This window comes from Actinoallomurus vinaceus (assembly GCF_039542055.1).
Taxonomy (GTDB): Bacteria; Actinomycetota; Actinomycetes; order Streptosporangiales; family Streptosporangiaceae; genus Actinoallomurus; species Actinoallomurus vinaceus.
In genome coordinates, this window is the sequence record NZ_BAABHK010000005.1 from 455,058 (window position 1) to 511,137 (window position 56,080).

Sequence of the window (56,080 nt, forward strand, 5' to 3'; positions counted from 1 at the left end):
CCGAGGATCAGCACCTGCAGCACGGTGAAGTCGCGCGTCTGCACGCTGGACACGACGAGCTGGCCGAGGCCGTTGCGGTTGAAGATCGCCTCGATGACGACCGCTCCGGCGAGCAGGTTCCCGATCTGGAGGCCCACGGCGACGACCGCGGTGCCGACGCTGTTCCGCAGCACGTGCCGGATGGTGACCCGCGAGGCGGACGCTCCCTTACTCCTCGCGAGATCGACGTACTCCTCGTTCCCGGCCGCGCGCATCTCCGTCTGCAGGAGACGGGCGACGGCCGCGGCCGGTCCCAGCGCCAGGGCGAACGCCGGCAGCGTGAGGTACTGGATGCCGATCGCCGGATCGTGCAGGAAGCCGACCTCGCCGCTGACCGGCAGCCAGCGGTTCAGCACGCCGAACACGAGGATCAGCAGCACGCCGATGAGGAACGACGGCACGGCGATGAACAGGCTGCCGGCCAGGTCGAGGGTCGCCCGCGCCCAGTTGCGTCCGGTCGACCCGGCCAGCACGCCCAGGACGGTTCCGATCAGGATGACCAGCAGCGTCGACAGGACGGCGAGTTCGACGGTGCTCTCGAGGCGGTCGCCGATGACGCTCGCGACGCTCCGGTGCAGGAGGTAGGACTCGCCGAGGTCCCCTCGGAACAATCCGCTGATCCAGTCCCAGTACTGGACCAGGAGCGGCCGATCCAGCCCCAGCTGCCGCTGGATCGCGGCGACGTTGGCCGCGGTGGGATTCTCGCCGGCGAGGGTGACGGCGACGTTCCCCGGCGCCAGGCGAGGCAGCGCGAAGGCGACGACCGAGCCGGCGAACAGTACGAACACCACTGACGGGACCTTGCGGGTCAGGAACCGGATCATCGTCTGCCTACCGTCGCTCGCTCTCTCGTCCGGTCATTTGGACAGCCACGCCCGGCTGATGTCGAGGAAGCCCATCTGCGTCGGGGTGATGCCGTTCACGGCGACCGTGCGCACCGTGAGGGTGGGCCGGATGATCAGCGGAACCGCGAACGCCTGCTCGTTGAAGTAGGCGTCGTAGTCCTTCAGGGCCTTCTGCTTGTCGGTGTCGGTGGTGGCCTTCGTGACCGCGTCGACGAGGCGGCCGTACTCCGGGTCCTGGAAGTGCGAGAGGTTGCCCTTCGGCAGGAGCTCCGGCCGGTTCAGCACGGCGCTCGCCGGGGACAGGCCGTTGCTGGCCAGCATCAGGAAGGCGGGCGCGCCCATGTCCTGCTTCGCGACTCGCGCGTCGTAGTCGGCCACGGCGAGGACCACCGGCCGGGGGTTCAGCCCGACAGCCGCCAGGTTGTTCTTGACGATCTGGAAGATGCCGGTGGCCTCGGGCGTGTTGAGCGTGACCATGTCGAACGAGGCGTTCTTCACGCCCGCCTGCGCCAGCAGCTGCTTGGCCTTGTCCGGCTGGTAGGTGTACTGCTTGGCCTGCGCGGCGTCATAGCCGACGGTGGACGGCTTCCAGCGCAGGCTGGTCGCCGTGGCCTGGCCGCCCTCGACCTGCTGCACGATGCGGTCGCGGTCGATCGCGTACTGGACCGCCTGCCGTACGGCCTTGTTGTTGAACGGCGGCTTGGTCACGTCGAACGCGAGCGGGATCGCCGAGCCGCCGGACGTCACGAGGGCATAGCCCGGCTGCTTGCTCAGGCTCCTCGAGTCCAGCGCCGCCATGCCGGTGCCGTACTGGACACGCCCGCTGCGGACCGCCGCGGTCATCGCGGTCGGGTCCTTGATGACGTCGAGCTCGATGGCGTTCAGATGGGTGTTCTTGGCGTCGCGGTAGTTCGCGTACTTCTCGAGCAGGATCTTGCCGCCCGGGGTCCACGACTTCCACGTGAAGCGCCCGGTGCCGTCGACGTTCCGGCCCGCCGCGTAGTCGCCGTAGGTGTCCTTGTTCAGGATCGGCATCGTCTCGAACAGGTCGAAGATGTTCGGCAGCGGCTGCTTGAACGTGAGCGCCAGCTCGGAGTCGCCCTTCTTCTCCACGTGGGAGATCTGCTCGGCGATCGACTGGTTCGCCGCCCCGGTCTTCGGGTCCTGGACCTTCTGGATCGTGAAGATGACGTCGTCGGCGGTCAGCTTGCGGCCGCTGTGGAAGGTCACGTCGTCGCGGAGCTTGATGTCCATGCTCTTGGCGTCTTTGCCCAGCGTCCACGAGGAGGCCAGGACGCCTTTGGGCTGTCCCGTGCGCGTGTCGATCATGGTCAGCGTCTCCAGGACCGCGTACTCCGCGAGGATGTTGCCGACCGAGGTCTTGAGGAACGAGCCCGGGTCGGCGTCGCTCGACTGCCCGACCACGAGGGTGCCGCCGTCGCGCACCGGGCCGCCGCCGGTCGTGGAGTTTCCGATGGCGCCCTGCTGGGCGGCACTACACGCGGCGGACGCGAGAACGGTCGCGCCGGCGACGCCTGCCGCGAACCGGAGCCGCCAGGCTGACGTGGTCAGTGACATCGATACTCCTCAGGACGTTCTGGAGGATGACGGTGAAGTGGTGAAGGGAGGGGTGGTCAACGTGGCGGCTGTGCTCGGCGAGGAGGGTGAGGAGCGTCGTACGGCCTCGGTGGCCGGCCGTCCGGTGTTCGCGCGCTCGTGTCCTTGTGCTTCAGGTTCGTCGCCTACCGGCCGGGCGTATCCCGTTCCGGTCCGCTGAGCGGAACATCGGTCGTGGGTGCGTCCGGCGGGCGGTGTCTCCCTCCGGAGGTTCGGCGTTGTTATGTAGCTGGTGAGCATGGTTCGAGTCACAGACAGCCGCAAGCCGCCGGATTTAGTTTTTTCCACGACATAAACGGTGCGATACTCCGGGCCCCGCCTCGCCATTCCGGCCGATCTCCGGACGCCCTCCCGGCGGTTCACTGACCGGAACGGCGCGCCGTGCCGACCGATACCCGCAGGGTAGGGTCCACGGCCATGCCTCTCGCGTATGGGTTCGTCGACTACGGCGGGCCGGACGTCCAGCGATTCCTCGACATCTCCGTGCCCGAGCCGGAGGCCGGGGAGGTGCTCGTCGCGGTCGAGGCCGCCGGCGTCAATCCGGTGGACTGGAAGGTCCGCGCCGGTATGCAGCGCGCCTTCCTGCCCCTGCGGCTGCCCGCGGTCCTCGGGCGTGAGGTCGCCGGCACCGTGGTACGGACCGGGCCCGGGATCTCCGGGCTCGCCGCCGGTGACCGGGTGTTCGGCAGCACGGTCGGGGGGAGCGGCGGGTACGCCGAGTTCGCGCTCGTGCCGGCGGAGCGGGCGGCGCGCCTGCCGGACGGGGTCTCCGTCACCGACGCGGCGGCGCTGCCGATCGCGGCGGGGACCGCCCACGACGGCCTCGCCGACCTTCGCCTGGCCGCAGGAGAGACGCTGCTGATCCTGGGCGTCGGCGGCGGGGTCGGCACGGTCGCGGCCCAGCTGGCGGTGATGAGCGGGGTCGCCGTCGTAGGCACCGCGAGCGAGGCGAAGCGCGCGTTCGCCGAGTCCCTCGGCGCCGCGCCGGTCGCCTACGACCGCGGCGACGTCGCGGGCCGCCTGAAGGATCTGCTTCCGGCGGGAGCCGACGCCGTTCTCGATCTCGTCGGCGGCGACGCGCTCCACGGCGTCGCCGGCGTCATCACCGCCCGGACCCGCGTGCTCACCGTGGCCGACGAGGAGACGCGCGGGCATTTCGGCGCGCACCCGCTGACGCGCGTGGGTGACACGGCGACGCTGTCGGCCCTGGCCGAGCTCGTGGCCGCCGGCAGGCTCAAGCCGTACGTCCACCGGGTGTTCCCCTTCGCCGAGGCGGGCGACGCGCTCGCGCTCGTGGAGTCCGGCCACGCGTCCGGCAAGGTCGTGATCGATACGACCGGAGGGGTCACCGACGGACGCCGGTGACCCGCCCGGCGGGATCGGTCACTCCTCGAAACGACCGGCCGGACGCTCGCACGTGCTCTCCATCCGGGTGCCCTGCCCGGGCCCGTCGATCGCGGACAGCACCTCGAGCACGTGGAAGGCGAACGCCGCGTTCGCGCGGTGCGGGCCGCCCTCGATCGCGTCGGCCAGGTCCCGGACGCCCAGACCGCGGCGCGCCTGTTCCTTGGTGCCGACGGCGCCGAACAGCTCCACCACCGGCGGGAAAACGGACCAGTCCGCGTCGCCGTGCCGCTTCACCCGGACGTCGCCGTCGAAGTGGTGCGGAGCGGGGAGCGAGAGCGTCCCGGCGGTGCCGTAGATCTCCATCTCGGGCAGGTCGGTGTCCCAGACGTCGAAGCTCATCAGCGTCGTGCCGACGACCCCGGAGTCGAAGCCGAGGACGGCCGAGGCGTGGGTCGCCACCTCGACGTCGATGAGGTCCACGGCCCGGTCCGGCGCGGTCACCGTACGCGTCGGGGCGCCGATGCGGGCGGCTCCCGCCACGGACCGTACCGGGCCGAGCAGGTTCACCAGGGCGGCGATGTAGTACGGCCCCATGTCCAGCACCGGGCCGCCGCCGGCCTGGAAGAGGAAGCGCGGGTCCGGATGCCAGGTCTCGGCCCTGCTGTGCCGGATGAACGCCGAGACGCCGACGGGCTCGCCGATCAGCCCGTCGTCGAGCGCCTTCCGCGCGGTCTGGCACGCGCTGCCGAGGAAGGTGTCCGGAGCGGAGCCGAGGAGGCGCCCACTGGCGTCGGCCGCCGCCAGGACCTTCCTCGCGTCGGCGACAGTGGTCGCGATCGGCTTCTCGACGTAGACGTGGTGGCCGGAGTCGAGCGCCCGGATGATCGTGGTCGCGTGGTACGCCGGCGGGGTCAGGTTCACCACGATGTCGACCGAGTCGTCGGCGTAGAGGTCGTCGTCGTTCCCCCACGCCGGGATGCCGTGCCGTCCGGCGGCCTGCTCGGCCCTGGCGGCGTCGACGTCGGCGACGCGGACGATCTCGAGCTCGGGGTAGCGGGCCATGCCGGTGACATAGCGGTCGAAGATGTTGCCGCACCCGAGGATTCCGATGCGGTGGTGCTGGGGCGGTGTCGCCACGTGTCTCCCCTTCCTTGGTGATATGGAGTGCCGTCGGCCGATTCAGGCGACGATGAGCGGGCGCAGGGTGCGGTGCGCGATCGAGAGGCCCTGTTCAACGCGAGTCACGTCGCCGCCCCAGACGGGGTCCTCGTGCTCGACCGAAAGCGTCCCGGTGAAGCCGTGTTCGTAGAGCGCGTCGACCACCGCGTCCCAGTCGACCTGGCCGCGGCCGGGCACCCGATACCGCCACCAGCCGACGTCCCAGGGGTTCGGCCGGTCCACCGCCTTGCCGAAGAACCCGTACCGGTTCACCGCGGCGGGATCGAGCTGGATGTCCTTGGCCTGGGCGTGCACGATGCGCTCGGCGTACGGCGCGATCGTCGTGACCGGGTCGATGCCGATCCAGACGAGATGCGACGGGTCCCAGTTGAGGTAGAGCCCGAGCGAGAACATCCACTCCCACAGCTCCGGCGAGTACGCGAGGTTGCCGGGGTACCCGTCGGGGTGCCACCCCTCCATCACGCAGTTCTCGATGATGATCTTGACGCCGCGCTCGCCCGCGTAGTCGACGAGCTCCCGGAAGATCGGCTCGGCCTCGGCGAGGTTCTCCCGCACGGGCTTGGTCCAGTCGCGGCCGACGAACGTCCCGACGTACGGCACGCCGAGCGCGGCGGCGGCGTCGATCGTACGGGTGAGGTGGGTCCGGATCTCCGCGCGCCGTACGGGGTCCGGGTGCAGGTTGTTCTCGTAGTAGGCGAGCGCGGACAGGGTGAGATCGTGGTCGGCGAAGCACTTGTGGGTGCGTTCGACGTCCGCGGGGCCGAAGTTCGCCACCGGGAGGTGCGCGGCCTCGAAGTCACGTCCGCCGGTGTCCGGCCAGCACGCCACTTCCAGGGCCTCATATCCGGCACCGGCGGCCCAGGCGGCGATCTCCTCGAGGGTCAGCTGGGGGAGGCAGGCGGTCAGCATGCCCAGTTTCATGCGCTCATCTCCTTCGTGTCCGTTACGGCTGACGATTCCACCGAGATCCACGTGAGGTCCGCGTCGGCGCGCAGCACCGCGTCGACCAGCCGCGCGGAGCGGACGCCGTCCGCGACGGTCGGGAGCCCTTCGGGCCGCCGGCCGGCCATGGCCGCGTAGGCGTCGTCGACGAACGCGCGGAAGCAGTCGGCGTAGCCCTGCGCGTGCCCCGCCGGCAGGGTGGCCAGACGGCGCTGCTCGGCCGATCCCTGGTTCGGATCCCGTACGACGAGCCGGGCGCCCCCGGCGTCGCCGAGCCACACCGACTCCGCGTTCTCCTGGTCGAAGACGGCGCTGCCGTCCTCGCCGTCGAGCTCGAACCAGAGCCGGTTCTTGCGGCCGGCGGAGACCTGCGACACCGTGAGCGACCCCAGGACCCCGTCCGCGGTCCGCAGCAGGATCGTTGCGACGTCCTCGGTCGTGACGGGCCGCAGACCGGCCGTTCCGTTCGCCTCGCCGCGCGCACCGAAGGTCGCGCCGCTGCCCGCGGGGCGTTCGGGTCTGGTGATGCCGAGCCGTGCCGTCACCTCGTGGAACCGCACGCCGGCCACCCACTCGACGAGGTCGCACCAGTGCGAGCCGATGTCGGCGAAGGCGCGTGACGGCCCGCCGCTCACGGCGTCGACGCGCCAGTTCGCGGTGGCGGTGTCCAGCATCCAGTCCTGTAGGTAGCTGCCGTGCAGGAGCTGCCAGGCGCCGAACTCTCCGTTCAACCGGCGCGCCCGGATCTCACGGACCAGCGGGTGATAGCGGTACACGAACGGCACGGCCAGCGTCCGGTCCGTCTCCGCGGCGACCGAGGCGAGCCACTGCGCGTCGGCGAGCGACGTCGCGATCGGCTTCTCGCAGATGACGTGCTTGCCGGCCCGCATCGCGGCCGCCGCCTGGTCGGCGTGCAAGGAGTTCGGCGTGCAGACGTGCACCACGTCGACGGCGTCGTCGGCGAGTACGGCGTCGAGGTCCGGGTAGCTCACGGGAACGTCCCATTCGCCGGCCAGCGCGGCGGAGCGGCTCGGGGTGGAGCCGACGACGCCGCGCACGGTGGCGCCGACGCTGCGGACGGCGGCCGCATGGACCGAACCGATCATGCCGGCGCCGATGATGACCGCTTGAATGCGCGGGTGCGCCACGTTCAGACCTCCAGGCGGGAGACTTTTCGGGTTTTATGAGCATGATTGAGTGCATTGACAGCCACAAGATGCCGTCTTTAGTTTGATCGCATGCAAAAAGGGGTGAACGTCGCCGCCGATGAGGTCCCGGGGTCTGTGGCGATCGCGCTGCACAAGGTGCTCTGCATGATCGCCTCCGGCGAGGCGACGAGCCGTGCGTCGATCGCGCGCCTCACCGGTCTCGCCCGGTCGACCGTCAGCCAGCAGGTGGACACCCTGATCGACCTCGGGCTCGTCGAGGAGACCGAGTCGAACCAGTCGGTACGCGGCCGGCCGCCCCGGGCGCTGGCCATCAGCCCGCGCGCCGGCATGATCGCGGTGGCGGACGTGGACGTAGCGGCGACCCAGCTCGCGATCGCCGACCTCAGCGGCACCGTCATCGCCCGCGAGATCGTCAATCTGTCCGTCGAAGGCGGCCCGGAGGAGCTGCTGGCCGCCGTGACGGCGCGGTTGCGCTCGATGCTCACCGAGCACGGCCACGATTCGGTCCCGGTGCGCCACGTCGTCGCCGGGCTTCCGGCGCCGGTCGACTTCCACCGTGGCTGCGCGGTACGCCCGCCGATCATGCCCGGGTGGGACGGCTACCCCGTCGGGGACCACCTGCGCGAGCAGTTCGGCGCCCCGGTCACGGTCGACAACGACGTGAACCTGATGGCCCTGGGGGAGGCGACCCAGGAGATGGCCGACACGCCGCTCCTGGTCATCAAGGTCGCCTCGGGCATCGGAGCCGGCATCGTGACGGCGGACGGCTCGGTGCACCGCGGCGCCGACGGCGCGGCCGGCGACATCGGGCACATCCGCGCCTCCACGCGAAGCGACGTCGTCTGCCGATGCGGCAAGACCGGCTGCCTGGAGGCCGTGGCGAGCTACCGCGCGGTGCTCACCGACCTCGGCATCGACTCCTCCTCGGTCGACGACCGGTTGCACGCCTCGCGCGAGCTGGCCCGCCTCGTGGCGGACAGCGACACCCGGGCACTGCACCGCATCCGCCAGGCGGCCGCGAACATCGGCGAGGTCGTGGCGATGCTCGTTCACACGATCAACCCGCGCGTGCTGGTGCTGGGCGGCCCACTGACCGAGCTCCAGGACGAGATCCTGTCCGGGGTCCGCGCCGCGGTGTACGAACAGGCGCTGCCGCTGGCGACGCGCAAGCTCATCATCACGTCGAGCCAGCTCGGCAGCGACGCGGGGATCGTCGGCGCGATCGCACTGGCGTCCCGGGAGATCTTCAGCCGGTCAGGCGTCGCGCGGCTCCTCACCGAGGCGTGACGCCGGCGGGAGCGGCGGGCGGGGCGTTCACGCCGGCGGGGGCGCCACACGGGCGTTCATGACGGCGGGGCGACACATAGGCGTTCACGCCCGCGGGGGCGGCACACGGGCGTTCATGACGGCGGGGCCACGACGGCGTGTCCGCGGCAGCAGACGGTGCCGTCGTCGAGCCGCTCCTCCAGGTCGAGTGTGACCTCGCCGGTCGCGTCGTCGACCGCACGTACGGTGCCGGTGACGACGAGACGGTCGCCGGGACGGGCGGGCGCGCGGTTCTGCCACCCGAGCGCGCGGACGGCGGCGGGGTCGCCGTCGGCGAAGGCGGTCGCGGCCCGGTGGAGGAGGCAGCCGTGCAGCTGCGCCATCACGACGGGGCCGTCAAGCCCCTCGGTACGCGCGAACTCCGCGTCGTAATGGATGCGGTGCGCGTTCCGGGTGACCGCGCCGAACCTCAGCAACCGGATCGCGTCGGGCGCCGCCCGTACAGGCGCGATCTCCGCACCGGGCACCGGCGGGACGGGCGTGGTCGCCGTACCGAGTGTCGACGGGACGAGGGTGGTCTCCGCACCGGGCGCCGGCCGTACGGGCGTGGTCTCCGCGCCTGGTGCCGGCGGGATGGGCGTGGTCTCCGTGCCGGGCGCCGTCGGCCGATCCGGCTCGCGGCCGTCCTGCGCTGGAATCTGGTGGTCTGTCAACGGACGATGAACCTCTCCGTGACCTCGGCGAGAACGCCGCGCTCGGCCGTGCCGTAGGTCTTCTCGACGGTCAGCAGCAGGAAACCGGTGCCGCGTCCCTTCCGTTCGACCGCCGTCAGCGTGCGCCGTACCTCGATCCGGTCGCCGGGCTGTACGTCGGCGATCCAGCGCACGTCCTGGCCACCGGCCATCAGAGCGACGTCCAGCCCGTCGGTGCCCGGGACCTCGTCGCGGTACATCCCGTCCGGGCGGAACTCCTCGTCGTCGGCGCCCGGCGCGCCACGCAGCAGGCTGACGACGTACATCGGGTGCACGACGAAGCCGGCGTCGTCCGGGTCGATCAGGCGCGGCGAGGTCTCGCCGGCGGCCCGCGCGAACTCCGCGGCCTCGGCCGCGCGCACGACCCCGAGCGATCGGCGCTCGACCCGGCCGATGAGGGCGCGAGCGCGCTGTTCGGCGAGGTCGACGGCGGCGGCCACGGCTTCCAAGCGATACCTCCCGGATGGTTTCCTGAGGCGCACGCTACGGACGGTATCCGCCGGCGGTAAGGTCCGCGGACCGCTCAGCGGACCGACGGGCTTCGGCGCGCGGCCGTCGCGGCGCGAGGATCCCGCCATGGACATCCAGCCGGCTCCCGAGGGGGCGTTCGCCGACGCCGACGGCGTGAAGTACCACTACCTGCGCATGGGCTCGGGCAGCCCGGCGATCTTCCTGCACGGCGGTGGACCGGGCTGCACGGCCTGGTCGGACTTCGGCCCCGTCGCCCCGATGTTCGCCCGCGACCGCGACTGCTACCTGGTCGACATCCTCCAGTACGGCCGGTCGGAGAAGTGCGTCATCACCGGGCCGATGTGGGACTTCCACGCCGCGAAGACCGTCGCGCTCATGGACGAGCTCGACATCGCCAGGGCCGACTTCGTCTGCAACTCCTGGGGCGGCACGATCGCGCTCAACCTGGCGGCGAAGTACCCCGAGCGGGTGCGCTCGCTGGTCGTGACCGGCAGCATGCCGACCTTCTACGGCCCGCTCGCGCCGCTCCCGGAGGGCGCCCGCCGCGGCCGCAACGCCCGCGACGCCTACTACGGCGGCACCGGCCCGTCGTGGGAGAAGATGCGCGACCTCATGGCGCGGCTGGAGTGGTACGACCCCGAGGCCATCCCGGACGGGACCGTCACGCTGCGCCACCAGCAGAGCCTCGACCCGGAGGAGATGGCGCTCGCCGCGGCGTCGGACAACCCGCGCGGCGACTGGCAGGACCTCACCGGCGAGCTGGGACGGATCACGGCTCCCGTGCTGTTCGCCTGGGGGATGTACGACGCGTTCCTCACGCCCGACTATCCGCTGATGCTCGCCCGCATGGTGCCGCGCGGCCACCTGTACGTCATGGACCACGCCTCCCACCACCTGCAGGAGGAGCGGCCGTACGACTTCTACTCCGTCGTCACCGGCTTCCTGAACCAGGACCACGACGGCTGACGCCCGAATCGAAGAACTCGCGCAGCGTCCGCGTGGACTCCTCGGTGAGGTCGGACGCCGCGAGTTCGGCCCGGGAGATCCACCGGTGGGCCTCGTGCTCGGCCGAGAGGGTGATCGGGCCGCCGTCGTACGGGAGCGCGAAGGTGTACTGCCGCGCCCGGCGGCCCGAGCCGGACACGTAGTCGAACGACGCGACGAAGCCGGGGTCGAGACGCGGCAACGCAGGCAGGCCGATCTCCTCGGCGAGCTCGCGGGCGAGCGCGCCGAGGAGGTCCTCGCCGTCCTCGACGCCCCCGGAGGGGAGTTCCTCGATGCCCGGCAGGAAGTCGTCCGCGGCGGACCGGCGGAGGATGAGCACGCGGTCGCCGTCGTGGACGACGGCGCCGACCACGAGCTTTCCGACGCCGTCGTGCCGTGCGTCCTCCACCAGCCGCTGAAGATCGATCACCAGGCGAGCGTATCGGTCCTCAGCCGATGAGCTCCGCGCGGAGACGCGTCTTGAGGATCTTGCCGGCGGGGTTGCGCGGCAGCTCGTCGTCGCGGAACCAGAGGTGGGCCGGCACCTTGAAGGCCGCGATCCGCTCGCCGAGGAACGCCCGCAGCTCCTCCGGCGTGACGGTCATCCCGGCCTGGAGACGGACGACGGCGCCGACCTCCTCGCCGAGCACCTCGTGCGGCACCCCGATGACGGCGGCGTCGGCGACCGCCGGGTGCTCGTAGATCGCCGCCTCGACCTCGGCGCAGTAGACGTTCTCCCCGCCGCGGATCAGCATGTCCTTGGCCCGGTCGACGATGTAGATGAAGCCCTCCGCGTCGACGCGGGCCAGGTCGCCGGTGTGGAACCAGCCGTCGTGGAACGCCTGGGCGGTGTCCTCCGGCCGGTTCCAGTAGCCCTTGATGACGTTCGGGCCCTTGACCAGCAGCTCGCCGACCTCGCCGGTGGGCAGTTCCTCGCCCGCCGGGTCGACGACCTTGACGTCCACCACCGGCACCGGCGGCCCGACGCTGTCCGGATGGGTCAGGTAGTTGATCCCGCTATTGTAGGCCGTCACCGCCGACGTCTCGGTGAGGCCGTACCCGTTGTTCGGGACCCGGTCCGGCAGGAGCTCCCTGATCTTCTCGACGAGCGCGGGCGGCGCGGGCGCGCCACCGTACGAGACGGTCGCGAGGCTGGAGGTGTCGTACTTGTCGAACTCCGGCGACGTGAGGACCTCCCACGCCATCGTCGGCACGCCGCCGAACCCCGTGACCCGCTCGCGCTCGATGAGCTGCAGCGCGCGCTCGGCGTTCCACTTGTACATGAGCACGACGGTGCCGCCGAGGATCGCGCTGGCCACGAGGATCGCGTGGCAGCCGGTCGCGTGGAACAGCGGCACGTTCAGCAGGGTGACGCGCCGCTGCGGCGCGGACACCTCCTCGAGCGAGCGGCCCGCCCGCAGGCCGGCGGCCATCATCGCGTACCCGAGGCAGAAGGTGTTCCCCGTGATGTTGCGCTGGGTGCCGAGCGCGCCCTTCGGCCGGCCCGTCGTCCCGGACGTGTAGAAGATGGTCGCGTCGTCCTCGGGCTCGATCTCCGCCTCGGGGAGCGTCACGTCGGCGGTGACCTCGCCGAGCACCGTCTCGTACGCGTCCGTGCCGGGCGGCGGCGCGCCCTCGGCCCGTACGACGATCGTGGGGATGCCGAGCCCGGGCAGCACGTCGGCGAGCCGGCCGGCGCGCTCCGCGTCGGCGATCAGCACCGTCGCACCGCTGTCGCGCAGGCCGTACTCCAACTCCGACGCCGTCCACCAGGCGTTGAGCGGGACGACGACGGCGCCGACGGCCGCGGCGCCGAAGAAGGCGACGGACCATTCGGGGAAGTTGCGCATGGCGATCGCGACCCGGTCGCCCTTGCGCACGCCGTACCGCTCGACGAGCCGGCGCGCGAACGTCGCGGCGTGCCGGAAGTGCTCTTCGAAGGTCAGGCGTTCGTCCTCGTAGACGATGAACGGCGCCTCGCCGTGGAACCGGGTGATCTCCAGGACGGACCGCAGCGACGGGGGAGAGTGTTTCCAGACGCGGGTCCGCACGCCGCGGATCTCGGTCTCGTCCATCTCGAACAGCTGCCCCGGCGCGGTCAGCTCGGCCTTGACGTCGTCCAGACTCTTCATCGGCACCTCCGCCCCCGGAGCCTACGATCCGAACAAGGTTCTGGACCAGCCCCCGCGCGGCCGGCTCACGCCTTGCGGGCGACGCCCGCCCAGCAGACGGAGCGGGCGGGGTCGTCCCGCAGCGGGCTCGACGCCTCGTCCGGGCGCCAGAGGGGGGTCCACACCACGCCCGGCTCGATCAGCTCGAGGCCCGCGAAGAACGCCTCGACCTGGGAGCGTGGCCGGACGTGGGCCGAGCTGGAGGTCTTGTAGTTCTCGTCCAGGGCCCGCTGCACCTCGTCGTCGTCCCCGTCGTCGGTCCCGTGGGAGATCGCCAGGTGGCTGCCCGGCGGCAGCGGCTTCATGAGTCGGCGGACCAGATCGTACGGGTCCTCGGAGTCGGCGACGAAGTGCAGGACCGCCACCAGCATGAGGGCGACGGGCCGGTCGAGGTCCAGCAACTGGCGCAGCCGCGGGTCGCCCAGGATCGCGTCCGGATCGCGCAGGTCGTGCCGCACGATCGTGGTCCCGTCGATGCCGTGCAGCATGTCCCGGCCGTGGGCCAGCACGACCGGGTCGTTGTCGACGTACACGACCCGGGACTCCGGTGCGACGCCCTGCACGATCTCGTGGACCTGGCCGTTGGAGGGCAGCCCGGTGCCGATGTCGAGGAACTGGCGCATGCCCGCCTCGGCCGCGAGGTAGCGGGTGGCGCGGCGCAGGAAGCCGCGGTTCTCCACTGCGGCGTCGCGGGCGCTGGGCAGGGCGGCCATGGTGTTCTCCGCGACGACGCGGTCGGCGGGGTAGTGGTCCTTGCCGCCCAGGATGTAGTTGTACACCCGCGCCGGGCTCGGGATGTCGGGCCGGAACTCGTCTTGCCGGTCGTCGCTGTCCGTCACGAGATGCCTTTGTCGCCGGTTATGTCGAAGGCGTTGATTTTTCCACGATCGCCCGGACTCGGCGGTCGGATCGGAGAACTCGCCGCCGAGCACGGACGTCGGGCGGGCGGCCTCTCAGCTCGCCCGCATCACCATCACACGCCTGGCCACGGCTGCCAATGGGATTGCATCCAGCTATGGGATAGCATTGCGCCACGACGCTGACGATGCAAGCCCATGAGTGGATGAAATTGCATCGGCGGTTGATCTTCCGGTCCGTGGAAGACTCGGGGGTCAGCCGCAAGGGAGGTCGAGGTCATGGCGAACGCTGGAGCGAGCGGGCCGACGGCGCTGCGCATTCTTCTCGGGTCGGAGCTGCGCCGGCTCCGTGAGAAGGGCGGCGTCACCTCGGTCGCGGCGGCCCGGGCGATCGGCGGATCCGAGTCGAAGATCAGCCGGATGGAGCTCGGCCGCAGCGGCTTCAAGGAGACGGACGTCGCGATCCTCCTGTCGCTGTACGGGATCACCGACGCGGAGGAGCGCGACCAGCTGCTGTCCCTCGCCCGCCGGGCCAACCAGCCCGGCTGGTGGCACAGCTACGGCGACGTCCTGCCGTCGTGGTTCCAGTCCTACATCGGCCTGGAGCAGGCGGCGTCCCGCATCCGCACGTACGAGCCGCAGTTCGTCCCCGGCCTGCTGCAGACCGAGGACTACGCCGCGGCCGTCATCTCCCTGGGCGACTTCCAGCCCGAGGAGGTGGAGCGCCGGGTCGCGCTGCGGGCCACGCGGCAGCGGAGGTTCCGCGACGGCGCGGTGCGGCTGTGGGCCGTGATCGACGAGATCGCGCTGCGGCGGCCCGTCGGCGGACCCGAGGTGCTCCGCGGCCAGTTGGAGTACCTCATGGCCGCCGCGAAGCATCCGGGCCTCACGCTCCAGGTCACGCCGTTCGCCGCGAGCGCGAAGCACGCCGCACCCGGTGGGTTCACCATCATGCGGTTCGCCGATCCGCAGCTGCCCGACGTGGTCTACGTCGAGCAGCTCGGCAACGCGCTCTACCTCGACAAGCGCGAGGACGTCGACCGCTACACCCTCGCCATGGATCGTCTCAGCGTCATCAGCGCCACCCCCGACGAGTCAATCGACATCATCGGCACGATCCTGGAGGGCATCTGATGCGCGACGACCTGTGGCGAAAGAGCTCCAAGAGCACCCCCGAAGGCAACTGCGTCGAGGTCCGTGTCATGGAGGCGCGCTCCCTCCGCTGACACGCCGCAGCACGGAAGTGGAGCATCTCGCTACGCTCCGTGTACGGTGCGGGCCGTGGAGAACCTGCGGATAGGCGTGGTCGACATCGCCCACGACGACCAGACCACCAACGATCACCTGTCCTGTTCGGTGTGCACGTGGCGGCTGGGCGTGTCGCCGCGCGAGTACGCGCTGCGCCTCGCCCGCCGCCACGACGAGTCACACCAGAACGGACCCCGGCGCGCTCGCCCGGGTGGTCCGGAGCGGACGACGTAGCGAAAGCGTCATCCGGCGGGCTCGGCGGCGCGCCGGGCCAGGCCGACCAGGTCGTCGGCGCGCAGGCCGGGCCAGCCGTGCACCTGTGCCCGCCACTCGGCGGGCACGGCGGACGCGCCGTACCGCGCGCCCAGGAGCGCGGCGGCGATGGCCGCGACCGTGTCGGTGTCGTTGCCCGCGCGCACGGCGGCGACCGCGCCGTCCGGGAACGTCGCGGTGCGGGTGACGGCGGACCACGCGGCCTGCAGCGCGGGCACGACGAAGCCGTTCGGGCTGAACCACTCCGGGGGAGCGGACTCGGCCTCCCGCAGCCATCCCGCCCACAGATCCCGCCGCTCGGCGGGCAGCAGATCCAGGCCCTCGCGGACGCCGTCGACGGTCCCGTCCAGCACCGCCCGCCGTACGCCCGCGCACCACAGCACGCAGGCGTCCCCCGCCAGGTCGTCGAAGTGGGTGAGGGCGCTGACCAGCCGCGCGGCCTCCGCCAGCCCGTCCGGGTCGGCGAGGTAGGGCAGCGCCACGATCGCCGTCCGCATCAGCGAGCCGTTTCCAGCGGTGCGTCCCGTCTTGCGGTGCAGGTCCGCGGACGCCTCGCGCATCGCCCGCGACAGGCCCCCGGAGCGCGCGGTGGCGGCCAGCACACCGGACGTCTGTTGCCCGACGTCGCTCGCACCGCCGTGGAACCACCCCAGGAACCGCTCGGAGATCCCGTCGAGCGCGGCCTCGGATCGCAGGTCGCCGCCGAGCGCGGCGACCTCGGCCACACAGACCTGCATCTGGGTGTCGTCGCTGTACTCGCCGGGCGCGTAAGGGCCCAGCCCGCCGCCGATCATCTCCGGCACGGCCGTGTCCGGCAGCCGCGCGGCGAACTCGTACGGCACGCCGAGCGCGTCTCCGCAGGCCGCGCCGAGCAGCACGCCCGCGACCCGGTCTCGCTGTTCATTCGTGAGCATCATGAGTACCGACGCTCACCCGGCGGCGGTGGTTCCCGGAGCGGTGGGCCCGGCGATGTCTCCCTCGGGACCGCGCCGGTCGTGATCCGCGCTGAACTCAAGCATCTGCTTGACAAAAAAGTCAAACAGATGCTTGAGTTCTGGCTGTGGGGGCGGAAAAGGTGGATCTACGTCGAGAGGCTGGTCAGCGTACGCGGGACCGCCTACTGACGGCCGCCTTGGAGCTGCTGGCGCAACGGGGCCACGATGGCGTGACACTCCGCGAGATCACGGAGAACGCCGGAGCCAACGTCGCCGCGGTGAGCTATCACTTCGGATCGCTGAACGCACTGCGTGACTCGGCGATCGAGCACGCGCTGGAACGGTATCTGGACGCTCAACTCCAGGAACTGGGTTCCCTGGGCTCCACCTCGACGCTTGAGGAGCTGGCCGCGGCGTTCGCCCGGCCGATGGTGCGTGCGCTCGCGGCCGGTGGAGCAGACCTGGCCGTCATGCGGACCGTGGCGCGCATCGGAATCGATCCGCCAGAGGGATGGGAGCGGCTGGCTGGTAAGTTCGACCAGGCCCGCCGGGATGCCCTTCGAGTGTTGACGGCGCACCTTTCCGGGGTCGACGAACAGGAACTGATCTTCCGTACGCGGTGTGCGGCCGGCATGCTGAACTGGCTGGCGCTGGCGCCCATCGGTGCCGAGTTGGCCGCCAAGCCCGCCGAGCAGATCGAGCGGCTGCTGGTGCCCGTGGTGGCCGGGGCGTTCCACGGATACCCGAGCGCCGGCTGACCGGCCCACCGGGTACCGGATCAAGTAATTCAAATGCTTGCTTGACTAGATCCTGGTCTGGTCATAATATTAAGCAAGCATTTGATTTACTTCGCCGAAGGGGAGAGCGCAATGGCCACCAACGCAGAAGCCGTGGTCCGTGCCGCGTATCACGCGGCCGAGGGCAGCGTCCTGGACGTCCAGGGGTTCATGGACCTGTTCGCCGAGGACGGCGTGTTCAACAACGTCGTCGCCGGGGAGAGCTACCGGGGCGAGCACCTGGGCGACCTGGTCGTCTTCATGGCCAAGCTCGCTCCCGACGTACACCGCGAGTTCCACCGGTTCCACGTCATGGGCAACGTCGTCACTGTCGAGCTGTCGATCCAGGGCACCTTCACCGGGCCGTTCGAAACGCCCGCGGGCGTCATCCAGCCGACCGGCGCCAAGCTCGACATCCCGACCGCCGACTTCTGGTACATCGAAGACGGCAAGATCAAGGAGTTCAACTGCTACGTCGGCCTCAGCGTCATGCTCGCGCAGCTGGGCGTGCAGCCGGACTTCGCCTCCGCCGTCACGGCGTCGCCGGCAACGACAGCCTGACCGGCCCGAACAATCCGAAGGTGCGCGACTGCCCAGCAGACGCGCACCTTCCTCATCTCAGCCCTTACACACACCGCCGGTCGCCGCCCGCGCCGGCGCGGGCGGCGGCCTCTCAGCCCTGTGCTCCGGTCAGCCGCTCGACCTCCCGCGCGTGCGCGTCGGCGTCGGCGCGGGCGGTCCGTGGACTCCACCGGCCGGCCAGCGGCAGCATGAGGACCAGGAAGAGCAGCTCGGCGACGATGCAGATCCACCACCAGGCCTGCCACTGGTGCGGCGCGTCGGCCGCCGCCTTCTTGAGCTCGCCCAGTTCGTGGAGCAGCGTGGGCGGCGGAGCCGTCCCAGCCGGCACCTTCTTCGCCGCGGCCAGTACCTCGGGGGCCCGCGTCAGCGTGTCGACGGCGCCGACCACGTACGGGAGGACGAAGTAGGAGACGCACACGACGATCCGCAGGATCCAGCCCCAGATGGCCAGGCCGGTCGCGGTCAGGGCGGGGTTCCGCCGCTCGATCGTCTCCGTGAAGGCCGCCATCCAGGGCGTGTACGCCACGCCCAGACCGACGGCGAGCAGGCTGATGATCCAGATGAGGGTGGACGCGCTCGTGTGGGGGTGGGTCGTCCGGGTCATGAACAGGAACGTCATGACCACCGCGAGGAGGGTGCCCGCCACGATGAAGGGTTTGCGCACCCGGAGGCGGTCCGAGACGACGCCCACGACGACGAGGGCGACCGCGTTCATCGCCCAGTACCAGCTGTTGACGCCGTTGGCCCGCGCGGTCGTGAGGGCGAAGTTCGAGGTCAGGTAGATGGTGAAGAACGCCACGGCGGTGTAGTAGATGAGCAGGAAGACGCTGACGCCGAGGGCGGGCGCGAGGACGTCGAGCCGCAGCATCTGCCGCCAGGGGTGCCGCAGGTCGGCCTCCCGCTCGGCCGCCTCGGCCCGGGACTCGACCAGCGCGCGGTCCGCGACGCTCACCATCACCTGGTCGCGGAGCCCGGGGCGCAGCTCCCGCAGCCCGAACAGCGCGACGGCGAACGCCACCAGCCCGACGACGCCGACGATGTAGTACTGGCTGGACCAGGAGTCGTCGAAGCGCGGCAGGGTGCGGTTGGCCACGAAGCTGACGACCAGGCTGCCGATCACCGGCCCGAGCGTCCAGAAGCCCATCGCGGAGGCGCGCCCGATCTGCGGTGAGAAGTCGCGGACCAGCGCCGGAGTGGCGACCAGGCACATGCCCTCGACGAGGCCGGTCAGGATGGTGACGACCGCGAACGTCGCCTTGTTCGGGGCGAGCGGCGTCAGGATCGTCAGCACGCCCGTGCCCAGCAGCCCATACGTCACGAGGTTGGCGCGGCCCCACCGGTCGGCGATGCCGGCGGCCAGCGACCCGAAGGCCCCGACCAGGTTCGCGAACACGAGCACGTTCACGTAGTACAAGAAGGACATCTTGAAGTGCGCGAGCATCAGCGGGGCGACGCCGCCCGCGACGTAGAGCTCGTAGTACAGGACGATCGTGACGAACACCGCCACCGCGAGGTACCGGTAGCGGGCCGCGGTGTCGGGGTAACGGTCCAGCCCGCGCTCCCACAGCCGGTGCGCGGAGAAGCCGTCGGACGGGGTCGTGGTCGGATCGGCGGGGGCCATGGCCACCTCGTTTCCTACAGGCCGACGTGTCGGAGCGTCGTCGCGCTCCGCCCCCGAGGAACGAACCGGATCCGGGTGAATGAGTGTTCATTCACATTAGGGAAATTAGTACGCTCGGGTCAGTCGGCCGTCAAGACGAGGAGCGGCGCACGTGACCGAATCGGAGCTTCCGCTCGCCGGATCACGAGTCCAGCGGCGGCTCGCCGCGGCCGCGATCGACCTTTTCTACCGCCAGGGCGCGCTGGCGACCTCCGTCCGGCAGATCACCGAGGCGTGCGGCCTGACGCCCGGCGCGCTGTACAACCACTTCGGGTCAAAGGACGAACTGCTGTACGTCGTCGTGCGCGACATCCACCTGCGGCTGGAGAACGAGGTCGCCGCGGCGCACGAGGCCGTCGCGGGAGACCCGCTCGCCGAGCTGAGGGCGGTCGTCGGCGTCTACGTGACGCGGCACGCCGACCATCACGACACCGCGCGGGTCGCCAACCGGGAGTATCCGCTGCTCACGGGTGCCTGGTACGACGAGGTCGTCGCGATCCGGCGGCGGCTGCGCGATCGCCTGGCGGACGTCCTGCTGGCGGGCCACAAGGACGGCGTGTTCCACCTGGTCGGCGGCGGCGACCGGGTCGCCGCCGTCCTCACCGCGATCCCCATCCTCGACATGTGCGTGCACCTCAGCGAGTGGTTCCACGAGCATCGCGCGCTCGGCCCCGCCGACCTGCGGGACCGCTACGTGGGGCTCGCCCTGCGCATGGCCGGTGCCCCGCCCGACTGACCGACCTGGAGGTCTCCATGGCCCGACTTCTCCACCCTCATGCCCAGGCCCGGCCGGACGAGCCGGCCCTCGTCGACGAGCACGGCGTCACCACCTGGCGCGCGTTCGAGGAGCGGGTCGACCGGCTGTCCGGGGCACTGCGCGGGCTCGGCCTGCGGACCGGGGACACGATCGCGATCCACTCCGGCAACCGGCGCGAGTACTTCGAGGTGATGGCCGCCGCGACGCACATCGGTCTGCGGTACGTGCTGGTCAACTGGCACTGGACCGCGGACGAGCTCGCGTACGTGCTGGCGGACTCCGGAGCGAGGGTCCTGTTCTCCGAGGACCGCTTCGCCGAGGTCGCCGCGACGGCGGCGGCAGGGGCGGACCTGGCGGCGCGCGTCGGGTTCGGCGAGGTCCCCGGCTTCCGGCCGTACGAGGACCTGCTCGCCTCCGGGCCGGACGGCGAGCCCGCGGACCAGGTCCTCGGCTGGCCGATGATCTACACCTCGGGCACGACGGGCCGGCCGAAGGGGGTGAGCCGCAAGCTCACCCGGGCGGGCGCGCCGATCGAGACGATGGCCCAGACGGCCGTCGGCTACACCGGCGTCCTCCGCATTCCCGAGGGCGGCCGGTCGCTGCTCGTCGGGCCGGTGTACCACTCGGCGCAGTGGCTGTTCTCGTACGGCCTGCTGTGCGCGGGGCGGTCGCTGGTGATGCGGCGGGCGTTCGACGCGGAGGAGACCCTGCGGCTCATCGAGCGGTACCGGATCACCAACGTGCACCTCGTGCCGACCCAGTTCGTCCGGATGCTGCGCCTCGATGAGGCGACGCGCGCGGCGTACGACCTGTCCAGCCTCGTCGCCGTGTGGCACGGTGCCGCGCCGTGTTCCCCGGAGGTGAAGCGCCGGGTGATCGACTGGCTGGGTCCGGTCGTCCACGAGTACTACGGGTCGACCGAGGCGTCGGTGAACACCGTCGTGACGGCCGAGGAGTGGCTGCGCCGGCCGGGCACGGTCGGGCGGCCGCTGCCCACGGTCGAGACGCACGTCCTGCGCCAGGACGGCGCCCCTGCCGAGCCGGGCGAGCCGGGGCAGCTGTGGTTCCGCTACCCGAGCGGGGACGACGTCGAGTACTGGGGAGACCCGGACAAGACCGCCTCGATCCACCGGAACGGCCTGTTCACCACCGGGGACATCGGCTACTTCGACGCCGACGGGTACCTGTTCCTCGCCGACCGCGCCATCGACATGATCATCAGTGGCGGCGTCAACATCTACCCGGCCGAGATCGAAGGCGTGCTCATCACCCATCCGGCGGTCCGCGACGTCGCGGTGTTCGGCGTGCCCGACGAGGAGTTCGGCGAGCAGGTCAAGGCGGTCGTCCAGCCGGAGGACGGGCACACCGCGTCGCCGGAGCTGGCGGAGGAGCTCATCGCCTTCTGCCGCGCGTCGCTGGCCGGCTACAAGGCGCCGCGCTCGGTGGACTTCGTCACCGACCTGCCGCGCACCCCGACCGGGAAGCTCTACAAGCGCCTCATCCGCGAGCCGTACTGGTCCGACCGCGGTACCCGGATCTGACGTCAGGCCCAATGGCGGAGTTCGGCGTCCTCCAGGGCCTGGCGCAGCTCCTCCTGGTCGGCCCGCCAGCCGACCAGGTCGTAGTAGCGCTCGGACGGCTCCCGGACGACCGGGACCCCGGGCGCGTGGACGCGCATGGCCTCCGTCAGCGACGACGTGCCGTACTGCCATCCCCGGGCCTCGGCGTGGAAGCTGACGGCGAGCTCCAGCCCGGCCTCCGACGGCCCGCGGTCGAGCCGGCGCAGCCGCTCCCACACGTCCAGCGGCAGGTCGTGCCGGGACACCGCCTCCTCGAGCTCGGCGCGATGCCGCTCGGGCGAGCCCGGCGCCATCGGATGCAGCCGGACCCCGACGCATCGCACCGTGCCCTCGACGAACTCCGTCCGCCGGGAGAACAGCACCAGCGCGCTGACCTCGTCCCAGCCGAACCGGCGAGCCCCGTCCGGCGACGCCACGAGGAAGATCCCGTCCGCGTCGACGGCGAAGGCGATCCAGCCGGTGCGCCGACCCCGGGCGAGCCGCGCGCCGCCCACCGCGGCCAGGACGACGGACGCGGTCGCCAGGCCGAGGCGCGTGGGCACGCGGTTCGGCTGCCCGGCCCGCACCACTCCGATGATCATCCGGACCGAGATCGCGAGACCCAGGACGCCGACCGCGATCATGAGGATCGGCCGGAGCCGCCGGAACCTCACGACGTACGGCGCCGACGCGGACCCGGCCGGAGGTTCGGTGGTCACCGCGAAACCCCCTCCGCCCACGAGGCAATGATCCGTCCGGCGCACTGTACTGCGCGAGCCCGGGGGTCGGCGGCGCTCTGCTCCGGGCGTCGAAGGGCCGCTCACCCGCCGACGGCCGTCCGGCCGCCGAGCCTGCCGGCAGCCGACCCGGCAGGCCGTAGGCGCCGAGTACCGGGTAGTCGGTGTAGCCGCGGTGGTCACCGCCGTAGAAGGTGGCTGCTGGAGTTTGAGTGTGCATAAGTGCACACTGTGTCTCTATGGTCACGCTATGTTGTTGCTGTGAATCTGGCGGAGTGGGCACGAGCGCAGGGGATCAGTCCCTGCGCCGCTTACCGCTGGTTCCGTCATGGCACGCTTCCGGTCCCGGTGCAGCGGGTCGGGCCGCGCACGATCTGGATGAATGTCGACGTCGGCGCTGCCCCAGATGCGATGGTTGGTATCGGGCTGTACGCCCGCGTTTCCTCCCATGACCACAAGCCGGACCTCGAATGTCAGGTTGCCGGGCTGTCGCAGTGGGCAGCCAAGAGGGGGCGCCGCATAGCGCGGCTGGAGTGCGAGATCGCCTTGGGCGTCAACGGCTCCGGTTCCAAGGCCCGGCGGCTGCCGGCCGACCCGGACGTGACCACGATCGTGGTGGAACACGAAGGTCGCCTCGGTGGCGTGAACGTGGAACTGGCCGAGGCAGCGCTGGTCGCGAATGGCCGCCGTCTGGTGGCCGGGGACGACGGTGAGGTCGTCGGTGATCTGGTGCGGGACATGGGGCAGGCGCCGGCCTGCTTGTGCGCCCGCCGGTATGGCCGTCGTTCGGCGCGGGACCGTGCCCGCACGGCGGTGGATGCGGCCCGGCATGGCTGACCTGCGCGCCATCGAAGCGCCGTTCGTTGCGGTCGGGCCGTCCGGGGTCGCGATCCGTGACCGGCTCAAAGGCCTGACGTCGCAAGATGTGCAGGTGCTGCGGGTCGTGGGTGACCACCTGGGTTCGCTGGCCTCCTCCGATCTGAAGGCACGGTGCGCGGCGGCGCTGGATCACGACACCGGCCAATGGGCGGAGCGGAAACGGGCTTTAACCGAGGTGTCGTCGTCGCGGTGGGCGGGTTCGATCACTAAGGCTACGCATGATCAGTGGGCGCTGGCCCGGCGCAGCCAGCTCGCCCACATCCGCAGCCTTGAAGCCGGGATCGTCACAATCACGCAACGGCTGTCCCTGCCGGTCGGAGAGAAGGGCACGAAGAAAGCACCGGGCGGTTACCACAGCGCCCAGGAGTGGTTCGAAAAGACCCGGCGCCTGCGCCTGCTTCAGGACCGGCTCGAACAACAGCGGGCCGACCATGAGGCCGGGCGTGTCCGTGTGGTGCGGGGCGGTAAGAGGCTGCTGCGCACCCGGCACAATCTGGATGCTGCTGGGCTCACCGAGGCCGAATGGCGGGACTGGTGGCAGGCCAAGCGCCGGTTCCTGGCCGCTGACGGCGAATCCGGCAAGCGGTACGGCAACGAGACGATCCGCGTCGCCTCCGGCGGCGAGGTCTGCATCAAGCTCCCGGTCCAGTTGGCGCACCTGGCCAACGCTGCACACGGCCGGTACGTCCTCACCTCGAAGGTGTCGTTCCCGCACCGGGGCGATCAATGGCGTGACCGCGTGTGCGCGAACCGGGCCGTGGCCTACCGCATCTGCGAAGACGTTCAGCGCGGACGCTGGTACCTGACCGCCTCCTGGACCATCCCACCGGTCAAAACCGTTCCCCTGGAAGCCGTCCGTGCCGGTGGCCTGATCGGCGTGGACACCAACGCCGACCACCTGGCCGCCTTGAGACTCGACACCCACGGCAACCCCGTCGGCGAGCCCCGCCGCTTCGACTACGACCTGACCAGCACCGCCACCCACCGTGACGCCCAGATCCGCCACGCCCTCACACGCCTGCTGCACTGGGCAGCACGGCACGAACTCGCCATCGCGATCGAAGACCTTGACTTCCAGACCGAGAAGACTCGCGAAAAACACGGGCGACGCAAGCGATTCCGCAGGCTGATCTCCGGCATGCCCGTGAGCAAGCTCCGGGCCAGGCTGGTTGCGATGGCGGCCGAACTCGGCATCACCATCGTCGCCGTCGACCCCGCTTACACCTCCAAATGGGGCGCCCAACACTGGAAACGCCCCCTCACCACTAAGCGACGCCCCGTCTCTCGCCACCAGGCGGCGGCGGTGGCGATCGGACGACGCGCCCTGGGACACCCGATCCGGCGACGGACGGCACCGCCCCCTGCTCACCAGAGCGATGAGCAGGGGCATCGGACCGTCCAGGCCCGATCGGGTGGCCCGGGACGTGAGGAACCCCGCCCCTGCATCCCCGGACCACGGACACGATTCGTGCCGCCCGGACGCGGAGCGAACGCGGGGAACCAGGACGCTCAACACCGTTCGGAGCGTCCGGCTGAGCACACACAACTCATGCTCGGTCTTTAGGAACGGTGTTGTACGGGCGCGACGATTTCGGAGAACTCGACTACCGGTCCTATGTGGAGACTCTGCTCGTCATGAAGGAGACCCCGGGCTGGCAGTACCTCTTCACCGAAGTCGACCTCCGCCACCGGAAGTTCCACGCCACCGTCCGCCAACTGGAGAAGACCCTGGAGGTTTTTCCCAGCCTCTTCCCCGATCACGACTACGGCCACCTGCAGGAACGCTTCCAGGCCCGCTGCGACCGGCCCACCGGAGGACGGGCGCCCAGAGTTCGGTGAGCCGGGTGGCACCGCGGTCGACGGCGTGGGCGCCGCCCGTCTCGGAGGCGCCCACATCGCCGGGTCAGACCAGGGACGCCTCGAGCGTGATTTTCGTGCCCGCGAGCGCCTTGCTCACCGGGCAGTTGGCCTTCGCCTGCTGGGCGGCGTTCTCGAAGTCCTCGGCGGAGATGCCCGGGACCGACGCGCGTACGGTCAGGTGGATGCCGGTGATGCCCTCACCCGGCTGGAAGGTCACGTCGGCGCGGGTGTCCACGGACTCCGGGGGCGTGCCGGCCCCGGCGAGGCCGTGGGACAGCGCCATCGAGAAGCACGTGCTGTGCGCGGCGGCGATGAGCTCCTCCGGGCTGGTCTTGCCCTCCGGCTTCTCCGCGCGGGACGGCCAGTTGACCTCGAACTCCCCGACCTTCGAGGAGTCCAGCGACACCTTGCCCTGCCCGCCCATGAGCGGGCCTTCCCAATGGGCGTTCGCGGTACGGACGGTGGCCATGTGATGCTCCTTCTGGACGTGCGCGGGGCCCGCCGTCGAGCGGCGGTGCGCCCGGTTTCGTGCAAATTCACTGGACGCGGGCCAAGGGCGCCCCGATGATCGAGGGCATGTCCGAACCCGTCGTCCCGATCATAGGGGCCGAGCCCGAAGCGCCTGTCGACTACCGCCTCGACACGACCGACACGCTCGGCGGCGTCATCGACGTCCTCGCCCTCCAACCGTTCACGACGGGCCGGCAGCCGTACGCGCGGGTCAAGCGGCTGGACCGGGTTCGCCCCGACGCGCCCCTGCGCCCGCCGGGCGCGCGGGTGCTGCGCGCCGTCCGTGAGGAGAGCCGCGACGCGCTGCTGGCGTGCGGCGACGGCTGGACGCTGCGGGCGGTCCGCTGGCGCGGCGGGTCCGGCACCGTCGAGGTCACGGCCGTCAGCGACGAACTCGCCGCCGCCGTCGTCGAGCAGTCCGTCCGCGACGCCGTCGAGGCGGCAGCGGAGCCGGACCGTGTCGAGATGGGCTTCTGGCATTCCGGGTCCCACGGGGCACAGCGCCGCAAGCGGTCCATCGCGACGACGTCCTGGTCGGAGATCCGGGCGAACTATCCGGCCACGACCGCGGCGGCCGTCGACCGGCTCGCGGCCGTACGCGCCGCCGACGTGACCGGCCGGCTCATCCTCCTGCACGGACCGCCCGGCACCGGCAAGACCACGGCCCTGCGCGCCCTGGCCGGCGAGTGGTCGAAATGGTGCCAGTTCGACTGCGTCCTCGACCCGGACGAGCTGTTCGGCAACCCGGCGTACCTCATGGAGGTCGCCGTGGGGGAGGAGGACGAGGACGAGGAGGACCGGCGCTGGCGGCTGCTCGTCCTCGAGGACTGCGACGACCTGATCCGCGCCGAGGGCGGGGCGAGCACCGGGCAGGCGCTCTCCCGTCTGCTCAACCTCACCGACGGCCTCGTCGGCCAGGGCCGCGACGTCCTCGTCGCCATCACCACCAACCGGCCCCTGTCCGGCCTGCACCCCGCCGTCGTACGCCCCGGCCGATGCCTGGCCCAGATCGAGATGGGCCCGCTCTCCCGTACCGAGGCCGCGGCCTGGCTCGGCACGACGGACGGCGTCCCCGAGAACGCCACCCTGGCCGAGCTGTACGCCATCCGCGACGGCCGTGCTGCGGAAGCGCCACGACCGTCAGCGGGCACCGGCTTCTACCTCTGAGGAACCGGTCCTCGCACAGCCGTCAGCCGAGGAACGCGTCGAGGGCGGCCGCGAAGGCACCCGGATCGTCCAGCCACGGATAGTGCCCGGAGCCGGGCTGGACGACCAACTCCGCCCGAGGGAAAAGGCCGATCGCCTGCTCGGCCGCTTCCGCCGTCGGCCATAGATCGACTTCGCCGGCGAGGACCAGCACCGGTCCGCCCACTGCGGCCAGAGCGGTGTGCAGTGTCTCGACGTCGGGCCGGTACCCCGCGTAGAAGTTCTCGCTTACGGCGAGGGAGCGTTGCGCCGGGTCGGACGCGGCGTGCGCCTGGGCGGTAGCGTCCCACCGGCCGTACATCAGCGGCTCGAACGCGAGTCGGTACCTCGCCGCCTCGGCGAAGGTCGCGGCCTCCCGTACACGCCGGTACGCCTCCAGCGCCGATTCGTACCACGGCTCGGCCGACCGGGCGGCGATCACCTTGTCGGCGCCCAGATCGGATTCCAGTCCGATGGCGTGCAGCGACGGGTTGGCCAGAACGAGGTGGTCGAGGCGGTCAGGATGGGTGGCGGCGTACAGGAGGGCGACACCGCCGCCGGCGGAGTGCCCGAACACGTCGATGTGCTCAAGGCCGAGATGGCCCCGCAGTGCCTCCACGTCCCGTACGAGCCGGTCGACCCGGCAGGTGCTCAGATCCCGCGGCATCTCAGAGGCGCCGGTGCCGCGCGTGTCGAGCATGATCAGCGTGCGGTCGGGAGCTCCGAGATCGCCGAGGTACTCCGCCGCCCGACCCGGACCACCGGCCAGGCAGACGAGCGGTGGCCCCTCCCCGATCGTCCGGTAGGCCAGGGTGGTTCCGTCGTACGAGGTGAAGTGCGTCATGGGCCAGGAGTTTGGGAGCATTACCGAACGTCGGTCCATCGTTAAGCGATATCTAAAATGTCGGATCTGAAATGCCGGAGCGGTGATGGCGGTCAAGATCAGGTTGTCCGGTGCGGAGGTCGCCCGGGTGCGCTTCGCGCTGTCGCCGTTGGCCGAGACCGTCCTGGCGACCAGAGTCCTGCTCGGGACGGACGGGCATGCCGTACACGGCCCGTGGGCGCGCCGGGCGCGGCCCGCGCTGGCCGGCGATCCCGACCTGCCGCTGCTGTCCGCGCTCCTTTCCGGGTGCACGCCCTCGTTCCTGTTCCCGGTACCCGCCACACGGCTGCCCGCGCTGGACACCGAACTCGATCGAGTGAGGTCGACGGCACCGGATTTCTTCCTCGACGAGCTCACTGCGGCGTTCGGGGCACGGTCCTTCCCACGCCTGCGCGCCGATCCGGTGGACGCGTTGAACCGGATAGCCGGGGCTCTGGAGCGATGCCACCGGCTGTTCATCGAACCGCGTTGGGAACGGATCAGAGCGATCATGGAGGCCGACCTCGCCCACCGGGGGGCGATCCTCACCGGCAGTGGCGTCGAAGGTGTCGTGTCGGCGCTGCACCGGGATCTCTCCTGGCGTGACGGCGAGCTGATCGTACGGCGCGAGTGCAGCCTCGAGCTCGGCGGACACGACCTGGTGCTGTCGCCGAGCGTCTTCCTCTGGGCCCGGACACTGGTGGACACGGCGCCGATCGACGCCACCACCATCCACTATCCCGCTCGTGGTGCGGGCCGGCTGTGGGAGACGCCCGGCCCGCTCCCGAAAGGTGTGTCCGCCGTGCTCGGCCGTACCAAGGCCGCCGTCCTCGAAGCCCTGTCCGAACCGCTGACGACGGCGCAGCTCGCCGTGCGGCTGGCCCTGACGCCCAGCGCGGTGTCCCAGCACCTCGGTGCGCTGCGGGACGCCGACCTGATCGTGACTCACCGCCGCGGCCGTACCGCCCTGCACGTCCGAACGGAGCGCGGGTCCGCGCTCGTGGGGCCGGGCGATCGCTCCGGAGCGTGATGGCGGCCGCCGCACCGGCCGCAGGGCGACGCTCCCGCCCTCAGGCCTGCTCCCTCTGGCGGCCGGATCGCGTGACCACGGTGGCCTGCCGCCCGACCGCGACGGCGATGGACGCCGTCCGGCCGGCAGGGTCGACAGGCGGCGTCGACTAGGTCATCTTGAGAGGGACGATCTACGCCTGCCGTCTCATTCCGCCCGATCGTGGACGCGGTCTGTGGCTGCTGTCGGGCGTGGCGCGGCCGGTGAAAGGAGTGGCCGGGTGGCAGTGGACATGTCGTTCCTGGTCGCCGATGAGGACTACTACGAACCCTGGGACACCGCCGATCCAGGTCCGCGCTACGACGCGGGTCCCATGCCGGCCGGCTGGACGCGGCGGGACTCAGGCGCGTGGACTCACTGGGGTCCCGCCGGCCTCGTCCTTCCCGAGCAGGGGTGGAAGGTGCACGTGTCCAGCTCCCTGCCCAATGCGCAGTCCGTGCTGGCGGTGGTGTCGACGGCGTGTGCCGAGATGAATGTCCCGTTCAAACACCTGGCCGGTCACCGCACGTTCTTGTGGGCGCACGACAAGCACGCGAACAGGGTGCAGAGCGGCAAGTTCTGCACCCTGTACCCGCCCACCGAGCAGTGCGCTCTGCGGGTGTTACGGCGGCTGACGGAGGATCTGTCCGGGATCAGCGGCCCTCTTGTGCTCTCCGATCGTCGTTTCGGCGCGAGCGAGTGTGTCTCCTACCGTTACGGGGCGTTTCGCGGCCGTACGCGGGTCGACGCGGAAGGCAACCACGTCCACACGATGGCCGGAGCGGACGGCCGGGAGATCGATGACGAGCGCCGGCCGGAGTTCCATCTGCCGCCCGGTGTCTTAGACCCGTTCCGGCAGGCCGCTCCGGATGCCGCCACGGGCCCGGTCACGCTGCACGGCCACACCTTCGACGCCGTACTGCGGCACGGCAATGCCGGTGGCGCCTACCGGTTCCGCTCCGCGGACGGCAGCCCGGTGTTCGTCAAGGAGGCGAAGGCGCACAACGGCTACACCGCCGACGGCGCCGACGCGAAGACGCGGTTGAACGCCGAGTACCTGTCCCTGCGGGCGATACACGGCCGCGAACCCGGCCTGTGCCCGCGCCCGATCGAACTGTTCCACCATTGGGAGCACAGCTTCCTCGTCACCGAGTTCACGCCCGGCATGCACCTGTACCGGTGGATGGTGACGAACAATCCCGCCATGCGCATCGGGCCGGACGCCGCGGAGTTCGCCGAGTATCACCGCCGCAGCCTGGCCCTGCTCGACCAGCTCGACGCACAGCTGCACCGCCTGCACGAGCTGGGCTGCGTTTTCATCGATCTCAGCCCGACCAACGTGCTCGTCGACGAGGACGACCGGGTCCGGCTGGTCGACTTCGAGGCGGTTCAGCCCATCACGGGCGTACGGCGGATCATGGGCACTCCCGGCTACCTGCACCCGGACGCGCGGTCCGTGGCCGAGCGCGATCCCCTCGAGCTCGACCGGTACGGGCTGGCCGCCCTGGCGCTGCTCCTCGTCTTCCCCGTACACGAGGTCGCCGAACGGCATCCGGCGGTCCTCGATCATCTGCACGCCCACCTGACCGAGCTCGCGCCGGTCGCCCCGCGGCTGTGGCAGTGGGGCACCCGCTACCACGACCGGACCGAGGCCCCCTGCCTGCCCACGCCGCGGACCGTCCGCGAGGACACCGTCGCCGAGCTGCGCCGACTGGCCGACCGGACCGCGGACACGCTGGAGGCGATGGCGGAGCCGGACCACCCCGTGCGGGTCTACCCGACCAACCCGTTGGGGCATCAGACCGACACCCGCGCCGTGGCCGCCGGGACCGCCGGTGTACTGCACGCGCTGCACCGCTCCGGCCGCATCTGCGATCCGGCCGTGGTCCGCCGCCTGCGGGACGACGCGCTGGCCGCGGCCCCGACCAGTGCTCCCGGCCTGCTGTTCGGCAGCGCCGGCATCGCCTGCGTGCTCGCGGAGCTCGGGGAGTCCGACGCCGCCGAGACCCTGCTCGTCTCGGCGGCTGCTCACCCGCTGAACGGCACGTCCGCCACGCTCGGCGGCGGCGCGGCGGGTACCGCGCTCGGGCTGCTGGTCCACCACCGTCACACCGGCGAACAGCGCTGGCTGGACCTGGCTCAGCGGCTGCTCGAACGCGTTCCGGACGGTGGCGAGCTCACCTCGCGGTTGAGCCCGACCAACCGATCCGGGCTGGTCGGCGGGCGGACCGGCGTGGCGCTGGCGCTGTACGCCCTGTATCGCCGCACCGGGGATGCTCGGCTGTTCGCCCGGGGCATGCGACTGCTGGGGGAGGAACTGGCCTACGCCCAGCCCATGCCGGTGGACGGCCTGGGCTTCAAGATCTCGCACGCCGACCGTCGCGTCTATCCGTACCTGTTCGCCGGCAGCGCGGGATACGCCGCGGTGCTCTCCCGCTACCTCGCGCACCGCCCGGACGCGGAGTTCGACGGGGCCGCCGACCCTGCCCTCGGGGCGGCCGATGCGCTGGAACGCTGCCTGCGCGCCTGCTCGGCCCGCTTCGCCGTGTTCCCCGGGCTGTTCCCGGGCCTGGCGGGGCTCGCCGTGACACTGGCCGACGCCGGAAAGCGGCTGGGCCGGCCCGAACTCATCGACACCGCGCTCACCAGCGCCCGTGGCCTGTTCCGGTACGCGATCCCGCGCGAGGGCGGAGTGGGCTGGCTCGGTGAGCCCGGACATCGACTGTCCGCCGACCTGTGGTCCGGCTCGGCCGGAATCCTGCTCGCCCTGCGGCGCCTGACGGATTCCGCGCCGGCCTCCCCTGACGCCCTCGACGACCAGCTGACCACGTCGAGGGATGCCGTTGCACCGCACCGATGGAAAGGAGTTGATCAGCGTGGAGGAAGTTCTGCGTTTGCAGGCTGAGGCGTCGGTCGAGGAGGAACTGGCCTGCAACCTGCTCACCCTGAGCAGCAGGGGCAGCATCTGCCAGTGACCCCTGGCCTGCCGGGCCGGAGACATCCGCGCCCGGCAGGCTCCTCACCTGCTCGTACGCCCAGCCCGGTGGCCTGTTCCCGGCCGGTGATGACGTCTTCGCGGTCTACGTCGGCCTGGACGCCGTGGCCGCGCCGGTGGGCGGAGCCGTGGCACGACCCACGTCGGGTTCGGTGGAGTGCCGCGGCGCGTGCGTACGCGAGAGCGTGCCTGCCGCGCGGAGCGCACTTGCGGCGCTCAGCACGAGCAGCACGGCCACCAGCGTCAAGGTCCAGCCGAGGCCGGCCGTGAGATAGACGCTGCCGAGGCCCGCGATGGCGGTGACCGAGGCGAGCATCGGCCCGGTCGAGTTCAGCGCGGACAGGGCCGACGCGCGCTCGGGGCCGACCGCCGTCGACAGCCTGGCGATCATCGGGCTGTAGCCGGCCGCGTGGCCCGCGCCCGCCGCTACCAGCAGCGGCAGCAGCGCGTACGACCAGCCGACGGCTGCGATGATCGCCGCCACCGCCGCGAAGAGCAGGGGACCGGCCACGGGCAGCCACCCGTGGACACGCAGCTTGCCCCAGCTCAGGCTCAGCGCGGCGAAACCCGCGGCGTACGGGACGAACGTCAGTCCGGCGCCGAGCGGCCCGACGCCGAGCCGTTCCTGGAGGTTCAGCGTGAATGCGAACAGGAAGGCCGTGTAGCAGCCCATCACCAGCACGCAGGTGATCAGGCCGGGCTTCACGCCGCGCGGTCGCAGAACGCCCAGGTCGAGCAGTGGCAGGCCGCCGCGACGCGCCAGCAGCCGCTCCCACCCGACGAAGACCGTCGTCAGCGCGAGACCGGCCACCAGCGACGCCCACGTCCACGGCCGCCAGCCGTACTCGCGGCCGAAGACCAAAGGCGCCACGATCGCGGTCATCGCCGCGCTGAGGAGCACCACGCCGGTGAGGTCCAGCCGCCGCCGCACGCGGGGTGCCCGCGGAAGCGTGCGCACGCCGGTCAGCACCAGCACGACGCCCACCGGAACGTTGATCAGGAACGCGGGCCGCCACGACAGACCGAACAGGTCCGCGCCGACGATGAGACCGCCGAGGATCTGGCCCAGCGCGACACCCAGGGCGAGCACCATCGAGTACAGGCCGATCGCGCGGCGCAGGGCAACGTCGGCGAACCGCAGCTGGATCAGCGAGAACACCTGAGGGATCAGCAGCGCCGCCGCGCCCGCCTGAACGAACCGCGCGCCCACGAGGGCCGGTGCCGACGGAGCCAGGCCGCACAGCAGCGAAGCCGCGGTGAACCCGCTCAGTCCCCACAGGAACACCCGGCGATGACCCAGCAGGTCGCCGAGCCGCGCGCCGGTGACGATCAGCACGCCAAGGGTCAGCAGGTAGCCGGAGACGATCAGTTGCAGCGCCGCACCGTTCGCGCCGAGGTCGCGCTGGATCGAAGGGAGCGCCACGGCGACGATCGAGCCGTCCATCGAGGCCATGGTCTGCCCGGTGAGCAGCGTCCCGAGCAGCACGCCCGTACGTTCGCGGGTGGAGAGAGGCATGCGTCCCACGCTGCGCTGACGCCGGGCCTGCCGTCTTGAAGATATTTGCCTACGCTTGGCGGGGTGCGGAGTTCACGGCTCGTGCTGAGTACCCCCGAGTTCGGCGTGCACGTGGTCGACTGCGCCGAGCGGCACCGGCACTGGTCGGCACCCGAGGTGCCGGGCACGGCCGGCATCGTGCTCCCGCGGCGCGGCATCTTCCGGCTGCTCAGTGACGGTCGGGAGCAGACCGTCGATCCCACGACGGGCTATCTGCAGACGCCCGGGGAGGAACAGCGCTTCGCCCATCCGGCCGGTGGCGACGTCTGTACCTACATCAGCGTCCGCGAGCCGCTGTGGCACACCATCGTCGGCGCGGAGCCCGCCTCGCCCGTCCACGTGGACGGCCGGGTGGAACTCGCGCACCGCCTTCTGCTGCGCACCGAGCACGACGCCGCCGACCCGGTCGAGCGGCTCGTGCACACGCTTGCCGCGGCGAGCCGGCCGTCACGGTTCCCCACTCGCCCCGGTCACGCGGACCTGGCCGACCGGGCACGACAGGCCATCTTGGCCGACGCCCCCGAGTCGGCCGATCTCGTACGCCTGGCGCGGGCGCTGCGCGTCTCGCCCTCACACCTGAGCCGCACCTTCCACAGCCACGTCGGGATGACGGTCAGCCGCTACCGCAACCGCATCCGCATCAGCCGGGTGCTCGCCCACTTCGAGGAGGGCGAGACCGACCTCGCGAGGCTCGCCCTCACGGTCGGCTTCGCCGACCAGGCCCACCTCAGTCGGGCGGTACGCGCCGAACTGGGCGATTCCCCGGCTCGATTGCGCCGTCTCTTCAGGAGCTTCGGGTTGAGCATGAATCGCCACGCCAAAGGGTGAGCGGCAGCAGGTTCCTCGTCCGACGGCTCGGCGGGAGCGGCCACACTGGTGGGGTGCGTTCGTCCGACCTGCCCGTGTCCGCGGCCATTCCCGCCTTGCGTGACGCCCTCGACTCCGCCGGGACGGCGGTGCTGGCCGCGCCGCCGGGGACCGGGAAGACCACGCTGGTACCGCTCGCTCTCGCCGAGACCGGGCGGCGGGTGATCGTGGCCGAGCCGCGGCGGCTCGCCGCGCGTGCCGCCGCGCGCCGGATGGCGTGGATGCTCGGCGAGCAGGTCGGCGAACGCGTCGGCTACGCCATCCGCGGCGAGCGCCGGCCCGGCAGCGCGGTCGAGGTCGTCACCACCGGCGTGCTGCTCCGGCGCCTGCAGCACGACCCCGACGTGCGCGCCGACGTCGTCATCCTCGACGAGTGCCACGAGCGTCACCTCGACGCCGACACCGCGTTCGCGTTCCTCCTCGACGTCCGTACGACGCTGCGGCCGGACCTCGGTCTCGTCGCCGCGTCGGCGACCGCGGACACCGGGCCTTGGTCCAAGCTGATGGGGGAGGCTCCGGTCGTCAGCGCGGACGGGGCGATGCACCCGGTCGAGGTGGTCTGGGCACCACCGCCTCGTCCCGTACGGCCCCCGCACGGACTGTCCGTCGATCCGGCGCTGCTCGACCACGTGGCGTCGACCGTACGGCGGGCGGTGGCCGAGCGGGACGGCGACGTGCTCTGTTTCCTGCCAGGTGTGGCCGAGATCGACCGGGTCGCCCGTGCCCTGGGCGACCTGCACGTACTGCGGCTGCACGGCCGCGCCCCCGCCGCCGTGCAGGAGGAGGTGCTGCGCGGTCCGGAGGGCGGACGGCGCGTCGTGCTGGCGACCTCGGTCGCCGAGTCGAGCCTCACCGTGCCCGGCGTGCGCATCGTCGTGGACGCCGGGTTGTCCCGGGAGCCGCGCACCGATCACGCGCGCGGGCTCGGGGCGCTGACGACCGTACGCGCGTCGCGGGCCGCCGCCGACCAGCGCGCCGGGCGTGCCGGGCGGGAGGCTCCGGGGGCGGTGTACCGGTGCTGGACCGAGGCCGAGCACCAGCGGCTCCCCGAGCGTCCGCGACCGGAGATCGCGCTGGCCGACCTGACCGGCTTCGCGCTGGAGGCGGCCTGCTGGGGCGATCCGGACGCCACCGGCCTGGCGCTGCTGGACGCCCCGCCGCCCGCCGCGATGCGCGCCGCCCGCGAGACCCTACGAGCGATCGGCGCCGTCGACGACGGAGGCCGCGCCACCGAACGCGGCCGGCGGATGGCCCGCATCGGCGTCCACCCCAGGCTGGCCCGCGCGCTCCTCGACGGTGCCGAGCACGTCGGCGCGCGGGCGGCCGAGGTCGTGGCGGTGCTGTCCGACCAGCAGCGCGCCGACGAGGACCTGGTCCGGCAGTGGCGCGGGCTGCGGCGCGACCCGCGGTGGCGTGACGAGACGCGCCGGCTTCGCCGGGCGATCCCGGAGGCTCCGGAGGCCGGGCCGGACGACGAGACGACGGCCGGCGTCGTCGTGGCTCTCGCCTTCCCCGAGCGCGTCGCCCGAGCCCGCGACGGCGGCGGTTACCTGATGGCGTCCGGTACGGCGGCCGAGCCCTTCAAGGGTTCCACGCTGGGCGGGTCCGAGTGGCTGGCGATCGCCGTCGCCGACCGGCCTGCGGGCGCTCCGGCCGCGCGGATCCGCCAGGCCGTCCCGATCGACGAGGAGGCGGCCCGGCTGGCCGTCGGCGTGACGGTGGAGGACGAGGTCGTCTGGCGGGGCGACGTCGTGGCCCGTCGCGTCGAGCGGCTCGGCGCGATCGAGCTGTCCGCCGCACCCCTGGCGGACCCCGACCCCGAGCTCGTCCGGGCGGCCCTGCGCGAGGGCCTGCGCCGGGAGGGGCTCGGCCTGCTCACCTGGACCCGCGAGGCGGAGGCGCTGCGCGCCCGGCTGGCGTTCTGCCATCGCGTCCTCGGCCCGCCGTGGCCGGCGATGGACGACGACGCGCTGCTCGAGTCCCTCGATCTCGCGGCCGGCGGCGCGCGGCGGCGGGCCGACCTCGAACGCGCGGACGTGTCCGCGCTGCTGCGCGGCCTGCTGCCGTGGGAGTGCGCCGCCCGCCTCGACGAGGTCGCCCCCGAGCGGATCGCCGTGCCGAGCGGATCGCGGATCCGGATCGACTACTCCGGCGAGCAGCCGGTGCTGGCCGCGAAGCTGCAGGAGCTGTTCGGGTGGACCGAGACGCCGCGCGTCGCGGGCGTTCCCCTCGTGGTGCACCTGCTGTCGCCCGCCGGGCGGCCCGCCGCCGTCACCGCCGACCTGGCGTCGTTCTGGCGCGAGGGCTACCGGAACGTCCGTGCGGAGCTGCGCGGCCGCTACCCGCGCCACCCCTGGCCGGAGGACCCGGCCAAGGCGGAGCCGACCCGCCGAACGAACACCCGCCGCCGCTGACCGTTCCGCCGAGGGTTCTCGGGGTCCCAACACCGATAACCCTCGGCGGGAACGGCTGCCGTCGGCGACGTCAGGTGCTCCAGGGCGGACGCTGCGTGGTAAGCGCCGTTGATCACGGGACGGCGCCCGGCCGATCGACCGGTGCGCTGGTCCGGGTCACGGCTTGCGGCCGACGCCTCCGTAGATCCAGTAGGTGGCCTCCGGGGCCGGGTCCGCGGGGTCGGGACGCCAGGCGTCGACGGTGACCAGGCCGGGCTCGACGAGGTCGTATCCGTCGAAGAAGCGCGCGATCTCCGCGCGCTCCCGGATGTAGATGGGCGTCGGCGTCATCGCGTACACGCTCTCGATCTGCTCGACCGTGCTGATCGGATGACCGTCCCGGGTGGCGTGGGTGAACGTGATGTGGCTGCCGGACGGCAGGGCGTCGCGAAGCGAGCCCATCACGTACGGCCGTTCCTCTTCGGTGAGGAAGTGGACCATGGCGATCAGGAGGACACCGACCGGTTCGCTGAAGTCGATGAGCTTGGTGGTGTTCGGGTGTTCCAGCACCGACGCGGGATCGCGCATGTCGGCGGTCGCCACGGCGGTGTTGTCGTCCCGGGCGAGCAGGGCGCGGCCGTGCACCAGGACGACCGGGTCGTTGTCGACGTAGACGACACGGGCGTCGGGCGTGATCTCCTGGGCGACCTCGTGGGTGTTGCCCACGGTGGGCAGGCCGGAGCCGATGTCGATGAACTGCCGGATCCCCTGCCGGGCCATGTACCGGACCGCGCGCCGCAGGAAGGCACGGTTCTCCCAGGCGAGCCGGCGGATCTCCGGCATGGCCTGCGCGACCCGGTCCACGGCCTCCCGGTCCACCTGGTAGTTGTCCTTGCCATCCAGGTAGTAGTCGTACATCCGGGCGACGCTTGGCTTGCTCGTGTCGATACCGAGCGATGACGGGTCGACCTGTTCATCCACGAAAGTGGTCTCCATCCCTGCCTGACCGCTATAGCTAACTAAGGGTAGAACGATCTTGTTACCTTCGCCCGCCTATCCGATATTTGTGTCGACCGAAACAGCGGGTCGCGTTTTCGTCGGCCGGAGGCCGCCTCGGTGACGAGGGCGCGGTCGCGCTCGTCGCCGCGTGAGAGAACACGCCGCTGTTTCGTACGCTCACGCCCGTCGCGATTTGTGAACCGCCGGGCCGACCGTAGAGCGCCCCTGTGCGTACGGCCAGGTTCACCTTGCACAGTGAGACCGCGACCCGGTCACGGAGTGCTGCGTCGGCCCAGCCGTTTGCACAGTGAGACCGCGACCCGGTCACGGAGTGCTGCGTCGGCCGGGTGGCTCAGCCGCCGTGGACCGTGAGCGCGAACCACAGGTCGTAGCGCGCCGAGGGACCGCTCACCAGGGAGCGCCCCAGGATCTCCTCGACGCGGATCAGCCGCTTCCGCATTCCGGGTGCCGAGAGGCCGAGCGCCGCCGCGGCCGCCTCGACGCGCGCGTCGTTGTCCAGCCACACACGCAGGGTCTTCACCAGCAGGTCCTGGTCGCGGCGCAGCAGCGGGGCGATCTGCAGGTCGGCCCAGCGGCGCACCTCGGGATCGTCGAGCAGTACGTCGAGGGGCGCGGGATCGCCGCCGCCCGGTCCGTCGAGCACTCGCAGCGCCAGCTGCATTCGGGCCTGCGTGCCGACGTCGTCCAGCCGGTACCCCAGGAGGCGTTCGATGTGGCGCAGCCGCGCGGCGAGGGTGTTGCGATGGATTTTCAGTTGGCGTGCGGCGCCACCGTAGAAGTCGAGCCACGACCGGAGCGTCGCCGTCAGCTCGGCGGCATCGGGATCCTGGCCACGGTCGGGGCGGTAGCGAGAAAGCGGCTCGAGCGTGGCCTGGGCCCACCCCCACGCCCGGGGGCGCAGCAGCGCCGCCAGATCGCCGCGAGGGCTGAACCGGGCGTAGTGCCCGGCGCTGCCCCGCGCCACGGCGAGCGCGTGGAACGCCTGGGCGTATCCCGACGCCAGGTCGCCGAGCGCGACGGGCTCACTGCCGCCGATGTCGACGCCGCCGGTACGGCCCGCGAAGACCCGCAGCGCGTCGTCCAGCACGTCGGGTCCGTCGTCGGCGGGGGCGATGACGATGACGTGGCGTCTGTAGACGGGGCACCGGACGATCCACGCCCGGCCCTCCGAGACCCGGTCGCAGTACGCGACCGACCGATCGCGGGTCTCGGCCGCGCACTCCAGGACGAAGACGCGGATCGTTTCGGCCAGCGGGGGGCCGAGCGTACCGGCGACACGACGGGCGGCCTGGAGGTCACCGACCATGAGCAGGTGCAGGACCGCCTCACGGGTGTACGTCTCCGCGCGGTCCAGGCGCCGCCGGCGGCGGTCGGCGTCATCGGCGCGCCAGCGGAGCCCGAGCAGCCGGGACGCGTCGCCGACGAGACGCCGTTCGGGCGGGGACAGCCGCCGCTCCCGCGCGACGACGAGCACCGCTCCGGTGTCGCCCTCGCCGATCGACTGGACGTGGACCACGCCCTTGTCCAGATCGGCCGCCACGGCCCGGGCCGCGCCGGTCATCACGCGCTCGATCTCCTCCGTCACCCGGTCGAGGACGCCGTCGGAACCGGTGGGAAACGCGTGCCGGGGCCTGCCGGTCCGGTCGACCAGGACGACGCTCGCCCCGATACGCCGCGTGAGCCAGCGCAGGAGACGTTCGACACCGTCCGCCCGGGTCGCCGCCCGCTGCATCTCGTGGAGGTCGCGCGCGTGGCCGGCAGCCGATTCCCGGTCCTCGCGGAGGGCCGTCGTCACCGCCGCCCACACCTGGGCCGGCGCCATCGGGGACGTCAGGAGCGGGAGCCGGTGCCGGGCGGCCAGGTCGACGAGGCCCGAGAGGCCCGCATCGCCCGCCCCGGCCGGACCGCCTGCGAGGTTCGGGAGGTCCGCATCGCCCGCCGCGGCCGGGCCGCCTGCGAGGTTCGGGAGGTCCGGAGCGTCCGCCCCGGCCGGGCCGCCTGCGAGGCCTGGGAGGTCCGGAGCGCTTGCCCTGGCCGTACCTCCGGCGAGGACGAGTCCGGCGGCACCCGCGTCACCGAGCCGCCGCAGGATCGTCTCGGTGTGATCCCGGGAGTCTTCGTACGGGTTCGGAACGATCACCAGGACGCCCTCGAACAGGCCGGTGCCGGTGTCGGGCCAGTCGGCCGAGCCCGCCTCGGGGAGAATGACGGCGGATCCGACGTCCTGCCGTTCGCCGTCGCCCTCGGCGAGCAGCCGAAGCCCGATCGACCGCACGAGTGCGCTGAGCGTCGGCACGCGGATCTCTCTTCGTCACCGGAACTCTCCGGCCCTCTTCGCGGCCGCAAGATCCGCATCAGGTTAGAGGATCGATGCCGGCCAGGTAGCTCCGGTCGGACGCCGCTCCCGCACTCACCGGAGACCACCGACGCACGGTCCGGAACCGGCCGAAGAGGGTGCTTGTCAAGCAGTTGGTGCGCATGCCCGGAGGACTCGGCCGATTCACGAAGAGGTGGGCCCCTGCCGTGCCGGACCACGCCAGGGGCCCGCAGCTCACACCGGGGGAGCGAGGTAGGGGAACTCCGAGCCCGGCTCGCCGGCGGCGGATCCGGCGTCGATGCCGAGTGGGACGGCCGTGCCCAGCACCAGCGCGAACATGACCTCGGGGGCGCGTTCGGTCAGCCCTCGCCCGTTGCGGCCGGCGAAGCCGAAGTCCGCCGGAGTGCCGATCCGGTAGCGGAGGACGTCCGGGAAGATTGCGCCGGCGACCTTCCGGGCGTACGCCTCGGGATCGTCACTGGTCCCCGCGGCGGCCACGGCCTTGGCGACCAGATCGGTGACGAGCGGGCCGTACAACGTGGCGTCCTCACTCGGATGCGTCGTGTTGTAGTCGCTGGCGCGTTCGGAGTCATCCGGGTTGAAGATGGTGTTCACCAGCGGGGTGGCGCAGCGGTTGATCTGTCGCCAGCCGCCCGCGTCGGTGGCGAGCGCCGTCGTGCCCCAGAACCCGATCTCCGGGGTGCCGAACTCCCCGTCGGGGATCTCGAGCACGATCGCGCGGACGTTGGTGCCCGCGAAGAGGTTCGCCGCCGTGCCGTAGTCCACGGCGGACAGGTCGACGGCCGTGCCGGTGGCGACGGCCTCCTTGACCGCGCCGACGACGGCGCCGTTCACGTAGAAGGGATCCGCCGCCGGTCCGGCCCAGACCCGTACGCCGCCCGAACCTCCGATCTCCTGGCGGGTGCGTCCCTCGGCCACCACCGTGCCCGGGGCGCTCCGGTCGCGAGCGTCGGCGCCGTCCAGCCGCCGCACCTGCAGGTCCTGGTCGCCTTCGGCGTCCTCGGCGCCGAAGGTGACGACGTAGGCGCGGTCCTCGACCACGTCACCGTCGGTGTCGATCCTGAACTCGTACCGCGCCTCCGGATGGAAGCCGCCCGGGCCGGACAGGGGATTGGCGTTCATCACGAACACGGTCGCGCCGGCGCCGCGGAAAAGGTACACATCGCTGATGTCGAGCCGGGGATCCTGGCGGGCGAGTGGTGAATCGAGATGGTGGGACATCGCGTACTCCGTCGCGGGAAGTCAGAGGGGATTGCGTTTCGATGGGCCGCGTCGGCCCGTTCGACGGTAGGGCGGCCTGGAGACGGCGGCCAGGATCACCGTGCACAGCGAACCGCGAAGCCGGTTTCGGATCGCTGTGTCACCTCCGCGGGCCGGCACCCGGCACTCCGGCACCCGGGCACCCGGGCATCCCGGCACTCCGGCACCCGGGCACTCCGGCACCCGGGCACTCCGGCACCCCAGCACCCGGACACCCGGACCCGGACATCCGGACACGCGGCACCCCAGCACGCGGCGCAACCGGCACCCGGTGCCCGGGTGCCGTCCGCCCGCGAAGGACGGCTGTCTCGGAGCGGGGCCCACGGTAAGGTGGCCGGTGTGTTCCTCCCCTGTGTCTAGACACCGCCGCTGACCGCGCCTCCGGGCCGCGGTCCTCCGGTGTCCCCTGACGCTCACGGCGCGGCTTCCGCGCGCCGTCATTCCGAGGAACGCTCTCGTGTCTTCACCCACCCCCTCGTACGGAGCCGTCCTGCGCGCTCCGCACGCTCGCCGTACCTTCGGCGCCGCGCTGCTGGGCCGGCTCTCGTACGGCGTCGTCTCCCTGTCCCTGGTGCTCGCGGTGTCCGGCGCGACCGGCTCGTACGCCACGGCGGGCACCGCCGTCGCCCTGTTCGCGCTGGCCGTCTCGGTGCTGTCACCGGTGCGGGCGCGGCTGATCGACCGGTACGGTCCGCGGCGCGCCCTGCGGCCGATGGCCGTGGCGTACGCGCTGCTGCTGGGCGCGCTGGCCCTCCTCACCGCGCGGCATGGCGTGCCCGCCGCCCCGGTCGTGGGCCTGGCTTTCGCGGCCGGTGCGTTCCCGCCTCCGCTCGGCCCGGTCATGCGCACGCTCTGGAGCGACCTGGTGCCCGACCGGCGGCTGTTGCAGCGCGCCTACAGTCTCGACACCGTCGCGGAGGAACTGCTGTTCGTCACCGGTCCGCTGCTGGCGGGCCTGATCGCCGCGCTCGCCGGCCCGGCTGCGGGCGTGGCCGTCAGCGCGGGGCTGGTCCTGGTCGGAACGTTCGCCCTCGTCTCCTCTCCGGTCGCCCGCTCCCGGGCCGGGGCGGGCGACGAGGCCGCGGACGCCGTCGAGACGGCGACCGGCCGGCCACGGGCAGGCTCCTTCGGCGGGCTCGGACGGCCGGTCGTCCTGTCGGCCGGGATCGGTGCGTGCCTGGGCGCGCTGGGGCTGCTCCTGGTCGCGTTCGCCGCCCGCCGTCACGAGGCGCCCGCGGCCGCGTGGGCCGAGGCCGCGCTCTCCGCCGGCAGCGCGGTCGGCGGCCTGGTGTACGGCTCGCGCTCCTGGCGGGTGCCGGGGCGGGTCCGACTGCCGGTGCTGACCGCCGCGCTCGCGGCGTCGCTGGCGGTCGCCGGGGCGGCGCCGGACCTGTACGTGCTGGCGGCGGTGACCGGCGTCGCCGGGCTGTTCGTCGCCCCGGCGATGACCACGGCGTACCTGCTCGCGGAGGAGTCCGCCGCTCCCGGCGCCCGTACGAGGGCCGGGGCGTGGGTCAACACCGCGTTCAACGCGGGCTCCTCGATCGGCGTGGCGGCGGCCGGCCGGTTGGTGGGCCGACTCCCGCTCGCGTGGTGCTTCGCGGCCGCGGCCGCTCTGCCCCTGATCCTGGCGCTGATCGCACTGGCCCGGCGGGCTCGCCCGGAAGAGGGGTGATCTCGGGCGATCACCCCCTATCGGCGGTGCTCGCGCGGGATCCCGCGTTTTCCAAGCAGGAATTCCTGCGAAGTGGCGAATGCGAACGGCCTCGGTCTGATCTCATTACGGAGTGGGAGGACCACTCAGGGTCACCGCTGAGCAGAGAGGGGTGTGTGGTGGTCACCGGGTCACGGCCATCGCCACGTCGCAGAACGGATCCGCGCGATCGCGCCCGATATGTCGCGATAAGGCAAGATGAGAGATTCGCCGTACTGAAAGGGAAATCTAGGAAATTAATCGTTCTGATCGTCTCAGTGTTCCTCGGGTGGTATTTCCTCTATGTCGCAGCGGCGGCGTTCGCGCGGGAGTTCATGGCGTACCGGATTGTGGGGAACGTCAACGTCGCCCTCGTGTTCGGCGTGCTCCAGTTCGTCTCGGCGTTCGTGCTCGCCTGGCGCTACACGCGGTACGCCCGGCAGGTCCTCGACCCGCTGGCCGCCCAGATCGTCGCCGACGCGGAGGAACGCGTCGGCGAGGCGGTCCGCCGCCGCGCGGGCGCATCGCCCGGGTCCCCGACTGAATCGTCCGCGCCGTTCACCGGCGGCGGGCGACCCTACCTCGGGCCGACGCCCCCGGACGGACTCGGTGTGACGCCCCCGGACGGGATGGAGTCGCCGCGCGATCCGGCCACGCCGCCAAGGGCTCCCTGGCCGGAGACGGCGGGCCGGCCGTGGACGGGAGGCACGCGATGATCCTCGCCAGTGCGGGCTCCCTCGTGGGAGGTGGCCGGGCCATAACGTTCGCCCTGTTCATCGGGCTGGTGTGCATCACCCTCGCCATCACGGTCTGGGCCCGGATGCACACCAGCGGGGCCGTCGACTTCTATGCCGGCGGGCGCGTCTTCTCCGGCCCGCAGAACGGCCTGGCGCTCGCGGGCGACTACATGTCCGCCGCGTCGTTCCTCGGTATCGCCGGCATCATCTCGCTGTCCGGCTACGACGGCTTCCTGTACTCCATCGGGTTCCTGGTGGCCTGGATGCCGGCGTTGCTGATCGTCGAGCTGATGCGCAACACCGGCCGCTTCACCATGGCCGACGTCCTGTCCCAGCGGGTACGCCGGCAGTCCTCCGTGCGGATCGCCGCGGCGGTCTCCACGGTCACGGTCTCGGTGTTCTACCTCCTCGCGCAGATGGTCGGGGCCGGGGCGCTCATCGCCCTGCTGCTCGGGGTGAAGCCGGGGTCGACCTTCCTCGGCATGTCCGCCGGCACGGCCGAGGTCATGACGATCGTCGTCGTCGGCGCGCTGATGATCTGCTACGTGCTGTTCGGGGGGATGAAGGGCACCACCTGGGTCCAGATCGTCAAGGCCGGGCTGCTGATGTTCGGCGCGACCCTGATGACGTTCCTGGTCCTCGGCCGCTTCGGCTTCGACCTCAGCCACCTGCTCGGCGCGGCGGCCCGGTCCAGCGGCAAGGGGCACGCCTTCCTCGAACCCGGTCTGAAGTACGGCAAGGAGGTCGCGGGGCATTCCTCCCAGACAATGTTCAACAAGCTCGACTTCGTGAGCCTGGCCCTCGCCCTCGTCCTCGGCACCGCGGGCCTGCCGCACATCGTCACCCGCTTCTACACGGTGCCGGACGCGCGCGCCGCGCGCACGTCGGTGAACTGGGCGATCGGCCTGGTCGGGGCGTTCTACCTGATGACGATCGCGCTGGGGTTCGGCGCGACCGCGCTGGTCGGACGGAAGACGATCCTCGCGCACGACCCGGCGGGCAACACGGCGGCGCCGCTGCTCGCCCGCGAGCTCGGCCAGGACGTCGCGGGGCGCATGGGCGGGGACATCATGCTGGCGTTCGTCGCCTCGGTGGCGTTCGCGACGATCCTGGCGGTGGTCGCCGGCCTGGTCATGGCCTCGGCCACCTCGCTCGCGCACGACTACTTCGGCAACGTGCTGATGCTGGGACGGCCCCGGGAACAGCAGGAGGTGGCCGTGGCGCGGTTCGCGGCCTTCCTCATCGGCTCGATCGCCATCCTGCTGGCCGTCTTCGCCAAGAACCTCAACGTCGCGTTCCTGGTGGCGCTCGCGTTCGCCATGGCCGCCTCGGCGAACCTCCCGGCGATCGTGTTCGCCCTGTTCTGGCGGCGGTTCAACGCCACTGGGATGGTCGCCGGCATCTACGGCGGGCTGATCAGCGCGATCGTGCTCGTGATGTTCTCCCCGGTGGTGTCGGGGAAGGTCGACCCGGTGACCGGGCAGAGCCTGTCGCTGTTCCCCAAGGGCACCGACTTCCACTGGTTCCCGCTGGAGAATCCGGGGCTCGTGTCCATCCCGGTCGGGTTCCTGTGCGCCGTCGCGGGGACGTTCCTCAGCCGGGAGAAGACCGACCCGGAGGACTTCGCCGCACTGTCCGTGCGTTCCCTGACCGGAGCCGGCGCGCACTGAGCGGAGTTCGTACGGGTGACCGCCGCCGTCAGGGGAGCAGGCCGCGCTTGTAGGCCTCACCGACGGCGGCGGCCCGGTCGCGTACGCCGAGCTTGTCGTAGATGTGCAGCAGATGCGTCTTGACGGTCGCCTCGCTGACGAAGAGCCGCCGCGCCACCTCCCGGTTGGTGGTGCCGTCGGCGACGAGGGCGAGCACCTCGCGCTCGCGCTTGCTGAGCGCGCCGGGGGAGGGGGCGCGAACCCGGCCCATCAGGCGGCCCGCCACCGACGGGGACAGCACCGACTCGCCGCGGTACGCCGCGCGGACCGCCCGGACCAGTTCCTCACGCGGCGCGTCCTTGAGAAGGTAGCCGGTGGCCCCCGCCTCGATCGCGGGCAGCACGTCGCTGTCGGTGTCGAAGGTGGTGAGGACGAGGACGCGCACGGCCGGGTGGACGTCGCGGAGCCGGGCGATCGCCTCCACCCCGCTCATCTCCGGCATGCGCAGGTCCATGAGGACGACGTCGGCGCCGGCGGCCAGCGCGATCGCCTCCGCGCCGTTGGCCGCCTCGCCGGTGACCTCGAAGTCGGGATCGCCGGCGAAGACGCCGCGCAGGCCGTCCCGGACGATCGGGTGGTCGTCGACGATCAGTAGACGGATCATGGGTGCGCTCCGGCGGGCAGGGCGGGGACGGTCGCGTTGATCGCGGTGCCCTCGCCGGGACTGCTCTCGATCTCCAGCCTCCCGGCCACCCGGAGCAGCCGCTGCCGCATCGAGGTCAGCCCGAAGCCTCCGTCGTTCACGGCCGGGTCGAAGCCGACCCCGTCGTCGCGGACGTCCAGCAGTACCACGTCGTCCAGGTAGGTCAGGGTGAGCCCGACCCGGGAGGCGCCGGCGTGCTTGGCGACGTTGGTCAGCGCCTCCTGGGCGACGCGGAACAGCGCGACCTCCACCTCGGGGATCATCGGCTGGGGTTCGCCGGCCGTCTCGACGCCGACGGGGACCCCGGATGTGCGCGACCAGCGTTCGCTCATCCCGGCGATGGCCTCCGGCAGCCGCGCCTCGTCCAGATGCGGTGGTCGCAGCGCCTCCACCGAGCGGCGCGCCTCCGCGAGGTTCTCGCGGGCCAGGGTCTGCGCCTGGTCGGCGTATCGGCGCCACTCGACGGGGTTCTGCCGTGCGGCCTCCAGTTGGGCGATGATCCCGGTGAAGCCCTGCGCCAGGGTGTCGTGGATCTCGCGGGCCATGCGCTGGCGTTCGTCGAGCACGCCCGCCTCGCGGGCCTGGGCCAGCAGCTGCGCGTGCAGCCCGGCGTTCTCCTCGAGCGCCGCCTCCCGCCGGGCGTTCGCCTCGGCCAGCCGGTCGAGGGCGGTCCGCCGCCTCAACTCGAGGACCAGGAGCGCAAGGGCAACGGCACTCGTGGCCGCGACGAAGATCAGGTAGACCGGCACCGTGGACGCGTTGAGGTTCTTGAAGCCGCCGACGTAGGTGGCGGAGACGACCGCCGCCGTCGCCACCATGCCGACGTACCTCCAGCGGCCCCGTAGGTAGGCCGCCTGGATGTAGCCCGTCCAGGCGAAGAGGCCGAACAGCGGACTGCGCAGGATCATCACCGCGAACAGCACGAGCAGGCCGGCGTAGTAGACGCCGGCCAGCCACGGTCCCGGCGTGGACGCGCCGGGCAGGGCGACGATCAGCGTCCAGACCGCGGCCGTCGCCGTCAGACCCAGCGTCGTCCAGACCTGAGCCGGCGTCTTCGCATCGGCGAGCAGGACGAGGACCATGGAGACGGCGAGTGCCCCGTACGGTACGACCCTGAGCACGATCGCGTCTCGTCGGTCGAGGCCGTCGGGGCGTACTCCCATCGTCTGTTACTCCCACCGGAAGAGCTTGGCGGCCGCGAGCCCGGCGACGACCGCGTACGCGGCCATTATGGCGAACTGGGCCAGGCGCGGCTCGGTGCCCATCCAGGCGTCCCGCATCGTCTTCAGCGTCGCGCCGAGCGGGGTGTAGTCGCCGACGGCGCGCAGAGCGGGGGGCATCTGCTCCCGTGGGATGTAGACCCCTCCCAGGAAGAGGCTCGGGAAGAACAGCACCAGGCCGATCGCATTGCCCGCCTTGGCGCTGGGCGCGACGGCGGCGACGACGAGCCCGATCCCGAACAGGGCACCGATGCCGAGGACGACCGCCACGATGAAGGCGGGGAACCGCTCGGGAACGTGCGTGCCGAAGAGCACGCGGGCGGCGATGATCAGCATGACGACGTTGGCGATCGCCACGGCGACGTAGAGGAGGAGCTGGGCGATCAGCAGGTACGCGGGGCGGACCGGGGTCGTGGCCATACGCCGCAGCACGCCCTTCTCCCGGTACGAGGCGAGCGTGGCGGGCAGGATGGACAGGCCGAGGATCGTCAGCGCGATCCCGACACCCAGCGCGGCCATGTACTCGGCGGTGGTCTGGCCGCCCAGGTTGTGCTGGGCCTTGTTCGCGCCCGGCATGTACCCGAACCCGAGCAGCAGCGCGAGCGGCAGCAGCAGGATCAGCGCCGGCAGGATGATCTCGCGGGTGAAGAGCTTCAGCTCCATGGACGTGAGCTTGACGAGCATTGGTGTGTCTCCTCGATGGAAGGGTCAGTCGATGGGGCGGCCGGTGAGGGCGATGAACGCGTCGTCCAGGCTGCTCTGCTCGACCCGCAGGTCGGCGGCGATGATCTGATTGCGGGCCAGGACCGAGGTGACCGCCTGCAGGAGGCCGTCGGTGCCGGTCACGACGATCTGCCCGCCCGTCTTGGTCACGGTGAGCACCTCGGGCAGGTCCCTGAGCAGGTGGTCGTCGAAGGGGACGGAGGGCCGGAACCGTACGCGCTGCTCGGGCGCGACCCGCGCGACCAGCCCGGCCGGCGTGTCGACGGCGACCACCCGGCCGGCGTCGATGACGGCGAGGCGGTCGCAGAGGTGCTCGGCCTCCTCCATGAAGTGGGTGACGAGCACGATCGTGACGCCCCGGTCCCGTACGCCCTCGATCAGCTGCCAGGTGTCGCGCCGCGCCTGCGGGTCCAGGCCGGTGGTGAGCTCGTCCAGGATCGCGACCTTCGGGTCGCCGACGAGGGCGAGGGCGATCGAGACCCGCTGCTGCTGACCTCCCGACAGCCGGCCGAAGCGCGTGTCACGCTGGTCGGCCAGCCCGAGCTCCTCGATCAGCCGGTCGGTGTCGGCGGGCCGGGGGTAGAACGAGGCGTACAGTTCGAGGGCCTCGCGGACCTTCATCCTGTCCTGCAGCCGGCTCGCCTGGAGCTGGACGCCGAGCCTCCGGGTCAGCTCGGCGCGGTCGCGGCGGGGGTCCAGCCCGAGCACCGACACGGTGCCCCGGTCGGGGGTGCGCAGCCCCGCGACACACTCGACGCTGGTGGTCTTGCCCGCACCGTTCGGGCCCAGGATGCCGAAGATCTCTCCTTCGTCGACCGTGAAGGACACGTCCTCCACGGCGACCTTTGCTCCGTACCGCTTGTGCAGGTTCCTGACGTCGATGACCGGCATGGTCTCTTCCTCGATTCCGTGGCGACGGATTCGAGGATGGCTTCCGGAGCACGGGACGCGGATCGACCGGTCGGGTACGGCTGAGGTGGATCCCGGGCATCAACCGATCGGTCGATGTCCCCGGGTGAGCGTCGCGAAGGCGAGCGACGCCGCCACGGTCAGGGCGGCGATGACCAGGCCCATCGGCACGGCGGTGTGCGGGCCGGCGACGCCGACGAGCGGCGCGGCGGCCCCGCCGATCACGAACTGCGCCAGGCCGAGGAGGGCGGACGCGCTCCCGGCGACGGCGGGCGGACGGCCGGTCAGGGCGAGGGCGGTGGCGTTCGGGGTGATCAGCCCGATCGCGGCCACGACCAGGAACAGCGCGGGCAGCACTCCCGGCAGGCCGAGGCCGGCCCCGATCGCCACCGGCAGCGTCACGCCGCCGGCCAGGGAGATCGCCAGGCCGGCCGCGAGCAGCACCCGCAGGCGGACGCGCGCGGCGAGCCACCCGCTGACCTGGCCGGCGGCCACGATGCCGAGGGCGTTCACCGCGAAGATCAGGCTGTACGCCTGCGGCGACAGGCCGTAGATGTCCTGGATCACGAACGGCGAGCCGGAGATGTAGGCGAACATCGCCGCGAACGCCAGCCCGCCCGCCAGGGCGTAGCCGACGAAGACGCGATCCGCGCACAGCCCCGCGAACGTCCGGACGGTGGATCCGAGTCCGCCGGGCCGCCGCCCGGACCGCGGCAGGGTCTCGCGCAGCCCCGCGTACGCCGCGACGGTCATCAGCGCGCCGATGATCGCGATGAGCACGAACACGCCGCGCCATGACGTGACGCGCAGCAGCTGGCCGCCGATGACGGGCGCCGCGATCGGAGCGACGCCGTTGACCAGCATGAGCAGGGCGAAGAACCGCGCCGCGGCCGGCCCGTCGTACAGGTCGCGGACGACCGCCCGGGCGATGACGATGCCGGCCGCGCCCGCCGCGCCCTGGACCAGGCGCAGGGCGATCAGCGTCGGCACCGTGGGGGCGACGGCGCACAGCAGGGAGGCGACCGTGTACAGGGCGACGCCGACGAGGAGGGGGCGGCGCCGTCCCCACGTGTCGCTGATCGGGCCGGCCAGCAGCTGCCCGGCCGCGAGGCCGATGAGGCAGGCCGTCAGGGTGAGCTGGACGAGCGACGCGCCGGCCGACAGGTCGTGGGTGAGCTTCGGCAGCGCCGGGAGGTACATGTCGATCGACAGGGGCCCGATGGCGGTGAGCGCCCCGAGGATGAAGATCAGCCGAACCCGTCCGGCGCGGGTCGGCGCCGTCTCGGTGGTCTCGCTCGCCGTCGCGGCCATGTCGCCCCTCCCCGTGCCGGCGCCGCGGTCGGCGCGCATCCGTTGAGGAAACCGGCCCACGGTCAGGGAGAATTCCCGCCAAACTGGATGAACGGTGCGGAACGCGCATCGAGCGCCGCCCGTACCCGGAGGTCAGCGGAACGCGTGCCGAGCGGACTCCGGCTCGCCGGGGTCAGCCGAAGAATCGCGTCAGGTGCCGGACGACCGCCTCCGGCTGCTCCTCGGGGATGTAATGGCCGCTGCCGGTCACTTCGACCACCTCCACGTCGGTGCCCTTGTCCGCGAGCACGGCCTGCAGGAGCCGGTAGCCCCCCTCTCCGCCGCCCAGCGCCAGGATCGACGCGGTCACCGGCGCGTAGGTCTTCTCATCCTCGATGTCCTGGCCGAACGCCCGGTACCAGGCGTTGCCGGCGCGGATCGCGTCCTCGGTGGAGTAGGCGTGCGCGTAGACATCCCGGTCGTGGTCGCTGATGGAGCCGGGGTCGTCGATCAGGTAGTCGCACATCCAGTCGATGAGATGGCGGGAACGGCCGGCGAGCAGGCGTTCGGGCAGGCCGGGGACCTGGTTGAACGCGAACCACCACAGGAACCGCCCGGGCCCCGCGTGGATGTCGCCGTCCACCTGCTGCCGCCCGGGCACGGGGAGGAGCGAGTGCTTGTAGAACCGCTCGTCGGCGTGGGCGATGTCCAGCAGCGCGATCCGCCGCGTGTTCGCGGGATGGTTGGCCGCGAAGGCGTAGGCGACCATGCCGCCGATGTCGTGTCCGGCGATGTTCACCGTGTCATGGCCCAGGTGGCGTGCGAGCGCCAGGATGTCGCCGGCCATCGTCTTCTTGTCGTAGCCGCCCGCGGGCTTGTCCGAGCCGCCCATTCCCCGAAGGTCGACGGCGATGACCCGGAAGCGCTCCGCCAGCGGGGGCATGATCTTGTGGAACTCCCACCAGGTCTGCGGCCACCCGCCCAGCAGGACGAGCGGCTCGCCGCGGCCCCCAGCCACGTAGTGCAGGCGGATCCCGTCGACGTCGGCGTGTTCGCTGACGAATCCGCCCTCCAGCGAACCTGCCAGCTCGGCGTCGGACACTGCTCCCGGCATGCGATCTCCTCGCTATGTACGAATGTACGGGACTTTCGTACATTAGCGCCCCGTGGCGGCCGGTCGACGGGAACGGTACGGATTTCCCGTACGATCGGACCATGACTGCTCTTCTGCACCCGGCGCGTGAGCAGTTCCAGTTGGAGGACGTGCTCGCCGCGCTCGGGCATCCGGTCCGGATGAGGATCGTCCGGGCGCTCGCCTCGGGCGAGGAGACGTACTGCGGGGCGATCGACGCCGGGGCGCCCAAGTCCACCCTTACGCACCACTGGCGGGTCCTGCGGGAGAGCGGCGTGATCCGCCTGCGTCACGAGGGGCGGCGCAACTACCTCACCCTGCGCGGAGAGGACCTCGAGGCTCGCTTCCCCGGACTGCTTGCCGTCGTGCTGGGCGCGTAGCTCCGGGTCAGGGGCGCGGGCGCAGCCCGTCGAGCATGAAGGACAGCAGGCGTCCGGTGTCCTCCGGCGCTCGCTCGCTCGCCACCGAGAGTGCGTGGGCGAGTCGGAGCAGGTCGCTCGCGGTGAGGTCGGGCCGTGCGGTGCCGGCCGCCTGGGCGCGGGCGAGGATGGTCTCGGCCGCCGTCTGGATCTCGTCGTGGCACCGGACGAACAGGTCCGAGTGCAGGTCGATGACGGCCTTGAGGGTCTGGGTGAGTCCGCGTTTCGCCCGGGAGTACTCCGCGATGGCCAGAATCCAGGCCGCCAGCCCCTCGTCGGGAGAGCAGGTCTCGGCCAGCTCGTACGCCTTCGCCGCGAGCTGCTCCATCTCCTCGCGGTAGACGGCCTCCTGCAGGGCCAGGCGGGTAGGGAAGTGGCGGTAGAGCGTGCCGATTCCGACGCAGGCGCGGCGGGCGATCTCCTCCAGTGAGGCGTCCGCGCCGTACTCGAGGAACGCGCCCTTGGCCTCGGTGAGGAGCCGCTCGTAGTTGCGGCGCGCGTCGGCCCGCATCGGACGCTGCCCGGCGGTCGTCGGCATCGCACCTCCATGAAACACGGTTGCCAACCGGAGGATACCTCCGTATTGTTTGCGGAGGCACCCTCCGGTTATCCCGGCCACTCCCCGACAGCCACTTCGGGGGACGGCCGTAACCCTTCCTGCACGAGGAGTCTACGACTCATGTCCCAGCAGACCGTACAGATGGGCGACCCGCCGCTCGACGCCGAGCGGCGACGACACACGCGTCACCCGGGACTGTCGCTCGCCGTCATCGTCGCCTGCCAGCTCATGGTGGTGCTCGACGCGAGCGTCATGTTCGTCGCCCTCCCCAAGATCCAGCACAGCCTGCACTTCTCCGCGACCGGCCTGTCGTGGGTGACCAACGCCTACTCCCTGGCGTTCGGTGGCCTGCTCCTGCTCGGCGGCCGGGCCGGCGACATCGTCGGACGGCGGCGGACGTTCATCGTCGGTATCGCCGTGTTCACCCTCGCCTCGCTGGCCGGTGGGTTCTCCGGCTCGGCCGCCTGGCTGCTCACCGCCCGCGCCGTCCAAGGGGTCGGCGCCGCCCTCGCCGCGCCGAGCGCGCTCGCCCTCATCGCCACCAACTTCGAGGAGGGGCCGGAGCGCAACCGGGCGCTGGGGGTCTTCTCGGCCACCTCGTCGGCCGGCGCCTCGATCGGCCTCGTCCTCGGCGGCATGCTCACCGACTGGGCGTCGTGGCGCTGGGTCCTGTTCATCAACGTCCCGGTCGGAGCCGTCGTCCTGCTCCTCGCGCCACGGCTGCTGCATGAGACCGAACGGCACCGCGGCCGCCTGGACATCGCCGGCGCGGTCGCGGTCGTGACCGGGATGGTCGCGCTCGTGTACGGCTTCATCCGCGCGGCCGACGCGGGCTGGAGCGACGGCGGCACCCTGGCGGCGTTCGTCGCCGGCGTCCTGCTCCTCGCCGCCTTCCTCGTCGTGGAGACGCGGGTCGAACGGCCCGTCGTGCCCCTGCGGCTGTTCGCCGACCGGGCGCGGTCCGGGTCCTACCTCAACATGCTCCTGCTCGCGGCGGCGATGTTCGGGATGTTCTTCTTCATCGTCCAGTTCCTGCAGAACGTCCTGGGGTTCAGCCCGCTCAAGGCCGGTGTGGCGTTCCTGCCGATGTCGGGGCTGATCTTCGTCATGGCGCGCATCGCGCCGCGGCTGATCCCGCGCGTCGGCGCGCGGCGGCTCATCCTGATCGGCCTGCCGCTCATCGCGGTGGGCATGGCGTGGCTCACCCGCCTGTCCGCGCACAGCGGGTACGCCTCGGGCGTGCTCGGGCCGATGATCCTGTTCGGGCTGGGCGCCGGTCTGGTCTTCCTGCCGGTCACCGTCACCATCCTGTCCGGGGTGCGGCGGGAGGACTCCGGCGCCGCCTCCGGCACCCTGCAGACCATGCAGCAGGTCGGCGGCGCGCTCGGGATGGCGGTGCTCGTCTCGGTGTACGGGACGGCGCTCCGGCACGGCGGCCTGACGCACGGGGTGAGCGTCGCGTTCACCGTCGGCACGATCTTCGTGCTGGTCGCCCTGGCGGTCACCGCGGCCTTCGTCCGGCCGCGCGCGGCCTCCTGACCATACGGGAAGCGCGCCGATGACGCCGCCGGGTCTCGGGGCCCGGCGGCGTCATCGCGGGCTACAGCTTGACGAGCATCTTTCCGGTGTTCTGTCCGCGCAGCATGGCCAGGAACGCGTCGACCGCGTGGTCGACGCCCTCGAAGACCGTCTCCTCGAAGTGGACCTTTCCCTCGGCGAGCCAGCCGCCGACCTCGCGGACGAAGTCGCCGAACACCGAGTAGTGGTCGGTGACGATGAACCCGCGCAGCGTGAGGCGCTTGCCGATCACGAGGGCCAGGTTCCGCGGCGCCGGCTGCGGCTCGGTGGCGTTGTACATCGAGATCGCACCGCAGATCGCGGCGCGGCCGTAGTCGTTGAACGCCCCGATCGCCGCTTCGAGGTGGTCGCCGCCGACGTTGTCGAAGTACACGTCGATGCCGTCGGGGGCCGCCTCGGCGAGCAGCTTGTGCACCGGTCCGGACTTGTAGTTGAAGGCGGCGTCGAAGCCGAGCCGGTCGGTCAGATAGGCGACCTTCTCGTCCGAGCCGGCGCTGCCGATGACGCGCGAAGCGCCGCGCAGGCGGGCGATCTGGCCGACGAGCGAGCCGACGGCCCCGGCCGCTCCGGAGACGAAGACGGCGTCGCCCTCCTTCATCCCGGCGATGTCGAGCAGTCCGGCGTACGCCGTCAGCCCCGGCATGCCGAGCACGCCGAGGAAGGCCGACGCCGGAACGCCGTCGACCGGCGTCACCTTCCGGAACTCCTTCGCGGGGGCCACCGCGTGCTCCCGCCAGCCGAGCTGATGCAGGACGACGTCGCCCGGCTTGAGATCGGGCGAACCGGACTCCACCACCTCGCCGATCGCGCCGCCGGTCATGACCTCGTTCAGGCCGAACGGGGGGACGTAGGACTTCACGTCGTTCATCCGCCCGCGCATGTACGGGTCGACGGACATGAAGAGGTTGCGGACGAGCGCCTCGCCGTCACCGGGAGGGGGCAGCTCCGTCTCGACGAGCGCGAAGTCCGTCGGCTCCGGCCAGCCCTTGGGGCGCGATACGAGGTGCACCTCACGCGTCTTCATGGCGGTATGTCTCCTCTGTCGATGAGCGTCTGATTCACCCCACGCTACTCGCGGGTAATCGGGGTGGTCGGGGCGGGCCGGGGTTCGCCACCCCGAGGGTGCGACGTCGCAAGATCCGCTGAAACTGGGCGTTAGCTGGGCAAACTGCCGCCTTCCTGTGTCCACCCGCCCACGGCGATGATGTGGGAGACGAACAATCGCGTCGTCGCCGTTGGGGCGGTGCCCGCCACGGCGTGCCACGGCCGGTGCAGGGGAGTGCCGGGCGCGTCCACCACGGCCAGCCTCCCGTCGGCGAGCTCGTCCCGTACCGCGTCGCGTGAGACGAGGGCGACGCCGAGACCCGCCGCGGCGCCGGCGATGACCGCGCCGTTGGAACCGAGGACGAGCTGTGGCGGGTCCACGTCACGCTCGGCGAGGTAGGCCTCGGCCGTACGGCGCGTGCCCGACCCGGGTTCGCGCATCACCCACGGAGTGGTGTCCAGCGCGAACGCGGCGGCGACGCCGGGGGACGCCACGACGACCAGGTCGTTCGGGCGGGTCGCCAGGACCGTCGCGGGGAGGTCCGCCGGCGGCCGTCCGCCGAGCACCAGATCGGCCGAGTGCGCGGCGAGGCGATCCCACACCAGGCTGCTCGGGCCGACCTCCAGGGCGAGGTCCACCTCGGGCCACCGGGCGCGGAACGTCGCCAGCAACGCGGGCAGCACCTGGTCCGCCGCCGTGGTCACTGCCGCGAGCCGCAGGCGTCCGCGCCCGGCGTCCTCGCCTCCGCGCGCCGCCGCCCGGCCCTCCTCGAGGAGCCCGAGGACGCGGCGCGCGTAGTCGGTGTAGATCCGCCCGGCGGGCGTCAGCACCACGCCGCGACCGGCGCGCTCCACCAAGGCGACCCCGATGTCGCGCGCGAGCGCGGTGACCGCGGCGGACACCGCGGACTCGGTCACGACGAGCCGCCGCGCGGCCGCGCGCACCGACCCGGTCTCCGCGAGGGCGACGAGCGCCCGTAGCCGTGCCTCGGTCATCTCGAATCCGTGTCCGCGATCACCTGCGGCCGTACGCCGCTTGTTTGAGTGATCGCTTAAGCGTCATGCCGGAACTCTTGATGGACAGTACAAGTATCGTCCCGCACGCTCAAGGCATGACGAATCGATGGTCGGCGGGGGTCATCCCGTACGCGGAAATGGGCTATTGGCAACCCGACTACGAGCCGGGCCCGAGCGACGTCCTGGCGGCGTTCCGGATCACCCCGCAGCCCGGCGTCCCGCCGGAGGAGGCGGGCGCAGCGGTGGCAGGGGAGTCGTCGACGGCGACCTGGACCGTCGTCTGGACGGACCGCCTCACCAGCTACGCGGAATACCAGGCGAAGTGCTACCGCGTCGACGCGGTGCCCGGCGCCGAGAACCAGTACATCGCGCACATCGCGTACAAGCTCGACCTGTTCGAGGAGGGCTCGATCGCGAACCTCACCTCCTCGATCATCGGGAACGTCTTCGGTTTCAAGGCGCTGCGGGC

General features: G+C 71.7%; 52 protein-coding genes (2 of these 52 only partly in view). 24 read left to right on the top strand and 28 right to left on the bottom strand.

The genetic code is table 11. The annotated features are described in order from the left end of the window. Positions 1-863, bottom strand: the 5' portion of a protein-coding gene (locus tag ABEA24_RS20780; protein ID WP_345432606.1) for an ABC transporter permease. 85 nt of this gene lie to the left of the window's left edge; the window shows 863 of its 948 coding nt (coding positions 1-863); its start codon is at positions 861-863; its stop codon lies off the left edge, out of view. A gap of 33 nt (positions 864-896) precedes the next feature. Continuing rightward, a complete protein-coding gene (locus ABEA24_RS20785) occupies positions 897-2,462 on the bottom strand; it encodes an ABC transporter substrate-binding protein (protein WP_345432607.1) in 1,566 nt (521 codons plus the stop codon). 456 nt (positions 2,463-2,918) lie between these two features. On the opposite strand from ABEA24_RS20785, the gene ABEA24_RS20790 reads away from it, so the two are divergent. After that, complete coding sequence (locus ABEA24_RS20790; protein ID WP_345432608.1) at positions 2,919-3,866, top strand: NADP-dependent oxidoreductase; 948 nt, start codon at positions 2,919-2,921, stop codon at positions 3,864-3,866. 18 nt (positions 3,867-3,884) lie between these two features. Here the strand turns inward: ABEA24_RS20790 and ABEA24_RS20795 are convergent, their stop codons facing one another. The 3 genes from ABEA24_RS20795 to ABEA24_RS20805 are packed head-to-tail and all read right to left on the bottom strand — an operon-like array spanning position 3,885 to position 7,117. Continuing rightward, on the bottom strand, positions 3,885-4,985 hold the full coding sequence (locus tag ABEA24_RS20795) for a Gfo/Idh/MocA family protein (RefSeq protein WP_345432609.1): 1,101 nt from the start codon (positions 4,983-4,985) through the stop codon (positions 3,885-3,887). A gap of 42 nt (positions 4,986-5,027) precedes the next feature. Next, a complete protein-coding gene (locus tag ABEA24_RS20800) occupies positions 5,028-5,948 on the bottom strand; it encodes a sugar phosphate isomerase/epimerase family protein (RefSeq protein WP_345432610.1) in 921 nt (306 codons plus the stop codon). Then, positions 5,945-7,117 carry a Gfo/Idh/MocA family protein gene (locus tag ABEA24_RS20805; RefSeq protein ID WP_345432611.1) on the bottom strand — a complete coding sequence of 391 codons (1,173 nt, stop codon included), beginning with the start codon at positions 7,115-7,117 and terminating at the stop codon, positions 5,945-5,947. Before ABEA24_RS20805 ends, ABEA24_RS20800 begins: the two co-directional genes overlap by 4 nt. A 90-nt stretch (positions 7,118-7,207) precedes the next feature. Between ABEA24_RS20805 and ABEA24_RS20810 the strand changes: the two genes are divergently transcribed. Next, positions 7,208-8,425, top strand: a complete 1,218-nt coding sequence (locus ABEA24_RS20810) for an ROK family transcriptional regulator (RefSeq protein WP_345432612.1) — start codon at positions 7,208-7,210, stop codon at positions 8,423-8,425. A 113-nt stretch (positions 8,426-8,538) separates the two neighbouring features. Here ABEA24_RS20810 and ABEA24_RS20815 read toward each other — a convergent pair whose 3' ends face one another. Beyond that, the gene (locus ABEA24_RS20815; protein WP_345432613.1) at positions 8,539-9,117 is read right to left on the bottom strand and encodes a hotdog family protein; all 579 of its coding nucleotides are present in this window, start codon (positions 9,115-9,117) and stop codon (positions 8,539-8,541) included. Further along, positions 9,114-9,596, bottom strand: coding sequence for an FAS1-like dehydratase domain-containing protein (locus tag ABEA24_RS20820; protein WP_345432779.1), 483 nt, complete (start codon positions 9,594-9,596; stop codon positions 9,114-9,116). The genes ABEA24_RS20815 and ABEA24_RS20820 overlap by 4 nt, the downstream gene beginning before the upstream one ends. Positions 9,597-9,732: 136 nt before the next feature. Here ABEA24_RS20820 and ABEA24_RS20825 point away from each other — a divergent pair, with 136 nt between their 5' ends. Next, a complete protein-coding gene (locus ABEA24_RS20825) occupies positions 9,733-10,593 on the top strand; it encodes an alpha/beta fold hydrolase (protein ID WP_345432614.1) in 861 nt (286 codons plus the stop codon). On the opposite strand, the gene ABEA24_RS20830 is transcribed toward ABEA24_RS20825, so the two are convergent. The 3 genes from ABEA24_RS20830 to ABEA24_RS20840 form a co-directional block, all read right to left on the bottom strand. Then, on the bottom strand, positions 10,559-11,041 hold the full coding sequence (locus tag ABEA24_RS20830) for an NUDIX domain-containing protein (RefSeq protein WP_345432615.1): 483 nt from the start codon (positions 11,039-11,041) through the stop codon (positions 10,559-10,561). The two genes, ABEA24_RS20825 and ABEA24_RS20830, sit on opposite strands and share 35 nt — an antisense overlap. Positions 11,042-11,060: 19 nt before the next feature. Continuing rightward, positions 11,061-12,743, bottom strand: coding sequence for a class I adenylate-forming enzyme family protein (locus ABEA24_RS20835; protein WP_345432616.1), 1,683 nt, complete (start codon positions 12,741-12,743; stop codon positions 11,061-11,063). Positions 12,744-12,808: 65 nt separating this feature from the next. Then, positions 12,809-13,621, bottom strand: coding sequence for an SAM-dependent methyltransferase (locus ABEA24_RS20840; protein ID WP_345432617.1), 813 nt, complete (start codon positions 13,619-13,621; stop codon positions 12,809-12,811). A 297-nt stretch (positions 13,622-13,918) separates the two neighbouring features. Between ABEA24_RS20840 and ABEA24_RS20845 the strand changes: the two genes are divergently transcribed. The 3 genes from ABEA24_RS20845 to ABEA24_RS20855 are packed head-to-tail and all read left to right on the top strand — an operon-like array spanning position 13,919 to position 15,121. Then, positions 13,919-14,773, top strand: a complete 855-nt coding sequence (locus ABEA24_RS20845) for a helix-turn-helix domain-containing protein (RefSeq protein ID WP_345432618.1) — start codon at positions 13,919-13,921, stop codon at positions 14,771-14,773. Next, positions 14,773-14,865: a DUF397 domain-containing protein gene (locus ABEA24_RS20850; RefSeq protein ID WP_345432619.1), complete on the top strand. Its 93-nt coding sequence runs from the start codon at positions 14,773-14,775 to the stop codon at positions 14,863-14,865. Before ABEA24_RS20845 ends, ABEA24_RS20850 begins: the two co-directional genes overlap by 1 nt. A 55-nt stretch (positions 14,866-14,920) precedes the next feature. Next, positions 14,921-15,121 carry a hypothetical protein gene (locus ABEA24_RS20855; RefSeq protein WP_345432620.1) on the top strand — a complete coding sequence of 67 codons (201 nt, stop codon included), beginning with the start codon at positions 14,921-14,923 and terminating at the stop codon, positions 15,119-15,121. 8 nt (positions 15,122-15,129) lie between these two features. Here ABEA24_RS20855 and ABEA24_RS20860 read toward each other — a convergent pair whose 3' ends face one another. Next, complete coding sequence (locus tag ABEA24_RS20860) at positions 15,130-16,077, bottom strand: ADP-ribosylglycohydrolase family protein (protein ID WP_345432621.1); 948 nt, start codon at positions 16,075-16,077, stop codon at positions 15,130-15,132. Positions 16,078-16,235: 158 nt separating this feature from the next. On the opposite strand from ABEA24_RS20860, the gene ABEA24_RS20865 reads away from it, so the two are divergent. After that, positions 16,236-16,853 (top strand): TetR/AcrR family transcriptional regulator, encoded by a 618-nt coding sequence (locus ABEA24_RS20865; protein WP_345432622.1) that lies wholly within the window; start codon positions 16,236-16,238, stop codon positions 16,851-16,853. Positions 16,854-16,964: 111 nt separating this feature from the next. Continuing rightward, positions 16,965-17,432 carry an ester cyclase gene (locus ABEA24_RS20870; RefSeq protein WP_345432623.1) on the top strand — a complete coding sequence of 156 codons (468 nt, stop codon included), beginning with the start codon at positions 16,965-16,967 and terminating at the stop codon, positions 17,430-17,432. A 112-nt stretch (positions 17,433-17,544) separates the two neighbouring features. Here ABEA24_RS20870 and ABEA24_RS20875 read toward each other — a convergent pair whose 3' ends face one another. Further along, a complete protein-coding gene (locus ABEA24_RS20875; RefSeq protein WP_345432780.1) occupies positions 17,545-19,074 on the bottom strand; it encodes an MFS transporter in 1,530 nt (509 codons plus the stop codon). 151 nt (positions 19,075-19,225) lie between these two features. On the opposite strand from ABEA24_RS20875, the gene ABEA24_RS20880 reads away from it, so the two are divergent. Then, positions 19,226-19,849, top strand: a complete 624-nt coding sequence (locus ABEA24_RS20880; protein WP_345432624.1) for a TetR/AcrR family transcriptional regulator — start codon at positions 19,226-19,228, stop codon at positions 19,847-19,849. Positions 19,850-19,866: 17 nt separating this feature from the next. Next, a complete protein-coding gene (locus tag ABEA24_RS20885; protein ID WP_345432625.1) occupies positions 19,867-21,411 on the top strand; it encodes an AMP-binding protein in 1,545 nt (514 codons plus the stop codon). A gap of 2 nt (positions 21,412-21,413) precedes the next feature. Here the strand turns inward: ABEA24_RS20885 and ABEA24_RS20890 are convergent, their stop codons facing one another. Continuing rightward, a complete protein-coding gene (locus tag ABEA24_RS20890; RefSeq protein ID WP_345432626.1) occupies positions 21,414-22,148 on the bottom strand; it encodes a hypothetical protein in 735 nt (244 codons plus the stop codon). Positions 22,149-22,427: 279 nt separating this feature from the next. On the opposite strand from ABEA24_RS20890, the gene ABEA24_RS20895 reads away from it, so the two are divergent. Genes ABEA24_RS20895 through ABEA24_RS20905 form a run of 3 tightly spaced genes read left to right on the top strand, consistent with a single transcriptional unit; the run spans position 22,428 to position 24,884 of the window. After that, positions 22,428-23,003: an IS607 family transposase gene (locus ABEA24_RS20895; protein ID WP_345432627.1), complete on the top strand. Its 576-nt coding sequence runs from the start codon at positions 22,428-22,430 to the stop codon at positions 23,001-23,003. Then, complete coding sequence (locus tag ABEA24_RS20900) at positions 22,996-24,609, top strand: IS200/IS605 family accessory protein TnpB-related protein (RefSeq protein WP_345432628.1); 1,614 nt, start codon at positions 22,996-22,998, stop codon at positions 24,607-24,609. Before ABEA24_RS20895 ends, ABEA24_RS20900 begins: the two co-directional genes overlap by 8 nt. Before the next feature lie 8 nt (positions 24,610-24,617). After that, positions 24,618-24,884 carry a hypothetical protein gene (locus ABEA24_RS20905; protein ID WP_345432629.1) on the top strand — a complete coding sequence of 89 codons (267 nt, stop codon included), beginning with the start codon at positions 24,618-24,620 and terminating at the stop codon, positions 24,882-24,884. A gap of 64 nt (positions 24,885-24,948) precedes the next feature. On the opposite strand, the gene ABEA24_RS20910 is transcribed toward ABEA24_RS20905, so the two are convergent. Continuing rightward, positions 24,949-25,374, bottom strand: a complete 426-nt coding sequence (locus tag ABEA24_RS20910) for an OsmC family protein (protein ID WP_345432630.1) — start codon at positions 25,372-25,374, stop codon at positions 24,949-24,951. Positions 25,375-25,481: 107 nt separating this feature from the next. Between ABEA24_RS20910 and ABEA24_RS20915 the strand changes: the two genes are divergently transcribed. Next, on the top strand, positions 25,482-26,582 hold the full coding sequence (locus ABEA24_RS20915) for a DUF5925 domain-containing protein (protein WP_345432631.1): 1,101 nt from the start codon (positions 25,482-25,484) through the stop codon (positions 26,580-26,582). A 22-nt stretch (positions 26,583-26,604) separates the two neighbouring features. Here the strand turns inward: ABEA24_RS20915 and ABEA24_RS20920 are convergent, their stop codons facing one another. Next, positions 26,605-27,444: an alpha/beta fold hydrolase gene (locus ABEA24_RS20920; RefSeq protein ID WP_345432632.1), complete on the bottom strand. Its 840-nt coding sequence runs from the start codon at positions 27,442-27,444 to the stop codon at positions 26,605-26,607. 85 nt (positions 27,445-27,529) lie between these two features. Between ABEA24_RS20920 and ABEA24_RS20925 the strand changes: the two genes are divergently transcribed. Next, positions 27,530-28,492, top strand: a complete 963-nt coding sequence (locus tag ABEA24_RS20925; protein ID WP_345432633.1) for an ArsR/SmtB family transcription factor — start codon at positions 27,530-27,532, stop codon at positions 28,490-28,492. A 259-nt stretch (positions 28,493-28,751) separates the two neighbouring features. Further along, positions 28,752-31,415: a class III lanthionine synthetase LanKC gene (lanKC, locus tag ABEA24_RS20930; protein WP_345432634.1), complete on the top strand. Its 2,664-nt coding sequence runs from the start codon at positions 28,752-28,754 to the stop codon at positions 31,413-31,415. Between the two features lie 175 nt (positions 31,416-31,590). Here lanKC and ABEA24_RS20935 read toward each other — a convergent pair whose 3' ends face one another. After that, the gene (locus tag ABEA24_RS20935; RefSeq protein WP_345432635.1) at positions 31,591-33,021 is read right to left on the bottom strand and encodes an MFS transporter; all 1,431 of its coding nucleotides are present in this window, start codon (positions 33,019-33,021) and stop codon (positions 31,591-31,593) included. Between the two features lie 63 nt (positions 33,022-33,084). On the opposite strand from ABEA24_RS20935, the gene ABEA24_RS20940 reads away from it, so the two are divergent. Next, positions 33,085-33,888: a helix-turn-helix domain-containing protein gene (locus ABEA24_RS20940; protein ID WP_345432636.1), complete on the top strand. Its 804-nt coding sequence runs from the start codon at positions 33,085-33,087 to the stop codon at positions 33,886-33,888. Positions 33,889-33,941: 53 nt separating this feature from the next. Next, positions 33,942-36,341, top strand: coding sequence for an ATP-dependent helicase HrpB (hrpB, locus tag ABEA24_RS20945; protein ID WP_345432637.1), 2,400 nt, complete (start codon positions 33,942-33,944; stop codon positions 36,339-36,341). Positions 36,342-36,497: 156 nt separating this feature from the next. Here hrpB and ABEA24_RS20950 read toward each other — a convergent pair whose 3' ends face one another. The 3 genes from ABEA24_RS20950 to ABEA24_RS20960 all read right to left on the bottom strand — a co-directional run bounded on the left by ABEA24_RS20950 (position 36,498) and on the right by ABEA24_RS20960 (position 40,899). Further along, on the bottom strand, positions 36,498-37,301 hold the full coding sequence (locus ABEA24_RS20950) for an SAM-dependent methyltransferase (RefSeq protein ID WP_345432638.1): 804 nt from the start codon (positions 37,299-37,301) through the stop codon (positions 36,498-36,500). Between the two features lie 370 nt (positions 37,302-37,671). Further along, positions 37,672-39,636 carry a helix-turn-helix domain-containing protein gene (locus ABEA24_RS20955; RefSeq protein WP_345432639.1) on the bottom strand — a complete coding sequence of 655 codons (1,965 nt, stop codon included), beginning with the start codon at positions 39,634-39,636 and terminating at the stop codon, positions 37,672-37,674. 255 nt (positions 39,637-39,891) lie between these two features. Further along, on the bottom strand, positions 39,892-40,899 hold the full coding sequence (locus ABEA24_RS20960) for a DUF4331 family protein (RefSeq protein WP_345432640.1): 1,008 nt from the start codon (positions 40,897-40,899) through the stop codon (positions 39,892-39,894). 496 nt (positions 40,900-41,395) lie between these two features. On the opposite strand from ABEA24_RS20960, the gene ABEA24_RS20965 reads away from it, so the two are divergent. The 3 genes from ABEA24_RS20965 (at position 41,396) to ABEA24_RS20975 (ending at position 45,038) form a co-directional block, all read left to right on the top strand. Beyond that, positions 41,396-42,613, top strand: a complete 1,218-nt coding sequence (locus tag ABEA24_RS20965) for an MFS transporter (protein WP_345432641.1) — start codon at positions 41,396-41,398, stop codon at positions 42,611-42,613. A gap of 158 nt (positions 42,614-42,771) precedes the next feature. Continuing rightward, positions 42,772-43,347 carry a DUF485 domain-containing protein gene (locus ABEA24_RS20970; protein WP_345432781.1) on the top strand — a complete coding sequence of 192 codons (576 nt, stop codon included), beginning with the start codon at positions 42,772-42,774 and terminating at the stop codon, positions 43,345-43,347. After that, positions 43,344-45,038, top strand: coding sequence for a solute symporter family protein (locus tag ABEA24_RS20975; protein ID WP_345432642.1), 1,695 nt, complete (start codon positions 43,344-43,346; stop codon positions 45,036-45,038). The genes ABEA24_RS20970 and ABEA24_RS20975 overlap by 4 nt, the downstream gene beginning before the upstream one ends. 28 nt (positions 45,039-45,066) lie before the next feature. On the opposite strand, the gene ABEA24_RS20980 is transcribed toward ABEA24_RS20975, so the two are convergent. The 6 genes from ABEA24_RS20980 to ABEA24_RS21005 all read right to left on the bottom strand — a co-directional run bounded on the left by ABEA24_RS20980 (position 45,067) and on the right by ABEA24_RS21005 (position 50,976). Beyond that, the gene (locus tag ABEA24_RS20980) at positions 45,067-45,681 is read right to left on the bottom strand and encodes a response regulator (protein ID WP_345432643.1); all 615 of its coding nucleotides are present in this window, start codon (positions 45,679-45,681) and stop codon (positions 45,067-45,069) included. Further along, entirely contained in the window at positions 45,678-46,883 is a 1,206-nt protein-coding gene (locus tag ABEA24_RS20985; protein ID WP_345432644.1) for a sensor histidine kinase, read from the bottom strand. The genes ABEA24_RS20980 and ABEA24_RS20985 overlap by 4 nt, the downstream gene beginning before the upstream one ends. Positions 46,884-46,889: 6 nt before the next feature. Continuing rightward, complete coding sequence (locus tag ABEA24_RS20990) at positions 46,890-47,624, bottom strand: ABC transporter permease (protein ID WP_345432645.1); 735 nt, start codon at positions 47,622-47,624, stop codon at positions 46,890-46,892. 24 nt (positions 47,625-47,648) lie between these two features. Further along, positions 47,649-48,554, bottom strand: coding sequence for an ABC transporter ATP-binding protein (locus ABEA24_RS20995; protein ID WP_345432646.1), 906 nt, complete (start codon positions 48,552-48,554; stop codon positions 47,649-47,651). Between the two features lie 99 nt (positions 48,555-48,653). Continuing rightward, a complete protein-coding gene (locus ABEA24_RS21000) occupies positions 48,654-49,922 on the bottom strand; it encodes a multidrug effflux MFS transporter (RefSeq protein WP_345432647.1) in 1,269 nt (422 codons plus the stop codon). A gap of 133 nt (positions 49,923-50,055) precedes the next feature. Beyond that, positions 50,056-50,976 (bottom strand): alpha/beta fold hydrolase, encoded by a 921-nt coding sequence (locus ABEA24_RS21005; RefSeq protein WP_345432648.1) that lies wholly within the window; start codon positions 50,974-50,976, stop codon positions 50,056-50,058. A 101-nt stretch (positions 50,977-51,077) separates the two neighbouring features. Here ABEA24_RS21005 and ABEA24_RS21010 point away from each other — a divergent pair, with 101 nt between their 5' ends. Next, a complete protein-coding gene (locus tag ABEA24_RS21010; protein WP_345432649.1) occupies positions 51,078-51,374 on the top strand; it encodes an ArsR/SmtB family transcription factor in 297 nt (98 codons plus the stop codon). Between the two features lie 7 nt (positions 51,375-51,381). Here the strand turns inward: ABEA24_RS21010 and ABEA24_RS21015 are convergent, their stop codons facing one another. Continuing rightward, positions 51,382-51,951 (bottom strand): TetR/AcrR family transcriptional regulator, encoded by a 570-nt coding sequence (locus tag ABEA24_RS21015; protein ID WP_345432650.1) that lies wholly within the window; start codon positions 51,949-51,951, stop codon positions 51,382-51,384. Positions 51,952-52,092: 141 nt separating this feature from the next. Between ABEA24_RS21015 and ABEA24_RS21020 the strand changes: the two genes are divergently transcribed. Next, complete coding sequence (locus ABEA24_RS21020; RefSeq protein WP_345432651.1) at positions 52,093-53,511, top strand: MFS transporter; 1,419 nt, start codon at positions 52,093-52,095, stop codon at positions 53,509-53,511. A gap of 61 nt (positions 53,512-53,572) precedes the next feature. On the opposite strand, the gene ABEA24_RS21025 is transcribed toward ABEA24_RS21020, so the two are convergent. After that, positions 53,573-54,574, bottom strand: a complete 1,002-nt coding sequence (locus ABEA24_RS21025) for an NADP-dependent oxidoreductase (RefSeq protein WP_345432652.1) — start codon at positions 54,572-54,574, stop codon at positions 53,573-53,575. 131 nt (positions 54,575-54,705) lie between these two features. Further along, positions 54,706-55,590 (bottom strand): LysR family transcriptional regulator, encoded by an 885-nt coding sequence (locus tag ABEA24_RS21030; protein ID WP_345432653.1) that lies wholly within the window; start codon positions 55,588-55,590, stop codon positions 54,706-54,708. Positions 55,591-55,706: 116 nt separating this feature from the next. On the opposite strand from ABEA24_RS21030, the gene ABEA24_RS21035 reads away from it, so the two are divergent. After that, a protein-coding gene (locus ABEA24_RS21035; RefSeq protein WP_345432654.1) for a form I ribulose bisphosphate carboxylase large subunit crosses the window boundary here: on the top strand, positions 55,707-56,080 show its beginning. It continues 1,057 nt past the right edge of the window; the window shows 374 of its 1,431 coding nt (coding positions 1-374); it begins with the start codon at positions 55,707-55,709; its stop codon lies beyond the right edge, outside the window.

Bases quoted from the DNA above. Each gene is read 5' to 3' on its own strand.
- ABEA24_RS20835 (WP_345432616.1), bottom strand. From the start codon at position 12,743: ATGAAGAGTCTGGACGACGTCAAGGCCGAGCTGACCGCGCCGGGGCAG.
- ABEA24_RS20790 (WP_345432608.1), top strand. From the start codon at position 2,919: ATGCCTCTCGCGTATGGGTTCGTCGACTACGGCGGGCCGGACGTCCAG.
- ABEA24_RS20860 (WP_345432621.1), bottom strand. From the start codon at position 16,077: ATGATGCTCACGAATGAACAGCGAGACCGGGTCGCGGGCGTGCTGCTC.
- ABEA24_RS20800 (WP_345432610.1), bottom strand. From the start codon at position 5,948: ATGAAACTGGGCATGCTGACCGCCTGCCTCCCCCAGCTGACCCTCGAG.
- ABEA24_RS20915 (WP_345432631.1), top strand. From the start codon at position 25,482: ATGTCCGAACCCGTCGTCCCGATCATAGGGGCCGAGCCCGAAGCGCCT.
- ABEA24_RS21005 (WP_345432648.1), bottom strand. From the start codon at position 50,976: ATGCCGGGAGCAGTGTCCGACGCCGAGCTGGCAGGTTCGCTGGAGGGC.
- ABEA24_RS20925 (WP_345432633.1), top strand. From the start codon at position 27,530: ATGGCGGTCAAGATCAGGTTGTCCGGTGCGGAGGTCGCCCGGGTGCGC.
- ABEA24_RS20995 (WP_345432646.1), bottom strand. From the start codon at position 48,554: ATGCCGGTCATCGACGTCAGGAACCTGCACAAGCGGTACGGAGCAAAG.
- ABEA24_RS20980 (WP_345432643.1), bottom strand. From the start codon at position 45,681: ATGATCCGTCTACTGATCGTCGACGACCACCCGATCGTCCGGGACGGC.
- ABEA24_RS20985 (WP_345432644.1), bottom strand. From the start codon at position 46,883: ATGGGAGTACGCCCCGACGGCCTCGACCGACGAGACGCGATCGTGCTC.
- ABEA24_RS20990 (WP_345432645.1), bottom strand. From the start codon at position 47,624: ATGCTCGTCAAGCTCACGTCCATGGAGCTGAAGCTCTTCACCCGCGAG.
- ABEA24_RS20900 (WP_345432628.1), top strand. From the start codon at position 22,996: ATGGCTGACCTGCGCGCCATCGAAGCGCCGTTCGTTGCGGTCGGGCCG.
- ABEA24_RS21020 (WP_345432651.1), top strand. From the start codon at position 52,093: ATGTCCCAGCAGACCGTACAGATGGGCGACCCGCCGCTCGACGCCGAG.
- ABEA24_RS20850 (WP_345432619.1), top strand. From the start codon at position 14,773: ATGCGCGACGACCTGTGGCGAAAGAGCTCCAAGAGCACCCCCGAAGGC.
- ABEA24_RS21000 (WP_345432647.1), bottom strand. From the start codon at position 49,922: ATGCGCGCCGACCGCGGCGCCGGCACGGGGAGGGGCGACATGGCCGCG.
- ABEA24_RS20935 (WP_345432635.1), bottom strand. From the start codon at position 33,021: ATGCCTCTCTCCACCCGCGAACGTACGGGCGTGCTGCTCGGGACGCTG.
- ABEA24_RS20910 (WP_345432630.1), bottom strand. From the start codon at position 25,374: ATGGCCACCGTCCGTACCGCGAACGCCCATTGGGAAGGCCCGCTCATG.
- ABEA24_RS20875 (WP_345432780.1), bottom strand. From the start codon at position 19,074: ATGGCCCCCGCCGATCCGACCACGACCCCGTCCGACGGCTTCTCCGCG.
- ABEA24_RS20960 (WP_345432640.1), bottom strand. From the start codon at position 40,899: ATGTCCCACCATCTCGATTCACCACTCGCCCGCCAGGATCCCCGGCTC.
- ABEA24_RS20845 (WP_345432618.1), top strand. From the start codon at position 13,919: ATGGCGAACGCTGGAGCGAGCGGGCCGACGGCGCTGCGCATTCTTCTC.
- ABEA24_RS21030 (WP_345432653.1), bottom strand. From the start codon at position 55,590: ATGACCGAGGCACGGCTACGGGCGCTCGTCGCCCTCGCGGAGACCGGG.
- ABEA24_RS20825 (WP_345432614.1), top strand. From the start codon at position 9,733: ATGGACATCCAGCCGGCTCCCGAGGGGGCGTTCGCCGACGCCGACGGC.
- ABEA24_RS20920 (WP_345432632.1), bottom strand. From the start codon at position 27,444: ATGACGCACTTCACCTCGTACGACGGAACCACCCTGGCCTACCGGACG.
- ABEA24_RS21010 (WP_345432649.1), top strand. From the start codon at position 51,078: ATGACTGCTCTTCTGCACCCGGCGCGTGAGCAGTTCCAGTTGGAGGAC.
- ABEA24_RS20870 (WP_345432623.1), top strand. From the start codon at position 16,965: ATGGCCACCAACGCAGAAGCCGTGGTCCGTGCCGCGTATCACGCGGCC.
- ABEA24_RS20810 (WP_345432612.1), top strand. From the start codon at position 7,208: ATGCAAAAAGGGGTGAACGTCGCCGCCGATGAGGTCCCGGGGTCTGTG.
- ABEA24_RS20885 (WP_345432625.1), top strand. From the start codon at position 19,867: ATGGCCCGACTTCTCCACCCTCATGCCCAGGCCCGGCCGGACGAGCCG.
- ABEA24_RS20785 (WP_345432607.1), bottom strand. From the start codon at position 2,462: ATGTCACTGACCACGTCAGCCTGGCGGCTCCGGTTCGCGGCAGGCGTC.
- ABEA24_RS21015 (WP_345432650.1), bottom strand. From the start codon at position 51,951: ATGCCGACGACCGCCGGGCAGCGTCCGATGCGGGCCGACGCGCGCCGC.
- ABEA24_RS20975 (WP_345432642.1), top strand. From the start codon at position 43,344: ATGATCCTCGCCAGTGCGGGCTCCCTCGTGGGAGGTGGCCGGGCCATA.
- ABEA24_RS21025 (WP_345432652.1), bottom strand. From the start codon at position 54,574: ATGAAGACGCGTGAGGTGCACCTCGTATCGCGCCCCAAGGGCTGGCCG.